The sequence below is a fragment of the Zhenpiania hominis genome, from assembly GCF_014333425.1.
GTDB lineage: Bacteria > Bacillota > Clostridia > Peptostreptococcales > Anaerovoracaceae > Hominibacterium > Hominibacterium hominis.
In genome coordinates, this window is the sequence record NZ_JACRYT010000021.1 from 1 (window position 1) to 52,472 (window position 52,472).

The window sequence follows — 52,472 nt, forward strand, 5'->3', positions numbered from 1 at the left end:
GAAGAAGGTTGATAGAAAGGAAAGTGTATCTTGTAGATGACTTGCTAAATGAGTCAATTACAATATACCAGTGTATCTTGTAGATGACTTGCTAAATGAGTCAATTACAATATACCAGGAGAACCAATGAATTCGGAAAAAGTATATAATATGGAATTTGCGAAACTCTATCCGCTGCTGGTTCAAAAAGCGGAAAGAAAGGGAAGAACGGCTGAAGAGGTAGATACGATTATTTCCTGGCTTACCGGCTATCAGACAGAAGATATTAGAAAGGCGGCGGCAGGGTCGATAAGCTACAGCGATTTTTTCCGAAACGCCCCGCAGTTAAATCCGGACAGGAAGCTGATCAAAGGAGTCGTGTGCGGAGTGCGGGTGGAAGAGATTGAAGAGCCGCTTATGCGGGAGATACGCTATCTGGACAAGCTCATCGATGAGTTTGCCAAGGGAAAAGCGATGGAAAAGATTTTGAGGAAAAAGGCTTAAGCGGGAAGTAACAAAAATCCATGAAACCTTGACTTCCCCAAAGTTCTGATCTACTATTTTTTTGCGGCGCCGATCAGGAACCGCGATATTTCACAAAACAGCAAAGATAAAAACGCAACGCGCATTTTTCCATGCGCCAGAGCCGGTAGGTAGCCCGGCCGTCTCATTGCTACAGATGAGGTAAGTAACCTGCCCCTCCGGGTTGTCCATTCTTTGCTCATTGACCAATCAAAGGAGGGATTGTCATGAGCAGAGTAACAGGCAGGCTGACGGTATTTTTCGAAGATCCGTTCTGGATGGGAATCTTTGAGCGGGTGGAAAAGGGCAAACTGTCAGCAGCGAAAGTAACCTTTGGCGCCGAACCAAGGGAGCAGGAAGTGTATGCGTTTATTCAGAAGCACTATGACGAACTGCGTTTCAGCCCAGGCGTCCGCGTGGTGGGAAAGGAGCAGAAAAAGAACCCCAAGCGGATGCGGCGGGAAGCGGAAAAACAGTTAAAGCGCGCCGGAGCGGGGACAAAATCCCAGCAGGCGCTGAAACTGCAGCAGGAACAGCTGAAAATGAATCGCAAAGGCCAAAAACGCCGGCGCACGGAAGAGGAAAAAAAGCGTAAATTTGAATTAAAACAACAGAAGAAAAAAGAAAAACACAAAGGAAGGTAGGGGCAGAAAATGCCCCTTTTTCGTTCGCATTTCTGTCAACATGATATTATAATATTTATACATACCGGAGGAGACCCATTCTTCGCCAAGGAGATGTAAAGAAGATAAGGCAGGTGAAACACAGATGAAAAAATTTACACTTCTGGATTATGTGTTGTTTAACGGAATCCCGAAAGAGGATATGGAAATGCTGCTGGCATGCATCGGAGCAAAAATAAAATTTTACAAAGAAAAGGATGATTTGACAGAACTGCTGCAGAACGGGCAGTATTGTTTTCTGCTTTTATCCGGCAAGATTCGAATGACTATGCCGAATGGAAATGTCCGTTTGCTGAAGGAAAACTCTTTTTTCGGCAGCGTCGTTTTTTCAGAAATCGTACCGGAGGCTGCAAAATCCGCTACTTATCAAGCGGAAACCCTTGTAACAATCCTTGTAATGGATCACGAGGGAATTGCGAATCCCTGTTGGTTCAGCTGTTTTTTCCACCATCGTTTGCGGGAAAACGCGGAGCGCCTTTATTGGCAAGGTTGACGGGAAGCATATCGGCTTTCTATGTTATAATGAACGAAAAGGCAAAACACGCAAAAGGAGCGGCAATGGATCTTATAAATCGTATTTTCAGAAGAAGAAAAGCCGACAGGTCAAAGCTGTTAGCATATGGTTTCTCGGAAGAGGGCGGAGGCTACGCCTATCATACGGTCTTGCCCGGCAGCGGGTTTTCAATGGAAATAGAACTTGCGCAGGACGGCTTAGTGACAGCGGTGGTAATGGATCCGGAAACAAAGGAACCTTACACGTTACATCTTTCGGATCACGCGACAGGGCGCTTTGTCACCGGGGTGAAGCTGGAATATGAACAAGTGCTTACTGACATCGCGGAAACGTGTTTTGAGCCAGATGTGTTCAAGAGCGCGCAGACAAAAGAGATTATCGCCTATGTTCGCGAAACCTACGGGGATGAGCTTGAATTCCTTTGGAGCAAATTTCCGGATAATGCTGTCTGGCGCAGGAAAGAGACCCGGAAATGGTATGGCGCGATTCTTACCGTTTCCCGCAGAAAGCTGGGGTTCCCTTCAGATGAAATTGTTGAAATTATTGATTTACGGATCGAACCGGAGCAGATGAACGCGATGATAGACAAGAAAAGATACTTTCCGGGCTGGCATATGAATAAGAAACACTGGTATACCATAATTTTGGACGGTTCGGTATCCACAGAGGAAATCTGCAGCCGCATTGATGAGAGTTACCGCCTGGCAAAGTGAAACGAGGAGGCAGCAAATGATTATTTTGATTACCGGCGCTTCTCATACAGGGAAAACACTGCTGGCGCAGAGACTTCTTGAGCGGTACCAATACCCTTACTTATCCATTGACCATTTAAAGATGGGTCTGATCCGGAGCGGAAACACCTCGCTCACGCCGGAAAACGATGAAGAACTGGAAGGTTATTTGTGGCCGATTGTTCGGGAAATCATAAAAACGGCGATTGAGAATCAGCAGAATCTCATTGTTGAGGGATGCTACGTTCCCTTTCAGTGGAAAGAGGATTTCTCAGAGGATTATTTAAAAGAGATCCGTTATTACTGCCTGGTAATGAGCCGCAATTATATTGAACAGCATTTTGAGGATATAAAAAAATACGCGAATGTAATTGAGCAGCGGATCGGCGGCACCCAGTGCGCGATGGAGGACGTTCTTGCGGATAATGCCCATTATCTGAAAATGTGCCGGAAATATAACTGTGATTATATTCGTATCGATCACTGGCATAATATAGAAGATGAATTTCAGAGAGGATAAAAATTGTGTGTGTATTTATTAAAAAGGTATGTATCGATTGGGAGCATTTTTCGGAGGAAAGCTATCTGCATCATATTCCCGCTCTGACGGGAATGAAGGAACTTTCCTTCAGCGGCCCGGTCACGTATTTCGCGGGAGAAAACGGGACGGGAAAATCCACACTGCTGGAAGCAATCGCTATCGCGTGGGGATTTAATCCGGAAGGCGGAAGCATTCATTATTCTTTTTCCACCCATGACTCCCATTCCGGCCTTTGGGAAGCCGTGACAATCGTGCGAGGCGCCCGGACACCGAAATGGGGATATTTCCTCCGGGCGGAAAGCTTTTATAACGTAGCGACCAAAGAAGCCGAATACGCGGATGGAAATCATCCTTCCATGGGCTTGCACGAACAGTCCCATGGGGAAAGCTTTCTGGCTGTGATGCGGGGTAAATTATCGGCGCAGGGGCTCTACATTCTCGATGAACCGGAAGCGGCACTGTCCCCTCAGAGCCAGCTGGCCTTTCTTGTTACCATGAAACAGGCGGTTGAGAAAGGGGCTCAGTTTATAATTGCAAGTCATTCGCCGATTCTGCTGGGGTATCCGGATGCGGATATTTGGTCTTTTGATAAAAGCGAACCGCGACTCATTGCATATGAAGACACGGAAAGCTATCAAGTGACGGAAATGTTTCTTCACAATCGAGAGTCTCTTTTAACGAAACTTCTGGGGAGGTAAGATGAGAAAAATAAAGTATACCGTTGACGATAAAAAAATGAATGCGGAAGATTTCCTTTCCCTGGCCAGGCAGGTATGGCCGGGAGAGTATGATCTGCCAAAGACCCGGGAGGCGCTGAAGAAGACCATAAATATTACCGCTTACGACGGGGCGATTCTCGCGGGCTGCCTGCGGATTCTTTCGGACGGCTGCTTTTTCGGAACAATTACAGAGCTGCTGGTTCTGCCGCAGTATCAGCATCAGGGAATCGGCAGCAGGCTGCTTTGCCTTGCCAGAGAACATACTCCGACGATACTGTATTTTGGCGCCCAGCCGGGAGTGGAACCCTTTTACGAGAAAAACGGCTGCCAAAAGAGTCTGCAGTCCTATATCATAGATGCCCTGTGAAGCGGCCAGGCCGGGCCGGGTATACACGGACGAGAAAAATGCAAAAAATGCGTGCAAAAAAACATAAAAAGAGAGGGTTTGAAGCGGATTTTTTGATAAAATCAGGACAGAATAGACGGGTTTTATACGCAATTTACGATTTTCATGCTGTGGTGTATACGATTATTATACGCAATGTGGATGATTTTTGAGCCGGTGTATACTGCGCGGTATAGCGGCCTTTCGTTAAGAAGAGCAGAAAGGAGAACGAACTTGGAAAACAAGACAGTCAGGATAACCGGCAGTGATGTGAATTGCAGCTACTGCGGCAGGCAGGCGAAATTCTATGTGGACGGAGATCGGGAAAATGCCTATTGCTCGGAAGAATGCCGGCAGCTTCATCAGAAAGCGCTGCGCAAAATAAAGAAGAGTCTGAAATGGTTTTTTTCAGGAATTTGCGCGTCCGTATTGCTGCTGGTTGCGGGAGCCTTTTTTAAAACTCCTTCAGTATCTCAATATCTGGCGGGCAGCGGAATGGCGCTGCTGGGAATCACATTGATTCTGTTTCCCTTCTGCACCCCGGAAACATACCGGAAATTCGGATATGTAAAAAGCGCGGGACTCGGCCGCCTGCTGGGAGTTCTGACGGCGGTTTTCGGAGTTGTGATTCTGCTCCGGGGTTGAGAAAGGATGAAGAAAGGGGTTCCCATGCAGTCTGAGCGGAATCTGGATCGGAGGTTGGTTATGTTTTCAGACAAGAGAAGCAAAAAAATTGTTTTTATTGCCCATTGTCTTTTGAATCAAAATGCCATATCGGATGGCACCGCTGTATATCCGGCAGCGTTTAAGGAGGTTATTACAGCGCTTCTTGACGCGGATGTCGGCATTGAGACGACATCGGATCAGGATAAAGAAATCGAAGGGATGGGGCTTTTTATGGAACTGCTTGACAAGCGGCTGAGGGAGGAACACCTGCAGGTCCCCATGATCGGTCTAAAGGCCTCGGAACCTGTGAAAGAAAAAATAAAGCCCTTTTTAGCAGGAATTTAGAAAGAGGAGTAAAAAAGTGGCGATTTCAACGATAACAGCTGTGCTGCCGTGGGACGTTCGCAGCGTATGGAATACGGTTACTTCTGTCCGGGATTACACCTGGCGCAGCGATCTGGAGCGGACGGAAAGTCTGAACGAGAGGCAATTTGTGGAATATACAAAAAAGGGATACGCGACAACATTTACCATTACCGCTTCCGAACCCTACCGTCGCTGGGAGTTTGATATGGAAAACAGCAGCATGAGCGGGCACTGGACCGGCATTTTTTCCAGTAAAGGAGAGGGAACAGAAATTTGTTTTACAGAAGAGGTCCGCGCAAAACGATTTTTTCTGAAACCCTTTATAAAACGTTATTTGAAAACGCAGCAGGCCCGGTTTGTCGCCGATTTAGAAGCGGAACTTAGGCGCTTGTATGGAGGCGTTTCCTGTCATCGCTGAAACGCGCAGCGCTTGCCGGGGCGCCAAAAAGTGTACAGCTTGCTCAGGTTGAAATGTTTGTACACGTTTTTTTCTTCGCGAATATTTATGAACGGATATTTGGGGGGCGAAATGGAAAAAATAGGTCGATTTTTTCTGGAAAAGACAGAAGAACGAATGCTTTCCGTGGAAAAAGAAACCTTCGGGAATCAGAAAACGTGTACAAAGTGTTGAAGAAAGTGTAAATGTACACAAATACAAAAAATGGAAAAGAATGTTTAACTGATAAGATGAATAAAAATACCAAACTGCCGTTCCCAGCTGAACGGCAGGCAGGAGAAATACAAAGGAGGAGCATGAGCGAGTTAAGAAGGATTCCCGGAGTAGGGAAAAATATTGAAGAGGATCTGCGGAATATCGGGATAAAGGCCATCGATGATTTAAAAGGAAAAGATCCGCAGGAGCTATACCGGAAGGACTGCGAATTCAAAGGCTTTCAGGAGGATAAATGCCAGCTTTATGTATTCCGCCTTGCCGTATACTTTGCCGAGACTGAAAATCCCGATAAGGAAAAGTTGAAATGGTGGTACTGGAAAGATAAATCGTATCCACAGGAGCGGACGGAATAGAACCGGAGGAGGGAAAAGAATATGCGGAAAGTAAAGCGGGAGGAGCGCAAAGGGATTGCGCCGTTATTTGACGGAATTTGGGATTCCATGGTGATCAGTTATTTGCAGGGATATCAGGGAGAAGGCTTTGTGAATGATTTTCCCAATCCGGAATTTGGACTGATTGTCAGCGGCGAGTATTCCTTTCCGGGCGGAGATCCGGGAGCGGCTGGCGTGCGGGATATGATCGAACATGTTTTCGATTATATCGAAGGTAATGAGACGACATTTATCTATGCGCCGGAAAATCTCGGCTGGCGCGATCTGATACTGGAGTGTCATCCTGACAAGGCGGAAGAAGTGATGCGATTTTGGATCGTCCAGAAGGACTATGATTTTGACGAGAAACGGTTGAATTCCTACATGGAAAAACTGCCTGAGGGGTACCAAATTGTGCCTTTTGACGAGGAGCTGTACAGACAGGCTATGGACAGCGAATGGTCGCGAGAATTTTGTGAGACCTTTGAGGATGCGGAGGATTATCTGAACCGCGGTTTTGGCTTTGGCATTCTGGATAACGGACAGCTGGTTTCAGGAATATCCACCATGACCGTTTACGATGGAGGCACCGAAATCCAGATTGCCACAAGGGAAGACTACAGGCGCAGGGGACTTGCCCTGCCATGCGCTGCCCGTTTTATCCTGGAAGCGAAAAAAAGAGGGATACGCCCGTGCTGGGATGCGGCCAACGAAACATCGAGACACATGGCAGTCAAATTGGGTTATGAGTATAATGGAGAATACTCTACCGTCCATATGCGCAGATAGAAATGTCTGCGCTGAGCGCAATTGTGGAAGGAAGTGATAGCATGAACTATGGACCAAATAAAAACGAAAAATTCCCCAATAAAAACCTGCCGAACGTTTGCTTTATCAAAAATGTGATTACAAAACCGAATATCCAGGTGGGAGACTATACGTACTACGATGATGTGGATGGAGCGGACAAGTTCGAGGAACACGTTCTATATCACTACGAATTTTTTGGCGACAAGCTGATTATCGGGAAATTTTGTCAGATCGCTTCGGGAATAAAAATTATCATGAACGGAGCCAATCACAGAATGAACAGTATTACGACCTATCCCTTCAATCTGATGGGAAACGGTTGGGAAAAAGCGACGCCTGCGCTGGAGGATTTACCCTTTAAAGGAGATACGGTCATCTCCCTATCACATTGCGGGCGGAAACCCTTGTGAAATAAAAAGGAAGCGATTCGATGACGAGCTGATCCGCTATTTGGAAGAAATAAAATGGTGGGACTGGGACGAAAAGAAAATATTTGACAATCTGGATATATTATGCAGCCCTGATTTAGAAAAAATCAGGAGAATCCAAAACGGCGAATAAGAACCTTTTGCCCGCAATCTGTGATATTTTCGCGATGGTGTGCGCCCGGGGCCTCAGAAGCGGCTGCGGTTCCCGGCGCCGGAAAGGAGCAATTATGAACTACATAAAAGCGGCCAGCGGACAGACGGAAGCTGTACGGAGGATCACATCAATCGTGTATTCGTCAGACCAGACTGTCAGGGAAAGGGATATGGAAGCGGAATCCTTGCTCAGCTGGAACAGGAAATCTTCAAAACATACAACGCGGTTTATCTGGAAAGCTCCCTGCCCGCGGTTGGTCTGTATGAAAAAAGAGGGTATCAGACCGTGCGGCACGAGGGGATCGAGGTTGAAAACGGCGCTGTGCTTGTATATGAAATTATGCGTAAAGAAATCTCAGAGAAAGTGACAAGGAGCGAATAAATATTGAAATTCAGGAGCAGATAAAATGAAATTGGGAGGTAATAGCAGTTATGAAAAAAATCCTTATTATACAGGGAGGCGGCCGGAAAAACGGAAATACGGCGCGGCTTGTCAGTCAGTTTGTGAAAGGAGTTCAAGAGGCCGGCCACAATGCGGAAGTCATTTCTCTGATGGAAAAAGAAGTAAAAGGTTGCCTGGGCTGCAATGCTTGCCGTTATGAAAAACCGTGCGTTCAGAAAGATGATTTTAATGAGATAATCCCCAAAATCAGAGAAGCGGACTGTTTGACCTTTGCTTCCCCACTATACTTCTGGACCCTGACCGCGCGGATAAAAGCCTTTCTTGAACGGTTTTACTGTATCGCGAAGGAAGATGACAACCCTCCGCTGGGCAGATATGAAAAATACCCGGCAAAAGACTGCGCGCTGCTGATGACTGCGGCAGATAATTTCTTTTGGACTTTTGAGCAGGCGGTATCCTACTATCAATTTGCGATTGTAAATTATATCGGATTCCAAGATAAAGGCATGCTTCTTGCCGGAGGCTACGGCGATACAAACGGAAATCCTCAGATTGGCAAAACCGGACATTTGGACAGGGCTTATGAATTTGGAAGGAATTTATATTGCGATATCTGAGATAAGGGCGCCTTTTTTGCTAGTACCGTTTTAATATTTTTTATACCATATCTTGTTGTTCCATTGGCAGAAAGAAAAAATCAATTTCAATGAATGACAAAATCCGCCTTGTCTGTAAGGAGAAATCAGGGAAAAATCTTGCCATATTTTTGGACAAAAGCTATAATTATAACGAATTCTTATGAAATTTTGACAAAGAAAGATCGAAAATGTCCAATATGAGGAGGCTTTTGTTTATGAAGCGAAAAAGTGTGTCTGTCCTGTTGATCCTGTTGCTGGTAATGACTCTGTTCGTGCCCGCGGCGGCAAATCCCGCGGAAGTATCCGCTGCCGGGTCCTTTCAGATTCGGACAACCATGCCCACTTTATCCGATCCAAACGCGAAATTTTATTATTCCGATCTGAACCGGTTTTGGAAAGCGGGAAGGCTGGCGCCGGATTTTAAATATTATAAAGGAATTATGGACGATGGCAGAACAGGAGGATATATCTGGGGCAACTGCACCTGGTGGGCCTACAGCAGGGCCAGTGAAGTCCTGGGAGAGCCGCTTAATCCTAATCTGCGGGGAAACGCGGGTGAATGGTGGGACTGTAATAAGAAGGGAAAGTTTTATCCTTACGGCTCTACTCCAAAAGCGGGCTCCATCGTTGTATATAAGACACATGTAGCATTTGTGGAGCAAGTAGTGGGAAACCAAATCTATGTTTCTGAATCCGGATGGCAGACAAAAACCTATGGGCCGAGCTCTACGGATGATTTCTTTTTCCATTATGGAATTCCCTGGAGCAGCAATGGGACTCCCAAAGGCTACATTTATATAACTGATAAGACCCCTTCCAGCATTAGCCAGAAGAAAGCGAACTACAGTGTGAGAGTTTCAGTTTCCCAGCTTCGGATGCGATCCGGCCCGGGAACTGGATATTCGAACATGGGTTATGTGAAAAAAGGTACCCACAAGCTGAAGGCAGTTACAACAGATGGAGAATGGGGACAGCTCGCCAGCAACGGCTATTGGATCGCTTTGGAATATACGACGAAAGTTACGGGAAAAAGTAGTAATAATAAGCTGAAAAGCTTGGGCGTCAGTGGATATTCGATTTCTCCTGCTTTCAAGTCAAGTCGGACGTCTTATTCCCTGACTGTGCCGAGCAATGTAAATTCCGTTACCATAAAAGCGCTGAAAGCTCATTCAAAAGCCACTGTTTCCGGAACAGGAAGCGTAAAACTCAGCACAGGTCTGAATTCTAAGCCGGTTACAGTTAAAGCGGAAAACGGAAAGGTCAAAACATATACATTAGGAATCACCCGCTCTAAAGCGCAAAAGGTCCGGGTTTCGGTCTCGGAACTGAATATGCGCACTGGTCCGGGAACCAGGTATAAGAGCAAGGGAAAACTTAAAAAAGGTATTTATTGGATTACCAGGACGAAAAATGGCTGGGGCAAACTGAAGAAAAACGGATATTGGATTAAACTGTCTTATACAACGAAAGTTAGGACAAAAGCTTACAAAGCGCGTGTTAAGGTTTCAGAACTGAATATGCGCACCGGTCCGGGAATCAAGTATAAGAGCAAAGGTATATTGAAAAAAGGCACCTACCGGATTACAAAGAGAAAGAACGGCTGGGGCAAGTTGAAAAAGAACGGATACTGGATTAAACTATCTTATACAAAGAGGGTATAAAGATGAAATTCCCTATTGAGAGGGCGGCTTCCCAATAGGGAATTTTACTGATCTTGCAGAAAGAGGAGGAAAGCGGTATGTTTCTGCCGATTTCAAAAAAGGATATGGAAAAGAGAGGCTGGGAGCAGGTGGATTTTGTCTTAGTGACAGGAGACGCCTATGTGGATCATCCGTCCTTCGGCACAGCGATTATCAGCCGTCTTCTGGAACGGTTCGGCTACAAAGTGGCAATTCTGTCCCAGCCGGACTGGCGGTCCGCTGAGGACTTTCGCAGATTCGGAAAGCCGCGGCTGGGATTCCTCATTAACAGCGGAAATGTGGATTCCATGGTGAACCATTTTTCGGTATTCAAACATCGCAGAAAACGGGATGAATATTCGCCGGGGGGAAAAGCGGGTCTGCGTCCGGATCGGGCGCTGATCGTCTACAGCAACCGGGCGAAAGAAGCCTATCGGGATGTTCCGGTGATTCTCGGCGGCCTGGAAGCCAGCCTGCGCAGACTGGGGCACTACGATTACTGGGACGATAAGGTAAGGCGTTCCGTGCTGCTGGACGCGAAAGCGGATCTTTTGATTTACGGAATGGGAGAACGGGCTGTCATAGAGATCGCGGAAGCTCTGGACAGCGGAATCGAGGCGAAATATATCGGATGGATTCGGGGAACCTGCGTCCGGGGAACGCTTTCCGACGCGGATGAAGAAACCATCCTGCTGCCGTCTTTTGAGGAAATCCGGGAAGAGAAAAGAAGATACGGAGACAGTTTCGCCCTGCAGTACCGAAATAACGACGCCATCAGCGGAAAGCGCCTGATGGAGCCTTACGGAAAGGAAGGCCGCTGTGTTGTGCAGAATCCGCCCCAGCCGCCGCTGGAACGGGAGGAACTGGATCAGGTTTATGAACTTCCCTATGAACGGGAGTCCCATCCGGTCTATGAAAGAGCGGGCGGCGTTCCGGCCCTAAAAGAGGTAAAGTTCAGTCTGGTCAGCAGCAGAGGATGCTTTGGGGGCTGCAGCTTTTGCGCCCTGACGTTTCACCAGGGAAGGGAACTCCGCAGCCGGAGCATCGACTCCATTGTCAGGGAAGCGGAGGAACTGACGAAGAAACCGGACTTCAAAGGCTATATCCATGATGTGGGAGGCCCGACCGCTAATTTTCGCCATCCGGCCTGCGAAAAGCAGCTGAAATCCGGAGTATGCCGGAACCGAGACTGTCTGTACCCAAAGCCCTGCGCGCAGATGAAGGTGGATCATACGGAATACCGGCAGCTCTTGTCCCGCCTGAGAGAACTTCCGGGTGTGAAAAAAGTCTTTATCCGCTCGGGCATCCGTTACGATTATGTGATGGCAGATCCGGACAGGCAGTTCCTGTGGGATCTGTGCAGATACCATGTCAGCGGAACACTGAAAGTCGCGCCGGAGCATGTTTCTCCCCGGGTGCTCGCCAGCATGCGCAAACCGGGAAAAGAAGTCTTTGAGCAATTCAGCGGACTTTACCGGAGCATCAATGAGAAGCTGGGGAAAAAGCAGTATCTGATTCCCTATCTGATCTCGTCTCATCCGGGGAGCCGACTTTCGGACGCGGTGGAACTGGCGCTGTTTTTAAAGGAGCATCATTTTATCCCCGATCAGGTGCAGGATTTTTATCCCACACCGGGAACCCTCTCCACCTGCATCTACTATACCGGGGAAGATCCTTTTACAAAGGAAGCGGTTTACATTCCCTCGGATCTGGAGGAAAAAAAGATGCAGCGGGCGCTGATCCATTTTCATAAGCCGGAAAACAGACAGCTTGTGAAAGCGGCCCTTGCCCGGGCGGGAAGAAGGGATCTGATTCCGGTTCTGACGCCGGAAAAACACAGGAAAGGCAGAAAAGGATGAGTTTGATTTTTTCGCTTCCTTCTATTCTGGAGGAAAGCAGACGAGAATATTGCAAGATAAAGGAAAGCCTGGAGAGCGGACCGAAATTTTTTCCGGTGGAAAAAATCTACCACCGGAAATCAGAAGAAAGCAGCCTCCTTGCCCGGGGTGATAATCTGGATTTTATCCAGTATCTGCTGCGGGAGAAAAAAATGGAGGGAAAGCTGCAGCTCGCCTATCTGGACCCTCCCTTTTATTCAAAAGCAAGTTACGACGCGGTGATCCGGCTCAAGTCCGAAGCGGTAGGCGATGTGCCTGCCATCAAGCCGCTGGCATACGAGGATTTGTGGAAAACCGGGATCGAGGAATATCTGCGGATGCTGTGCGTGCGGTTTTTCTTAATTCGGGATCTGCTTTCCGAGGAAGGGTGCCTGTGGGTGCATCTGGACTGGCATGTGGTTCATTATGTGAAAATCCTGCTGGACGCCATCTTTGGGGAAAAGAATTTTGTCAATGAGGTGGTCTGGCATTACAAATCGGGAGGCACGGGAAAACGAAATTTTTCCAGGAAGCACGATACCCTGCTGTTTTACGGAAAAAGCAGACATTATTATTTCCGGCCTCTGAAGGAAAAGTCCTATAATCGGGGTTACAAGCCCTATCGGTTTAAGGGCGTGAAAGAGTATAAGGATGAGCTGGGGTGGTACACCATGGTTAATATGAAGGACGTCTGGCAGATCGATATGGTGGGGCGGACTTCCGGGGAACGGACCGGCTATGCCACCCAGAAACCGGAACAGCTTCTGGAGCGGATTATCGAAAGCTGCAGCCGCCCGGGAGACTGCTGCGCGGACTTTTTCTGCGGTTCCGGGTCTTTTGCCGCGGCCGCGGAAAAGCTTTCCCGCACCTGGATTGCCTGTGACATCGGAGGAATCGCCGCCGCCTGCAGCCTTAAGAGGATGTCGGTAAAAAAGAGCGCCTTTGTTCTGCTGGAAGAGTGTCCGGACCGGCAGGGAGATGAGCTGGAGATCCGTCTTCAGGTTGAACCCATCGATCTGACGGATAAAAAACTGGTAACAGTGACTCTCGATGGTTATACTATGGATATGAAGCGGGTTTCCCTGAAACGTGAGGATCGGGAGATTTTGAAAAAATTCCGGAAAAAGGACCCGCTGCAGCTTTTGGAATACTGGAGCGTGGATTTTCATTATGACGGAAGGGTTCATAATCCGCAGTTCTCTTTCCCGAAAGAAAATCATACCATGGAAAAGGTGTGCAGGCAGATCGTCAGCGATACCGGGAAAATCAGCGTGCGGGCTGTCGATGTGTTTGGAAACAGTTCTCTGAAAGTGCTGGATATGGGGGAGGTGCCGGAATGTGAAAGGGAAATGGAAGAATAAGCAGATTAAAAAAATCGCGGCGGACGTGCTGTTTCTTCTGCTGGCGTGCTGTGTGGGCGCCTTTGCCACAGTAGGAGTCATGCTGCCGAACGGACTGACCATAGGAGGACTTACGGGAATTGTGCGGATTGTACAGACTTATATTCCAGTGGATTTTTCGCTGCTTTATTACGGAGGCTCTTTACTGATTCTGATTATTTCCGCTGTATTTCTGGGTCTGAAAGAAGTGCGGAAGATTCTGTTCCTTACGATTCTGTATCCGGCGGTTCTTTTTGTCTTTGAAACCCTGGACGTCCAGCTTCTGGAAGAATCCGACGTGCTGCTTGCGGCGATTTTCTGCGGCGTGTTTTCCGGAATCGCTTCGGGGCTTGCCTTCTGGAGAGGATATGTGTTTGGCGGAACGGACGCGATTGCCAAGATACTGAGAAAAAAACTGTTTCCCCAGTACAGCCTCAGCAAGCTGCTTCTGGCCATAGACGGAATTGTGATTATTCTTTCGGCGTTTGTGTTTGGAAGGAACATCGCCCTTTACGCGCTGATTACTCAGGTGATTATCAGCAGAATGGCGGATATGGTGATTTACGGATTTGAAATGAAGATTGTAAAGCTGGAGATGATTACGGTTCAGGCGGAAGCGATCAGCCAGTATATCATGGAAGACATCGGCAGAGGCGTTTCCAGTACGGAAATACGGGGCGAATACACAAAACATGCCCACAGACAGCTTAATGTCATGTGTTCGCCTAGGGAAAGCATTCTGATTAAGCGAAAAGCCGCGGAGCTGGATCCGAAAGCGCTGATTACGGTGGTGCCGGTGGAAACCGTGTGGGGAACCGGTGAAGGCTTTACGGACATTGAGAAGGAACAGTAAGGTGTTCAGACGAGGGCTTTTGTACAAATTGTGTTGCCAGGTAAGGAACAGGCCGCGCTTTAAGAGGGAAAGCAGACGGTAATCCGGGTTCCGATTCCTTCCCGGCTGAGAACCTGAAAATAGCCGCCGTGACGGTCGATAATCCATTTGGCGATGGAAAGTCCGAGACCGGTGCCGCCGCTTTCTCTGCTTCTTGCCGGATCGGAACGGAAAAAACGCTCAAAGATATGGGGCGTGTCATCCGGTGAAATGCCGATTCCTTCGTCCTGTACCAGGAAGAAGCTGTGACCCTTTTCATTTCGGCCGGTTCGCAGCAGGATATCCCCGCCTTCCGGCGTATACTTGGCGGCATTGTCCACAAGAATTCGGGCGGCCTGTTTGATCATAGAGCTGTCTCCGGTTATGAGAAGGTCGTCTTCCTCATTTTTCAGAATATAATGGTGCTTTGGATCAATCAATACGGATTCGTCCAGCACTTCTTTCATCAGATTCCCAAGGGAAACTTTTTCCATAACCAGTCTGGTTTTTCCGCTGTCGCCCCGCGCCAGGAACAGCAGCTGCTCCACCAGCTTTTTCATGTGGTCCGATTCGCTCTTGATGGCGCGGATGGATTCTTCCAGAATCTGTTCGTCCTCCTTACCCCAGCGGTCCAGCAGGTTTGCGTAGCCCTGGATGACGGCGATGGGGGTACGCAGCTCATGGGATGCGTCGGATACAAAACGGGCCTGCTGCTGGTAGGACTGCCGCATCCGGTCCAGAAGACTGTTGACCGCCTGTTCCAGTCCCAAAAGTTCGCTGTCGCCGGTGTGGAGTCTGGCGTCCGGCCCGGTAGGGCTGATCTGGCTGATAGCGTCTTCCAGGTGGTGGAATTTTTCTTCGTCAAAGGCTGCCTCATCGGTCAGTTCCTGCGCCCGCTTGGTCATCTCATAGAGGGGAGCCAGTTGCCTTCTGGCTTTTTTCGCGCCGCCCAGCATATCGAACAGCAGGGTAAGAAGCTGTACTGCGAAAAGCAGCAGCAGGCACTGCCAGATAAAGATCAGATAACGGCCCGCGTAGACAGGGCGCTCTTTTCCTGTTTCATCTTCGTAAAAATAGCGTACCCGGCTCAGGGTGCTTTCAAAGGGAAGGCTGCTGTGCCAGGCGGTATGTTCGATGGCGGCTTTCGTTTCTTTGGGGATGTCCCGTTCCTGCGCCAGCTCAAAGCGGCGGGGCGTACTGAGCTGAAACTCCCGCCCGCCTGCTGTTTCCTGAAAATAGCACCAGCCGCAGAGGGCCATGCAGGTGACCAGAATATCAAATAAGAGGAAGGCCGAAAAGAGTCCGGCTATCTGGCTCCGGCTGATATTCCTGGATATGGATCGCATTTTTTTGGTTTCGTTCATGGCGTTTCATCCTTTATGACATAGCCCACTCCCCGGACGGTCTGAATCATTTTGACTCCGAAGACATCATCGATTTTATTTCTCAGATAATACACATACACATCTACAACGTTCGTTTCCCCCATATAATCATAACCCCATACCCGATCCAGCAGGGTGTCGCGGCTCAGAACCACGGATTTGTTTTCCAGCAGTGTCTGCAGCAGCACAAACTCCCGTTTGGTCAGTTCCACATTCTGCCCGTCGTAAGTCACCGTATGACGCACGGGATCCAGGCGCAGCGCGCCCCAGGAAAGCTGCGGGCTGCCGGCGGAGGCTTGCTGGGAATTCTTTTGTGTCTCTGTTCCCGCGGATTTTTTCAGAGCGACCCGGATGCGGGCCAGCAGTTCCTCGATGGCAAAGGGCTTTGTGATATAATCATCGGCGCCCATATCCAGCCCCGAGACTTTATCCATAACCGCATCCCTGGCTGTCAGCATGATGACCGGCATCTGAGAGCTTTTGCGCAGGCGGCGCAGGACTTCGAGGCCCGAAAGGCCGGGCAGCATGATATCCAGAAGGCACAGGTCAAAGCGGCCGCTTTCCGCCAGGGCAAGACCCTCACGGCCGTCAGCTGCTTTCGTGACCTCGTAGCCCTCGTGGATCAGTTCCAGTTCGGTGAATCTGGCGATTTTTTCTTCATCCTCAATGAGCAGAATGTGTACGGACATGGTTTCCTCCCTGAATTAATTTTTATCCTCTTTGTTGATTTCTGATTTAAAATTGTTTACCGCTTCCGTTGCCTGATCCATGGTCCTGTTGATGGATTCCTTACCCAGCTCCGCGCCTTTGAAATTGTAGCTGAAATCAAAGAACAGGCTGACGAACATGAGGGGTACAACAACCCAGAAGAACAGAATCAGCAGAATGATAAAGGCGATGACCGGAAGCTCAAACTGTACCTGTCCGTGACGCTTGATAACCAGGCTGTTTTCGCATCCCTTTGCCACGAGATACTGAATGGCTCTCCCCAGCTTGGCGAAAAATCCACTCTGTCCCTTTTTATTTTCTTCCTCCTTTGTTTCACAGACCGCAAGCGCGTGAGTCGGTTCCTCCTGCGCTTGTTCACCGGAAGCGGAAGCATCGGATTCTCCGAAATGTCCCCTGTGTTCCGAACTGACGGATGTTCCGGCGGCTTCCCCGGAAGCGGGCGCTTTTACCTTGCCCTGAGATTCCAGAAGAATCAACGCGTCCAGGATATCCCAGTCGCAGCTTTCCAACGCCTCTTTGGCCTCTTCATAGCTGACGTCCGCCCGCTGTCTCAGTTTTTCCACTTTTTCCAGATGATTCATTTTCAAACCTCCATAAATCTCGAATTGCTGTTTACAAGGTCTATGATACAAAAGCTTTCTTAAAAGGGGATTTAAGAAAAATTAGAAATTCATTAGAATTCGCGGCGTCCTTTCGGGAACGGCCGCGGCTGCGGCTTGGCAAGAGTTACAGCAGCTTCATAAACTCCATGATATCTTCTTCCGTCGTACCCCACGAAGTGACAAGCCGGATAACCGAAGCGCGGTCGCCGGGAGCGTCCCAGGGCTCAAAGGCAACTGACGGTCTCAGATGCTCGATCAGCATATTGGGCAGGCGGACAAAGAGCTGGTTGGAAGCGGGAGGCAGGAGAAATTCGTATCCGCCGCCCATAAGAGCGCCGCTGAGCAGCCGAGCCATTTCATTAGCGTGACGCGCCAGCTCAAAATACAGGTCGTCTTTAAACAGCTCCCGGAACTGAAGACCCAGAAGCCAACCCTTTGCCAACATAGCGCCTTTCTGCTTCATATGAAAACGAAAATCTTCCTTTAACCTATCGTTGGTAATCACAAGCGCTTCCCCGAACAGAGCGCCGTTTTTCGTTCCGCCGATGGAAAAGGCGTCCGTCAGATGGGACAGATCCGCAAGCGTCAGATTCTGTCCGTCCGCTATAAGGGCGCAGCCCAGGCGCGCGCCATCCAGATACAAGTATAGGCTGTATTTTTCGCAGACCGCGCGGACAGCTTCCAGCTCATCCCTGGAGTAAACGCTCCCCAGCTCCGTGGTATTGGAAAGATATACGAGGCGGGGTTTTACCATGTGCTCGTCCGTATGAGAGAGAACCGCTTCCTCAATCTGGAGCGGTGTAAGCTTTCCGTCTTCAGAAGGAAGAGGAATTACTTTGTGCCCGCAGGCTTCGATGGATCCCGTTTCATGGGTATAAATATGCGCCGTGCGGGCGGCAAGCACCGCGTGATGCGGCCTTAAAAAAGCCGAAAGCGCCGTCAGGTTGGTCTGGGTGCCGCCTGTCAGAAAGTGAACATCCGCTTCTTCACACTCTACGCGGCCGCGAAGCAGTGATGCCGCTTCCTCACAGACCGGATCCAGGCCGTATCCTGGAAAATAAGAGGAGTTCGCGTCTTCCAGCGCTTTTAAAATCCGGGGATGCGCCCCGAGACCGTAATCATTTTTCAAAAAAATCATAAGTTGTCCTCCTGTAGTCCGAAAATCGGATAAAATCTATTTTATATCGTACCATAAAAGACAAAAAAAGACTGGTGTTCAGGGAAAATTTATAGTATAATTTTTAGCATAGTAATAATTAAATTCAAGTGCACGAGAATGAAAGATATAAGGAAAGACGGCGATGAGGGGTCTTAGTTATCCTTCTCACTCAAAACGCCGCGGTGCCTTATCTTTTTTATTTTACGGGCGCTTTTTTAATTGGCGGACCGGTGAGAAACCGAGACCGCGAGAAGTCGGGAGAAACCGGAAGCTGTGAACCGGAGCTGCAGGCCGGGAGGCTGCGGGCTTATAATAAAAACGCGCCCGTAAAAGAAGCGTTGGCCGAGTTTCCCGCAAAACCGCAAACCTTAAAACCACAGAACTATAAGAGAGGAGTAAGTATATGAAGAAGTATATTTTTGTAACCGGCGGCGTTGTGTCCGGTCTCGGAAAGGGAATTACCGCCGCTTCTCTGGGGAGGCTTTTAAAAGCCAGAGGGCTTAAAGTCGCTGCTCAGAAACTGGATCCGTATATCAATGTAGACCCGGGAACTATGAGTCCTTATCAGCACGGGGAAGTGTTCGTGACCGAAGACGGAGCGGAAACGGATCTGGATCTGGGACATTACGAGCGGTTTATTGATGAAAACCTGAACAAATATTCCAACCTGACGACAGGGAAGGTTTACTGGAACGTACTGAACAAAGAGCGTCAGGGGGAATATCTGGGAAATACCGTTCAGGTTATTCCCCACATTACAAACGAGATCAAGGAGTTCATTTATCAGGTGGGAAATACCGGCAACGCGGAAGTGATCATTACCGAAATCGGGGGTACCGTAGGGGACATTGAAAGCCAGCCCTTCCTGGAGGCCATCCGGCAGATTTCACTGGAACAGGGCAAAGAAAACTGCTTGTTTATCCATGTGACCCTGGTGCCCTATCTGAAAAGCTCCGGGGAACACAAATCAAAGCCAACGCAGCATTCGGTCAAGGAAATGCAGGGTATGGGACTTTCTCCGGATATCATTGTCATGCGGGCGGATGAACCGATTGATGAAAGCATTCGTGAAAAGATCGCCCTGTTTTGCAATGTAAAGCTGGACTGCGTCATCGAAAACCAGACGCTGCCGGTTCTTTATGAAGCGCCGCTGATGCTGGAAAAGCATAATTTTTCCTGGATCGTATGCAGAGAGCTTGGAATCAACGCGGGTCCCTGCGAAATGGCAGAATGGGCGGAGATGGTAGAGCGGATTAAGGCGCGGAACAAATGTGTAAAAATCGCGATTGTGGGTAAATATATAAAACTGCACGACGCGTATCTTTCCGTAGCCGAGGCTCTTCGCCACGGTGGATATGAGAACGGATGCAGAGTGCAGATCGAGTGGGTGGAAGCCGAAGAAGTGACGGAGAATACGGTGGAGACGCTCCTTGGTGATGCTCAGGGAATTTTGGTTCCCGGAGGATTTGGGGATCGCGGGATTGAGGGAAAAATTACAGCCGCCCGTTTCGCGAGAGAAAGGGACATACCGTATTTCGGAATTTGTTTGGGCATGCAGATTGCGGTCATCGAATTCGCGAGAAATGTTTTAGGACTTGCGGACGCCAATTCCGGAGAATTTGATGAGAACGCAGAGCATAAGGTGATTGATTTTATGCCGGATCAGTCGGGTGATATTCCGAAAGGAGGCACGATGCGCTTGGGCGCTTATCCGTGCAAGGTTCGCAAAGGAACCGTTTTGGAAAGAGCCTATGGAACAGGTGAAATCGCAGAACGCCACCGCCACAGATACGAATTTAACAACCAGTACCGGGAAGCCTTTGAAGCGGCGGGAATGAAGATTGCCGGAACTTCCCCTGACGAAAGGCTGGTGGAAGCTGTGGAAATCCCCAAGCATCGTTATTTCGTCGGCGTTCAGTATCACCCGGAATTCAAGAGCCGCCCCAACCGGGCCCATCCGCTGTTCCGCGAATTTGTAAAAGCCGCGGAACACTGCGGGCAGGATTAAAAAAATAAGGACAGAAAGCCGTTCTTCTGGTATACTGAAAGCGTGTATAACAATAAAGGAGGAACGGTTATGAAAAAGCGTATCTTTGCGGCGTGCAGGAGCGCCGTCATTGTATCTGCCGTTATTCTGTTTATCACGGCGACGGGTCTGGCTGCGGCATTTTACTTTCTGCTTCCCGCTCCAAGGATTCTCCCTCTTTATCAGGAGATCTCCCTGGAAGAGGATGAGGAAGGCGGATATGAAGCCTTCTCTCTTACATACGTTACAAATGTGGGGGATCCCAGGAGAATCCGGAGCATTGCCTTTGATGACAATCCGGATCATAATTTGTGGGCAGTGAATGATTCTGCGTGGGAGGATTTTGTATTCGAAGAGGAGCAGGATACAGGCGTTTATAAAAATCGAGGTCCTTATACAGTCAAAAAAGAAACCTTCGCGGTGGATGGAAGCTTTAAAACGGATCTGGAGAAGAGGGGGAACCCCTTTGTTTTATCGGAATGTACGGTCAGCCTGGATAATGGAAGGAAAATTACTTCGGATTTGGGAAAAATTGTCGTTCATCCCTTCGGCGGAAACTGGACCGAACCAAATCAATACGGGGAGTTTACCACTGTTTGTCAGATGCCTTTTCTTGACTTCCTCTCTCTTGTAAAGAAGGGAGGCGAGCAGAATGACTGAAATAACGCGGTCAAAGGCTTACAGTCGTCTCTTTTGGGGGATACTTTTTCTGATTCCGGCTGTGCGGATTGATTTTATTCTGTCCGGAATGTCTACCCGGATCATCGGTCTGCTGTTTTTATCCGTTGCGGCGCAGATATTTTTGACGCAGGAAGACGGAGAGGTATATTTTGCGCAGATGAAAACGCGATGTGGACAAGGAATGATCTTTTGGCTTGGAATGGTCGGCTACTATAATCTGGTTATAGTAGGCACGGTCCCGAATCTCTGGATCTTTGAGATTCTGGAAAACGGGATCTGGTATCTATTTCTGATCGGAATCTGCGAGAATCTGTTCTGCGCGATGGAGGATGTCAAAGGTACAAATCTGCTGCGGGGATGGAAAAAAGGGTTTCCTGTCGGAATGCTGGTCCTTTCCATGGTGGGATTTGCCGGCATTTTTACAGGATGGATTTTCCTGCGGCTTTTCGAACTGCTGGGGCAGGTTATCGTTTTAATCTGGATGCTTAATCAGATTACGGAATTAAAGAGGACGCCGGACAAACAAGATATGGAGGAAATGTTGCGGTCACATACGGGAAAACCGACGGAGCGAAGTGCGCCGTCAAAAGTCAAATAGAAAATTAGCGAAAGGGGAGAATAAGAATGGATCAAAAAGAAAACGGGGGAAAGCCAAACAAGCGCCCGCTGATCTATTACTGGATTGGAGCATTGCTTGTTATCGTGCTCCTGAACATGTTCCTTGCGCCTATGATGGGGGGAAATACGGTAAAAGAGGCGGAATATAATGACTTCCTTTCCAGTATTGATAAAAAGCAGGTGCAGGAAGTTACGATTGAAGATGATGTCATCTACTATACCTTAAAAAGCGACAGACAGGAGGGCAATGATATTGTCTACCAGACCGGACGAATTCAGGATGATAACCTGGTAGACAGGCTATATCAGTCGGGAGCGATTTTTTCACAGAAAATTGTGAGGGAAATGTCTCCGTTGCTGCAAATGGTGATCTTCATCGCCGTTCCGCTCATTATCTTTATGTTTATGGGGCGAGTCCTGAGCAAGAGAATGGGGAGTATGATGGGCGGTGGCCCGGGAGCCATGTCCTTTGGAAAAAGCAACGCCAAGATCTATGTGAAATCCACAGACGGTATTAAATTTTCGGATGTGGCGGGAGAAGACGAAGCAAAAGAATTGCTGCAGGAGATTGTGGACTTTCTGCATAATCCGCGTAAGTATCAGGAAATCGGTGCCCAGATGCCAAAGGGCGCGCTGCTTGTAGGGCCTCCGGGAACCGGGAAAACATTGCTTGCGAAGGCAGTGGCGGGAGAAGCGGAAGTTCCTTTCTTCTCCATATCCGGATCAGAATTCGTGGAAATGTTTGTGGGAATGGGAGCCGCCAAAGTGCGTGATTTATTCAAACAGGCAGCGGAAAAGGCTCCGTGTATTGTATTTATCGATGAAATTGACACCATCGGCAAGAAGCGGGACGGCCAGTTTGCCGGCGGAAACGATGAGCGGGAGCAGACACTGAACCAGCTTTTGACGGAGATGGATGGATTCGACGGTTCCAAAGGCGTTGTGATTCTGGCGGCGACCAATCGGCCGGATTCTCTGGACCCGGCTCTTTTGAGACCGGGAAGATTTGACCGGCGGATTCCGGTGGAGCTTCCGGATCTTCAGGGAAGAGAAGAAATCCTGAAAGTTCACGCAAAAAAGATCCGGATTGCGGATGATGTGGATTTTCACGAAATCGCGAAAGCGGCAGTAGGCGCCTCCGGCGCGGAGCTTGCCAATGTAGTCAATGAAGCGGCGCTGAGAGCTGTACGGGACGGCAGAGGCTGCGCGACTCAGGAAGATCTGGAAGAGAGTATTGAGGTGGTAATCGCGGGATACCAGAAGAAGAGCAGAGTCCTTTCCAAAGAGGAAAAGGAAATCGTCGCTTACCATGAGATTGGTCATGCCTTGGTTGCGGCTATGCAGAATAATTCGGCCCCGGTACATAAAATCACGATCATACCGAGAACCTCCGGAGCGCTGGGATATACGATGCAGGTAGAAGATCAGGAACATTTTCTGATGTCCAAAGAAGAACTGGAAAACAAAGTCGCGACTCTGACAGGCGGACGTGCCGCTGAAGAACTGATCTTCCACTCCATTACGACAGGCGCGTCAAATGATATCGAACAAGCGACCAAAATCGCGAGAGCCATGATCGCGCAGTATGGAATGAGTGATTCCTTTGGCATGACGGCGCTGCAGGGAGTCAGCAACCGATATCTGGGTGGAGACGCTTCCATGGCGTGTTCGGATGAAACACAGACCCAGGTGGACCGGCAGGTCGTGGAAATGATTAAAAGCCAGTATGAGAAAGCTATGAATATTCTGAAGGAACAAGAACAAAAGCTGCATGAACTGGCCGGTTACCTGTACGAACACGAAACCATTACAGGAGAAGAATTCATGGAAATCCTGAATCGCCGCCAGTAGGAGCATAGAAACCTGAATTTGCTTATAGAATTTGCTTATAAAAAGTATCGCTGCATGAAGCCACTCGTTCAGCGATACTTTTTTTACTATTTTGCTGTGTGCTGATATTTTTCCTTTGTAGCGAGTCCGCCTCGGATATGGCGCTCTGCCTTGTTGTTATCCAGAACCGTTTTGACCTGCGCGGCCAGCCCGGGGTTTATCTCAAGGAGCCGTTCTGTGATGTCCTTGTGTACTGTTGACTTGGAGATCCGAAATTTTTTTGCTGCTGCTCGGACTGTCGCGCCTGTTTCTATGATATAGCCGGCCAGCTCCAGTACTCTCTCTTCTATGTAATCTTTCATGTTAAGACCGTTCACCACCTCTTGTAATATTTAAACGGCTAAAATTAACCATTTGGATATCACAATATATGAAAAGAAAGAGATGGTTATGCTTGAAATCTTTACATAAGAATTTCCGGAGGGAGGTATTCTTCGCAAAAGAAAAGGAGCCTCATAAAAAGCACTATGAAGATCCCCGGCATGAAAAACTTGTATTTCGCGGAACAGGACCGCATTGTTTTGATTTATAAGAAAATACGGCATTCTCCCAATAAAGGGATTAGCAGGAATCAGCGCCGCATATACGAGAACCGTGAATATGCAGCGCTGGCACCCCACTGCGTATGCGCTGACAGATTTAAATACGTTATATAATATAAGCAAATAATGTGCCAGAATAAACGGTCGGAACAAAAATAGAAATCACTACCTATTTATATAAACGAAATGTATGGGAATAAAAATGTGAGCGATTCGCGAAAGCATTGCTCCTCCATTTCCGGAACGGCAATTTTTTGCCGGAATTTGCGGAAATTAATTTCCTGTGATTCTTTATCAATATTTTCCTTACGCTCTGGCAAAACTAAACACAAACTGCTAGAATAGAGGAGGTAGCAAATTGGGATTTACAGAGGAAGTTGGAATTGATTTGGGAACGGCCAATGTCCTGGTTTATATTAAAGGGCAGGGAATTGTTTTGAACGAGCCGTCCGTGGTCGCCATTGACAAAGAGTCGAAAGAGATTCTGGCGGTGGGCGAGGAAGCGAGAGAGATGCTGGGAAGGACGCCCGCGAGTATTGTAGCGGTACGACCGCTGAAAGATGGTGTCATATCGGATTATGACGTGACAGAGCGCATGCTCAAATACTTTATCCGCAAAGCCTGCGGCAGCAGCAAATTTTTCCGCCCGAAGCTGATGGTATGCGTACCCAGCGGCGTGACGGAAGTTGAAAAACGGGCAGTACGGGAAGCGGCCAGCCAGGCGGGAGGAAAGTCTGTGTTCCTCATGGAAGAGCCGGTTGCCGCGGCGATTGGCGCCGGTCTTGATATTTCCCGGCCGGACGGCATTATGATTATTGATATCGGAGGTGGAACTACGGATGTGGCCGTGATCTCCATGGGAGGAATTGTCACCAGCGCTTCCGAAAAAGTCGCCGGAGACCGATTTGATGAGTCGATTATCAAATATCTGCGAAAACATCACAATCTGTATATCGGAGAACGTACGGCAGAAGATCTGAAAATCCGGATCGGGACTGCTTATCCGCGGGAAGAAAGCATTTCTGTGGAATGCAAAGGAAGAGATCTGGTGACCGGACTTCCGAAAACCATTCCCGTCACATCGGAAGAAATTATGGAAGCTCTGGACGAGCCATTGACGATTATCTGCGAATCCGTTCATAATGTGCTGGAGAAAACCCCGCCGGAACTGGCGGCGGATATCAGCGGAGCTGGAATCGTTCTTACCGGAGGCGGCGCTTACCTGTGGGGAATTGACCGAAGAATTCAGGAGCGGACCGGAATCCGGGTAAGGATCGCCGAAGACGCCAAGTCCTGCGTAGCCATTGGAACCGGCGAAGCGCTGGATAATCTGGATGTAATAAAGAGAAGTCAGATGAACAGAAGGGAGATCTATATTTGAAGCTGGAATTGATTGCGACTGCCACCTTCGGGCTGGAGGCGGTGGTAAAAAGGGAAATACAGGAGTTGGGATACCGGCTCATAAAGACAGAAGACGGAAAAGTCACATACCTGGGAGATGAAAGGGCGATCGTGCGCAGCAACTTGTGGCTCCGCTGCGCGGATCGGGTCCTGCTGAAAATGGGAGAGTTCACGGCGAAAACCTTCGAAGAACTTTTTCAGCAGATAAAGGGCATTGCCTGGGAGGAGCTGATCCCTCCGGACGGGAAATTCACGGTGACCGGAAGCTCCGTCAAATCCACGCTCCACAGTGTGCCCAGCTGTCAGAGCATTACCAAAAAAGCGATGGTGGAGCGTCTGAGTGAATATTACGGCATTGAGCAGTTTGAGGAAACCGGAGCCGAGTATACCGTGAAGGTTACACTTTTGAAAGACCGGGTAACGGTTACGGTAGATACCAGCGGAACCGGGCTGCACAAGAGAGGCTACCGGGTATGCGCGGTAGAAGCGCCGATTAAGGAGACCCTGGCGGCCGCCATGGTACAGCTTTCCTTTTGGAAGGAGGGGCGGCTGCTGGTCGACCCTTGTTGCGGATCGGGAACGATTCCCATTGAAGCGGCGCTGATCGGAAGAAAGATTGCTCCCGGACTGAACCGGAGTTTTGCCAGCGAAGGGTGGGAGCTGATTCCAAAGCGGATCTGGAAAGAAGAACGGCAGAAGGCCTATCAGGAAATCCGTTATGACGCGGATCTTCAGATTTGCGGTTCAGATACCAATGCGCGGGCTATTGAGGCCGCGGCGGAAAACGCTGCCGAGGCGGGAGTCGACGACTGCATCCGTTTTCAGATCGCGGATGTGGAGGAGCTTGCGCCCGGAAGTGTGACCGACGGCATCATCATCACCAATCCGCCCTATGGACAGCGGATCGGCGAGGAAGCGTCCATTGCCCGGATCTATGAGAGTTTCCGCCGCTATATGAAAGAAAATCCCGGCTGGTCGCTCTTTGTCATCACGACAGAGAAAGAAACCGAGGAACGGATCGGAAGAGAGGCGGATCGGCGCAGAAAGCTTTATAACGGGCGGCTGGAAACCTGTTATTATCAATTCCATGGAAAAAGGAAGTAAAAGAGATGAACCTGAAGATCGATCGGGCTTTAAAAACGCCGGTATACATACAGATCCGCTCTCAGCTGAAGGAGCAGATCCTCAGCGGAAGGCTCTCGGACGGTTACGCGCTTCCTTCCGAGAGGACTCTGGCAAAGGATCTGGGCGTTCATCGAAATACAGTGGTGCGGGCATACAATGAGCTGAAGGCTGACGGTCTGCTTTCTTCTTACCAGGGCGTCGGCTATCGGGTTGCCTGCAGGCAGGAGACAGGGAGAAACGGCCAGAGAAAAAAAGCGGTTAACTGGCAGGGACTTATTAAAAAAGAGTATCGGGAACTGCAGAGCGCGTTTGAAGATTATGTTTCAAAACCCCAGACCGAAAGCCGCGTTTCTTTTGCCGCGGGAATGGCCGCCGGTGAGGTATACAGTGCAAAGGAGATTGCGGACTGCCTTGCGCGGATTATCAGCGCGGGGGATCGGCCCTCCTATTTTTATACTCCCTATCAGGGTGACCCGGCGCTCCGTCAGGAAATCGCGGGTTTTATGCGGACGAAAGGCATTTTGGCAAATCCGGGGCAGATTCAGATTTTTTCGGAAAACAACCAGGCTCTGGACTTTTTAGTGACAATTTTGCTGTCGCCGGGAGACAAGGTGTTTACCGAGGAAAGCAATTCGCCGGATGTTTACCGGGCGATCGAACTGGCGGGCGGCAAAGTTATCCCCATTCCCATGGATGAGGAGGGAATGATCTGTGAAAATCTGGGACCCCTTATTGAGACGCACAAGCCCAGATTTATTTATGTCAACAGCAGCTATCACAATCCTACCGGAATCGGCATGTCCATGGAGCGGAAGAAACGGCTTCTGGAGCTTTCCTACCAGTACCGGGTTCCTCTAATTGAAGAGGATGAAGCTTCGGAACTATTTTTTGAGGGAGATCGGATTCCGTCTCTGAAGTCCATGGATCCGGGAGAAAACGTGATTTATATGTATTCCTTCTCTCTGACCATGGTTCCGGGCGTGGGTATTTCCTTTCTGATCGCTCCCAGAGAAATCATAAAGAGTCTGAGCAATCTGGTTTCTGTCCGGCTGGTGACCCTGGAGTGGATGCCCCAGCACCTGGCCTGCCAGTTCCTGAAAGAGGGGACGTATGTGCGCAAGCTGGAGGACTTTCGCCGTATTTATAAGGAAAAAAGGGATCGCATGTGCCGGTGTCTGCAGGAGATCTCCGGATCGGTTCCCCTGTCCTTCCGAAAACCGCGGGGAGGGGTCTATCTGTGGGTGCGGCTCCCTTCCGCGGTTGATATTTCCCGGCTTCGAAAAGAAGCGGAAAAGCAGGGCGTGTCCTTTCTTACGGGGGAACTGTTCTTTCCGGATCAGAATCCGCGGGGAAACTACATAAGACTCAACTATTCCTACGCGTCGGAGCGGCAGATTGAAAAGGGAATGGGCATTTTAAAAGAATGTATGCAGAAGATTCAGAAAGAATCGGATTTATTTGATAAACCCCTGTAAAACAGAGAGCTGGTACATTGATAAAACTATATACTGGTACTTTCTGTTTCAGGATAAATATAGTATTATTTTGTTAAAGACAGGCAAAATAATTCTGAGAATAATTTTATGAATGAAAAGGAGATTAGACAAATGGCAGTAAATTTAAAGGGTAGAAGTTTTTTAACACTGATGGATTTTACACCGGAAGAAATCCGTTACATGCTGGATCTGGCCCACGACCTGAAATCAAAGAAACGGGCGGGGATCAACAACCAGATCCTGAAAGGCAAGAATGTAGTTCTTCTTTTTGAAAAAACCTCCACGAGGACAAGATGTGCCTTTGAAGTTGCCTGCATGGACGAAGGCGCCGGCGTAACGTTCCTCGATTCGGGAAGTTCTCAGATGGGAAAGAAAGAATCCCTGGAAGATACGGCCAAGGTTCTGGGACGTTTTTATGACGGCATTGAGTACAGAGGATACGAACAGTCAGTTGTAGAAGATCTTGCCAAATATGCCGGCGTTCCGGTGTGGAACGGACTGACGGACGTTGACCACCCGACACAGATTCTGGCGGACCTGATGACGATCGAAGAACATATCGCAAAACCGCTGAATCGGGTGAAAGTGGTATTCTGCGGAGATATTCGAAACAATATGAGCTACGCGTGGATGTACGGCTGCGCGAAAATGGGAATGCATTATGTAGCCTACGGTCCGGATGTGCTGGCGAAAGAACTGGATCAGGATGTGCTGGCAAGGGTACAGGAAGTCGCGAAGGAAACCGGAGCGGTAATCGAAGTTTCCAGCGATCCGGCATCCTTAAAGGGGGCGGATGTTCTGTATTCCGACGTATGGGCTTCCATGGGAGAAGAAGCCGAAATTCCGGAACGTGTTAAGTTGCTGACCCCATTCCGCATTGATATGGACATGATCAAAGCTACGGAAAACCCGGAAGTGATTTTCCTGCATTGCCTGCCGTCTTTCCATGATTTTGAAACCAAGATGGCCAGGGAGCAGAAAGAAGCAGGTTACGATATCCGCGAGGTCACCGACGAAGTATTCCGCAGCAAACACTCCAAAGTCTTTGATGAGGCAGAAAACAGAATGCACACAATTAAGGCTGTTATTGTAGCGACAATTGGTTAGACTAGTAAGAGGAAACTGAGAGGAGGGTGTTTATGAAACCCGGAATTAACAATTACTCTGAAATAGGAAAACTGAATAAAGTATTGCTGCACAGATTGGGAAATGAGATTGAGGGGCTGGTGCCCGATAATTTTGAACGGCTGCTGTTTGATGATATCCCCTATCTGAAAATTGCCCAGCAGGAACACGACCGGTTCGCGGAACTTCTGCGTGAAAACGGTGTGGAAGTTATCTACTATGCCGATGAAACAGCCAAAGCTCTGAGCACAGATGAGATCCGAAAAGCGTTTGTCGATGACTTTGTAGCGGATAGCGGAATTTATTCGGAAGAAGCGCAGGAAGCGGTAAGAGATTATCTCCTTTCCATGCCATCCAAAAAGCTGGTGGAAAAGGTGATTGCCGGAATCAAAAAAGACGAAGTAGCAGTAAAAAATAAAGGCTCTCTGGCAAGCTATATCGCTTCCGGATATCCGTATTATACAGATCCGATGCCGAACCTATATTTCACAAGAGACCCGGGAGCTTGTGTGGGGAACGGATTAAACGTTCATCATATGAGTACCGTGGCAAGGCGCAGAGAAGCCCTGCTGCTGCGTTATATGTATCGTTATAATAAAGATTTCGCGCCGGAGGGAACGCGTCTCTGGTATGACTATGACCAGGAATATTCCATTGAAGGCGGCGATGTTCTGGTTCTGTCCAAGGACATTGTGGCAATCGGTCTCAGCCAGAGAACCACAGCAGGAGGAATTGAGCGGTTCGCGGAAAATATTCTGAAGGAATCTTCTTTTCAGAAGATCCTGGTGTTTGACATTCCAAAGAGCAGAGCCTTTATGCATCTGGACACGGTTTTTACTATGGTGGATTATGACAAATTTACCATCCATCCGGAAATTGAAGGACCGCTGCAGATTTATGAAATTACACTGAGCGGAGATGGAAAGGCGCACTTTGAAAGTATTCAAGGAGAGCTGGAGGATATCCTCAGCAGTGAATTGAAGCTTCCCGCTGTAGAGCTGATTCGCTGTGGAGGAGACGATCCCATGGCTGCTCAGAGGGAGCAGTGGAACGATGGATCCAATACTTTGGCGATTGCGCCTGCCACTGTTATCACTTACGAGAGAAACTATGTAACCAACGATCTTCTGGAGAAAAAAGGTATCAAGGTTATCACGATGCCCAGCTCGGAGCTTTCCAGAGGAAGAGGCGGCCCCAGATGTATGAGCTGCCCGGTCAACAGAGACGATCTGTAACAGTATGAAACGAGGAGGACAACGATGAGTGAAAAAATCGTAATTGCCCTGGGCGGAAACGCGCTGCAGTCCGGAAAAGGAGAGCCTACTGCGGAGGCGCAGCTTGCCGTTGTGCGCAAAACCTGCGAACACATTGCGGAAATCAGCGGCAGCGGTTATGAGATTGCGGTCGTTCACGGCAACGGACCCCAGGTAGGCCGCATTGTCATGGCCTCCGAAGCGGCGAAGGACGTGACCCCGCCTATGCCTTTTGACGTCTGCGGCGCCATGTCTCAGGGATATATCGGCTACCATATCCAGCAGTGTCTGAAGTATGCCCTTAATAAGACGAACCGCAACATTCCAGTGGTGACGGTAGCTACCCAGATGATTGTGGAGGCAAACGATCCGGCCTTTAAAAATCCTACCAAACCTATCGGTCCCTTTTATTCAGAGGCTGAGGCAAAGCAGCTGGAAAAAGAGAAGGGCTATATCATGCGGGAGGATTCCGGACGCGGCTACCGGAGAGTGGTAGCGTCCCCGCTGCCGCGGAAAATCGTGGAGATCGACGCGGTCAAAGAACTGTGGGATCACGCCATTGTCATTACCTGCGGAGGCGGCGGAATTCCGGTCATTGAAAAGCCCAATGGAACCCTGGAAGGAACCGCGGCAGTCATTGACAAGGATTTTGCCGCGGAGTTGTTAGCCGAACAGGTGGACGCGGACATCCTCATGATCCTGACGGAAGTGGAAAAAGTCGCCCTTAACTTCAACAAGCCGAACCAGCAGGAACTGGATCACATTTCCCTGGCCGAAGCGGCGGAATATGTAGAAGAAGGCCATTTCCCGCCGGGAAGTATGCTCCCGAAAGTGGAAGCGGCTATGAAATTCGTCCGCGCCTTCCCGCAGAAACGGGCAATTATCACATCCCTGGACAAGGCCGTGGAAGCCCTGGAGGGAAAAACAGGAACCGTCCTGACCTTTAATTAAAGGCGCAGGCAGGAAAATACACGATTGTCTAAAACGCCCCGCAAAGGCTGAAACGCCCGCGCGGGGCTTTTTGTTTGAGGGTGAAGGATTATATTTTGCAACATTTACGTCTGATCTGCGTTAGTAAATAGAGAATTGTAGATGGCTGCGATTCTCTATTTACAACTCTGGTAGTGTGCATTAAAATTATAAATACACATTATTAGGATATTAGAAAATGAATAGAAATAAAAAGCATACAAACGAAAAACAAATTAAGGAAATATTTGAAGCGACCGTGATCCCACTATATGGAGACGTATATAAATATCTGCTTCATCTTGGCTGTGACTGCCATCTGGCTGAAAATATATCGCAAATAACAATGGAAAAAGCGTGGATTAACAGAGAAAAACTGATTTCTGTTGATTATAAAAAACAGTGGATGTTTCGGGTGGCTTATAACGAATATATTACGTTTTTAAGATGTGTATCAAAAGAGTATTTATATACAAATAATGACAAACTATTGGATGAAGATAAATCCGCAAAACTTACGGAAGACGCACTTGAAATCTTGATTAAAAATGAAGATTTAAAGCGATTGAGGAAGGCGTTGGATTTGTTGGATACGAAGTATTCCGTTCCCATTCGTTTGCGGTATTTTGGAGGAAAAAGCCACCAGGAAATTGCAGAAATTTTGAATCTGAATTACAGCACAACACGTTCTATTATTGCACGCGGATTAAGTAAGTTAAAAACAATTTTTCTGGAAATGGATAGGTAGGGGATTGCGATGGACGAGAAACAATGGACAACACAGGAAAAACGATTCTACGAACAATTTCAAAAAATGTATGAGGAAGACAATTGTAAGGTACCCGAACTTGATCGAAGCTTTCTGCAAAAGGATGTGATAGTATCGTTGCCAAGACGAACCTATAAAAAAGCGTTTCGAGTTGCGGCAATTCTTATGATTATTATCTTAAGTTCGTCCGCAACAGCTCTCTTCATAGGAAATGGATATGTGGATGCGATCAAAGATCATATTCAGAAACGAATGTTTACCTGGAATTCCGGTGTCATTGTTACAGAAACTGAAGACTCCTCTGAAATAGAGGAGACCTGGGAAATTACAGATCCGGATTTGCTGCCAGAACTCCAGCAGGTGATCACCGATCTGAAACAACCGGACTATATTCCAAAGGGGTATCAATTTCAAAAGATAGTGGTAGAACAAACAACTGATCATTATTATACAGTTACGTATCATTATGAACGCAAGAGAAAAGAGCTTTTAATTGTACAGATCCCAATTGACAGTAACGCAGACGCGATGGGAGCAGGTGATGGAGAAACGATTAAATTATCGGACAGAACGATTTCCATGTGGGAAGATGTGATTACGGATACGAAGGGATGTACCGTATTTTTCAGCCATAGTGCAGTTCAAATATCAGCTACAGGAATAAAAGATTTGGATCTGCAGAAGATTGCTGAAAATTTAGAATAAAACATAAGAGAAGTACGGAAGGATTGTGCAACAGGCAAAATGCTTTCCGTACTTTTTCCATTATTTAAGACAGTTTCTTATAGAATGTAGATGTTACCGTATTCCCATTAATCGTTTCTACGACTGTAGCCTTTACTCGATATTTTTTTGCCGTTGAAATTTTAAATGAAAATGATTTGGTTAACGTTTTTTTATTTGTTACTTTTGCGGTGACAGATGCAGTTGAAGCATTTTTATAAGTCGAGGTTCCATTTTTTTTCACTTGAAGTCGTATCGTCGCTTTCATAGAAGATGGAGTGGTTGATGAAATGACCTGTAGCGTGCCAACCCCCAACGAATCAGAACGCCGATTAAAAGATAATGTGCCAGCAGTAATTTTTTGTGGATTTACGGTAATCCTGGTATCAGTTTCTATAGTATCACAAGATTGTTCTGTTTTGATGGAAGGCTGCTCTTTCGCAAAAGCTGGTACTGCTGGCTGTATAACCAAAACAGCGATTGCCAAAGACACAGATAGTAGTTGCTTTTTCATTGTATAAATCCTCCTTTGTATTTGATCAACGATAAAAAAACTATTTTGTTGCAAAAAATTCGATTATTTGCAACATTCTTTCAGGATTTGCGTTAATAGATAAATACAGTGAATGAATATCATCAATGGATGAAGGATAAAAAATTGTGTATTGTTTTTCTATAACATGTCAAAGAAGGGAAGTGGTGCAGTATGATTGCAAGGGAACTCTGAAACCTTGAAAGAATTCGTTACAGTACGAGATGTCTTTTAGAAACGGAATTGTGAGATGAAGGAGAAAAATATGAAAAGGAAATTGAGATTGATATTAATGCTAGGATTATGTCTGTCAATTGGGATTCCATCATTTGCTTTTGCTGTTGCATCTAATGAATCTGTAGAGATGACAGTTGGAGATGCAGAAAATGAGCTTACAGTATACTTACAAAAATATCATCCAGAAATCCAGATAGGTAGTGAACAGTATGTTGACTTCTTGGTGGATTTACTTATGTTTGAAGACGAAAAAATGCTTGAAAAGCATCCACAGTATGAAGAAATAAAGATTTATGCAAGTGAATATCTTGATCAAATTAGTAGCGGAGGCATGGTTGAAAGCAAAACGGTGGGAAATGGTGATGAAATAAAAATACTGTTAGATAAAGAAAAGCAGAAAAAAATTGAAACTGTAAAATTGGAAGCTGTTCAGCAAGAAAGATTAGATGCTATTTTAGAAAATGAAAATTCATCACAGCTAGTACCTTATTCGGCATATAGTAATAACAAAGCAGTAGCATATGCAAAGAAGTGGGCAAAAGATTGGAATCGGGCATATGGTCGGCATACCGCTGATTGTACAAATTTTGTATCTCAATGTGTGTTTGCAGGTGGAAAAACTATGAAAAAGCCATCTGGGACATTACCACTTATAAAGAAGACTACGAATTATTGGTATAGCGTTCGTTTTCCAAATGGTAGAGAATCCTTTACATATCGTGAGAGTTCTTCCTTCATTAATGTGGGAGATTTTTATACTTACTGGAAGCAACATGGAGTGAAAACAGTTCAATATTCAACAAAGAAAAAATTGCAAAATGGTGTGGTGTTAGGGAATGTTGTGCAATTGAAAAATGGAAAGGGAAAATGGTTCCACTCTATTATCATTACTGGTGGAGAGAAAGGGGCAAGAACATATTGTGGACATTCAAAACCAAGTTTGGATCAACCAATATCGAAGATCTCTACAGCAGTTGCATACAGAGCGCTTAAGTTTTGAGGAGTAGATAAGGATGAAAATTTTACGAAACAGGGGAACAATCGTTAAGCTTCTTTGTATTGGAATCCTAGTTGCAGGGGCAGTGGGATATTGGTGCTGCGAAAGAGCGACTGTCTCCTATGCAGAAAGCAAAAATGGAGAGTGGAGTGTCTGTTTAATAAAAACCTATGATAGCGGCTGGTGGGAAGGGTTTCTTTTCTATAATGGAGAAGAGGACATATTGAAAGATGTCTTCGTTTCTGTTGTCTCAGATGGCGAAATTGTATATGAACATGAGAAATTCGGTTCAACGGGATCAGAACAGCCTTCTTTCAAACAAAAACTGATTTTAATGAAATCATACAAACAGTGTGATTGTCTTATGTTATCCTATAGTGAAGAAAAACCAAAAAAAGTCGAGGTGACAATTTCACAAACACAGGATTCCGGGGAACAAAAGACAACGCTCATTTTACAATAACGACTCATTCAATTAGCATCCTCGAAAATCAGCATTCGAGGATGCTTTCGGCAATAATTGTTTGGGCAATGTGAGTTCAAAAAAGGAGAACCTGTCATGAATACAAAAAAGAAAACCTGGGAATCTGGCGGCCGACCGATTATGAAATCCTTGGCGGTCTTGCCTATGGACTGATTTTCTTATTATCAGTCGATCTGTGGGGAAATAAAGTGCGTTCCGAATAGGGGGGATTGGCTATGACTAAGAAATCATTTTTTATTGCCGCTGCAGTTCTTCTGCTGATTGCGGGAGTGATAATTGGATGTATGCTGCTTTCCGGCGAAAAAGAAACCAGAAAAAATATCTCAAAGATCGATCCGGACGCGCTGCCGGTAAACATAAGAACCGCAAGCTACGCCTATGATATTTATCAGGAATATAAAACAGCGATAAAAAACGAAATCGTTCCGAAGGGATGTCAGCGGGATGTATCCATTTATGACAAAAAAGAATGAGAGGTGAACCGGATGAACGAACAACTCCTTCATGACGCCCTTTTGGAAAGACTGCGGACATGCAGTGACAGCGTGATGCTTGCGCTTGATCAGAACGGATATGAGGACAGATCTTTATTGAAACGGCTGGCGCCGTATTATTTATTTTCCGAATGGAAAAGGAACTATCCGGGATGTTCTGGCCGGGGGAATGTAAAATTAAATCATTATGAACTTAACGCGAAGGTAGCCGGTATTTTCAAAGAGTATCGTTCGTTTCTTGAGACCGGTTACGATCTTGTGTTTTATCAGCAGAAAGAAACGGTACTGATCGCTGTATTTCACGAATACTGTTATTATATAGAGGAAAACCATAAAAAAGAATTTGCCGACTTAATAGAACAATACGGCGGAGAGGATTGTTTTGGCGATATTCAGCCTGAAATTCCGGATTTTGAAGCTTTAGAAACCATCTGAAAACTTTTCCTTGCTATTTCTCCGATAAAATGGTATCATGCTGTCTGTACCTGCTTTTTGCGGTAATGAAGTAGTTTTTACAATTGAAAAAGGAAATCTTATGGAAATTGAATTAAAGTACGCGATTGACAGCAAAGAGACAGCTGCCCGTATCTGGGAGGATGAGGACCTGAAAAAGATGGAAGAGCCTCAGACCAGACAGACGGTGTTTATGAAGGCGACCTATTTTGATACGGATGATTTCGATCTGAGCAGAAACGATATGGCATACCGGATCCGCTGCGAGGACGACAATCTCATCGCCTGCCTGAAATGGGGCGGAAAAAACGAAGGCGCCCTTCATACAAGAGAAGAAATCAATATTCCGGTAAAAGACGCCAAGCCGAACCCCGTTACCTTTGAGGAAAGCGATGTCGGCGGCGACCTGATGCGGATCATCGACGGCAAGGCCCTTCATCCGATTATGGACATGCGCATCGAGCGGCGCAGATTCCGGATCGACACCCAGAAGAGCCTTCTGGAGGTTTCCATCGACAATGGAACGATCGTAACGGAGAAAGGCACCAGCCCTATCTGTGAAGTGGAGATCGAAATGTTCTCCGGAGAACAGGAGGACTTTCTAAGCGTCGGAGACAGACTGGCGGAAAAGTACGGACTGGTATCCGAAAAGCAGAGCAAATTTTACAGAGGTTTGCTGCTTTTAGGGCAAAGATGAACGTAATTTTACAGGATATAAAACAAAAAGGGACGGTTTGAGCACAAATTTGGGCAATAAACGGCTCCTTTTTTGATTGTTTCTTTACTTTTTAATAGAAAAGCGGTATAATAAAATGCACTATGTGTTGATGATTTAGGAGGATATAAATTAATGAAGGCGACATTTATCTCAAAAGAAAACAATGATGTGAAATTTACAATCGAATTTACATCAGAAGAATTTGAACAGGCGCAGATTAAAGCTTATCAGGCTTCCAAGAATAAGTTCCAGATCAATGGCTTCAGAAAAGGCAAAGCTCCGCGCAGCATTATCGAAAAGCATTACGGAGAAGGCATCTTCTTTGAAGACGCGGTCAACGATCTGTTTGCGGACGCGTATCCGAAGGCAGTCGACGAACTGAAGCTGGACGTGATCGATCGTCCGGACGCGGATTTCGGAAAGCTGGAAAAGGGACAGGGCTTTACCGTGACACTGACCGTTCCGGTATATCCGGAAATCGAAGTAAAGGATTACAAGGGCGTTGAAATCGAACGGGTCAGCGATGAAGTAACGGCGGAAGACGTAGAAAAAGAACTGGAAAATCTGCGGAAAAGAAATTCCCGCATGGTTGTCGTAGACAGACCGGCGAAGGAAGGGGATACCGTCCTCATTGATTACGAAGGCTGGGCGGACGACAAGCAGTTTGACGGCGGAACAGCCGAACGCCAGCCGCTGAAGCTGGGATCCGGCACCTTTATTCCGGGCTTTGAAGAACAGCTCATCGGAACAAAATCCGGCGATGAAAAAGATGTGAAGGTAACCTTCCCGGAACAGTACCATTCCGAAGAACTGGCAGGAAAAGACGCGGTCTTCAAATGCAAGGTTCATGAAGTCAAAGAAGAAGAACTGCCGGAACTCAACGACGATTTCGCCAAAGACGTCAGCGAGTGCGATACTCTGGACGAACTGAGAAAGGAAACAGAAGAAAACCTGAAAAAGGCAGCGGCCGCCAGAGCGGAAAGCCAGATGAAAAACGCGATTCTGGAGAAAATCTACAACGCGAACGACATCGACATTCCGAACGTAATGGTAGAAGATCAGATTACGAGCGAAATGAACGAATTCGATCAGCAGCTCAGAATGCAGGGCATGAACCTGGAACAGTACTTTGAATATCTGGGAAGAAAACCGGAAGAATTCAGAGAAGAACTGAGAGACGAAGCGTACAAGAAAGTAAAGACCAGAATGCTGGTAAGCGCGGTCGCGGACGCGGAAAACATTCAGGCCAGCGAAGAAGACCTGAACAAACAGCTGGAACTGATGGCGATCCAGTACAAACTGGATGCCGACAAGATTCGGGAAATGCTGGGCGTTCAGAATATGGGATACCTGGAAAAAGACGTTCGTATTCAGAAAGCGCTCGATTTCATGTATGATCAGGCAGTAATCAAATAAACTATGTTTGAAGAGCCTAAAATATGTGAATAATGATAATGGGATGGAAAGTCTGTATAAAAAAGACTTTTCATCCCGTTATGATAAAGAAGAAAGCGAGGATTTTACGCAAATGGCATTAGTTCCTTATGTAATTGAACAGACAAGCAGAGGAGAACGTTCCTACGATATTTACTCGAGACTGCTAAAGGATCGGATTATTTTTATAGGAGAACAGATCGATGAACATCTGGCAAGCCTTGTAGTAGCGCAGCTTTTGTTCCTCGAAGCCGAAGATCCGGATAAAGATATCTGTATTTATATCAACAGTCCGGGCGGATCGGTAACAGCAGGTATGGCGATCTATGATACTATGCAGTATATCAAACCGGATGTATCCACTATCTGCATCGGAATGGCTGCCAGTATGGGTGCGTTCCTGCTTTCCTCGGGAGCGAAAGGCAAGCGTTACGCGCTGCCTAATGCGGAAATCATGATTCACCAGCCTCTGGGCGGTGTAAACGGCCAGGCCGAAGATATCAAGATTCACGCGGAGTGGATCCTGAAGACTAGGGAAAAATTAAACCGTATCCTCAGCGATAATACAGGGCAGCCGCTTGAACAAATTGAAAAGGATACGGATAGAGATAACTTTATGGGTGCGCAGGAGGCGGCTTCTTACGGGCTGATTGATAAAGTTGTCGCATCCAGATAATACAGGGGGTTATTCATGACAAAGTATGATGAAAACAGAGAGTTAAAATGCTCCTTCTGTGGAAAGCCACAGAGTCAGGTAAAACGTCTGATTAGCGGTTCGGGAGTATATATATGCAATGAATGTGTGGGATTGTGCCAGGATATTATTGCGGATGAAGAACGGGCGAGCGCCAAGCACGCGCCTCAGGGCAGCAGCTACAGACTACCGAAGCCAAAAGAAATCGCGGAAATCCTGGACGACTATGTGATCGGGCAGGAAGAAGCCAAAAAAGCCTTGGCTGTGGCGGTATATAATCATTATAAAAGAATTAACAACCCAAAAGTAGCGGGTGACGATGTAGAGCTTCAGAAGAGCAACATCGTCATGATCGGACCGACGGGTTCCGGGAAAACCCTGCTTGCGCAGACGTTGGCAAAGATTCTGAATGTGCCTTTTGCCATTGCCGACGCTACGGCTCTTACCGAGGCCGGATATGTAGGAGAAGATGTGGAAAATATTCTGTTGAAGCTGATTCAGGCTGCAGATTACGATATAGAGAAAGCCCAGAAGGGAATCATTTATGTGGATGAGATTGATAAGATCGCCAGAAAGTCCGATAACCCGTCCATCACAAGGGATGTAAGCGGGGAAGGGGTACAGCAGGCGCTTCTGAAAATCCTGGAGGGAACGGTAGCCAGCGTTCCTCCGCAGGGAGGCAGGAAGCACCCGCACCAGGAATTCCTTCAGTTTGACACAACGAATGTACTGTTCATCTGCGGAGGGGCGTTTGACGGACTGGATAAAGTGATTCAGCGTAGAATGGGCGAAAAAACCATAGGATTTAATTCGGAAATCAAACTCTCCAAAGTAGAAGAATCGGAAATTCTGAAGCACATCCAACCGGAGGATCTTTTGAAATATGGACTGATTCCGGAATTTATCGGGCGTCTTCCAGTTATCGTAACTCTGGAAGAGCTGTCAAAAGACGCCTTGGTGCGGATTATTACAGAACCGAAAAACGCCATCCTTAAGCAATATAAAAAACTGTTCGCGCTCGATGATGTGGAGCTTGAAGTGGAAGACAGCGCCATCGAACGGATCGCGGAAAAGGCGATTGAACGGAAAACAGGCGCCAGAGGACTGAGGGGCATTATGGAAGATGTGATGACGGATATTATGTACGAAATCCCGTCAAGAGATGACGTGGAAAAATGTGTCATTACAAAGGAAACAATAGATAAAGAAATCGAGCCGAAACTGCTGCTGGTTGATCAGAGCAAGGCAAAGGCGCACGATGAGACTGCATAAGAACGGGGCGGCTTTTGAGCCGCCCTGCCTTTTAAATGAGAATGGGTTGTTCGCACGATACTTTAGAGATCAGGAGGACAGACAATGACAGATGAAAACAACAGAAACGATGAAATCGACAAAAAAGAAGATGCTGAGAACATAGAGAAAGAAGAATTTAATTTTGAGGATGAACAGGTAATGGATCTGCCGATGATTCCGCTGCGGGGACTTTCTGTTTTCCCTAATATGGTGCTGCATTTCGATATCGGAAGGGAGAAATCGATTAACGCGTTGGAAAAAGCGATGATTATGAACCAATATATTTTTCTCGCGGCACAGAAGGATGAAAATACGGATCTTCCTACGCCGGAAGATTTTTATCATATTGGAACGATTGGAAAGATCAAGCAGATGCTGAAGCTGCCGGGAGATTCCATTCGTGTTCTGGTGGAAGGAATCTGCAGAGGCAGGATCGATGAGATTCTTTTTGAAGTGCCATATTTCAAATGCACCGTTACCAAGCTGGAAGATGATGAACCGGAAGAACTGACGCCGAAAACCGAAGCTCTGATGCGTTCTATATTGAATAACTTTGATGAATACCTGGCTGTCAATCAAAAGCTGGCGCCGGAAATTCTGCCGACTGTAGCGGGAATTGAGGAACCGGGGCGATTCGCGGATCTCATCGGATCCCATATGGATATTAAAGTTGAAGAAAAGCAGACTCTGCTGGAAACCCTGGATATTGATAAGCGCCTGGAGATTTTAAACGAATATTTAGTCAGAGAAATTGAAATCCTGAACATTGAGCAGGATATTACGACGAAAGTCAAATCCCAGATGGGTAAAAATCAGAGAGAATACTATCTGAGGGAACAGATGCGCGCGATTCAAGAAGAATTGGGGATCGACGAAGATGTAGAGGATGAAGTGGATGACTGGATCCAGCAGCTTAATAAACTGAAACTGGACAAGAAAATCCACGAGAAAGTAGAAAAAGAAATCAAGAGGTTTGGAAAGATGCAGCCTGCCAGCGCGGAAGCTTCCGTAAGCCGAACCTATATTGAGACTATTTTGGCTTTGCCGTGGCGAAAAGAAAAGAAAGGCAATATTGATCTGGCTAAGGCGGAAAAAATTCTGAACGAGGATCATCACGGACTGGAAAAGGTGAAAGAAAGAGTGCTGGAATATCTGGCGGTGATCCATCTTTCGAAAAGCCTTAAAGGCCCGATTCTTTGTCTTGTCGGCCCTCCGGGAGTCGGAAAAACCTCTATTGCCCGTTCCGTCGCCAGAGCGATTAACCGGGATTTTGTAAGAATGTCTCTGGGCGGCGTGCGCGATGAAGCGGAAATCCGAGGACATCGCCGAACCTATATCGGAGCGATTCCGGGGCGTATCATTACTTCCATTAAGGATGCGGGAAGCAAAAATCCGGTATTCCTCTTTGATGAAGTGGATAAAATCGGAGCCGACTTCAAAGGCGATCCGGCGTCCGCTCTTTTAGAAGTGCTGGATCCGGAGCAGAATAAAGAATTTACGGATCATTACCTGGAAGTTCCTTTTGATCTTTCCAAGGTGATGTTTATTACAACCGCAAATACCATTGATACCATCCCAAGACCGTTGCTGGATCGTATGGAGGTGATCAATGTAGCGGGATATACAGAAGAGGAAAAGGTGAAGATCGCGCAGGATTATCTGATTCCAAAGAAAGTGAAAGAGCACGGCCTGAAAGAGGACAATATTCATTTCTCCGAACGGGCGCTGAGGGATTTGATCAATTATTATACGCGGGAATCCGGTGTCCGCAATCTGGAGAGAGAAATTGCCAATATCTGCAGGAAAGTAGCCAGAAAGATGGTCAGCGGAAAGAAAACACAGTTCCGTATTACAGAGAAGAATCTGGAAAATTATTTGGGCAAAAAGCGTTTTCGCTATGATATCATTACCGGAGAGGCGGAAGTAGGCGTAACGACCGGCCTTGCCTGGACTATTGTAGGCGGCGATACGCTGTTCATAGAAACGACGGTCGTCCCGGGAAGCGGAAAACTGGTTCTTACCGGGCAGCTGGGCGAAGTTATGCAGGAAAGCGCCAAAGCCGGAATCAGTTATATCCGTTCCATCGCGGATAAGCTTGGAATCGATCCGAATTTCTACAAAGAAAAGGATCTGCATATTCATATTCCGGAGGGAGCGGTTCCCAAAGACGGACCATCCGCGGGCGTAACCATGTGTACGGCGATTATTTCCACTTTGACGGATACGCCGGTACGAAAGGACATCGCCATGACCGGAGAAATTACCCTGAGAGGCAAGGTCCTTCCGGTAGGCGGAATCCGTGAAAAGGTTCTGGCCGCGCACAGAGCGGGAATCAAAAAAGTTCTGCTTCCTGCGGAAAATGAACGGGACATTGAAGATATTCCGAAGAATGTTCGCAAACAGATGGAGTTCGTTCTGCTTCACACTGTGGATGAGGCACTGGAACAGGCTCTCGTAAAGGAAGAAAAATGATTGTAAAAAAAGCGGAACTGGAAGCGATTGCAGCCAGAAAAAATCAATATCCGGAGGACAGTCTGAAAGAGATCGCCTTTGCGGGACGATCCAATGTGGGGAAGTCCTCCCTGCTTAATCTGCTGACAAACCGAAAAAATCTGGCGAGAGTCAGCGGAAGTCCGGGAAAGACCAGAACCATCAACTTTTACCGGATCAACGATTCTTTCCGTATTGTGGATCTGCCGGGATACGGGTACGCGAAAGTTTCCAAATCTGTCACAGAAAGCTGGGGAAGTATGATGGAAACCTATTTTCAGAGCAGGCAGGGACTGGTGAAGGTCATTCAGCTTGTGGATATTCGTCATGCTCCTTCCAGACAGGATGTGGAAATGTATCAGTACCTGCGGCATTATGGTCTGGATGGGCTTGTAGTAGCGACAAAGGCGGATAAGGTGTCACGAAATGAGATGCAGAAGTGTATCCGTCAGATCCGCGGTACGTTAAATCTGTCACAGGAGGACAGGGTAATCCCGGTTTCTTCCCTGAAGCGGACCGGGCAGGAAGACCTTCTTTCTGAAATGGAAGCCCTGCTGGAGGGGTAGATGCAGTTTCTTGGTTTTCGAGTAATCTTCAAACGAATAAAAGCCATCCGTTTTATGATGAAGGATCGATCTGTGCCAAAGCGAAAGAAGGCTTTGATTATTGCGGGCATTATCTATCTGTTCCTTCCGGTGGATCTGATTCCTCCGATTTTGTTCCCCATCGCCTGGGTGGATGATCTGATTTTATGGATCTGGATCCTCTGGCATCTGCGGGAAGAGCTGGATAAATACTGGCTGGGAGGAAAAGAAGTCGATTTATCGAAAAAATACCGTGGAAAAACTGTGATAGATGATGTAGAATATGAAGTTAGGGACAGAAATAAGAAAAACAGGGAGTAACGGACATGGCAAGAGATGTGGTAGGAGAAATCATGATCACCCAGGAGCAGATCACGAAAAGAGCGGAAGAGCTCGGAGCGCAGATCACGCGCGATTATGAGGGTGAAGAGATTGTGCTCATTGGAATTTTACGGGGCGCGGTTCTGTGGATGGGTGACATCATGAAGCATGTGGATCTGGATATGACCATTGATTTTATGGCGGTCAGCAGTTACGGAGCATCCACAAAGTCTTCGGGTGTAGTGAAAATTGTAAAAGACCTGGATTCCGACATTGAAGGAAAAAATGTTATTATTGTGGAAGATATTGTCGATTCGGGAACAACCCTGAATTATCTGAAGCATTATCTGGAAAACAGAAACACAAAGAGCGTCCGCATCTGCACGCTGCTGGACAAACCTTCCGGCAGAAGAGTGGAGATCGAAGTGGATTATATCGGCTTTGAGGTGGAAGATAAATTTATCGTCGGATACGGACTGGATTTTGATCAAAAATACCGCAATCTTCCGTATATCAGTTTTCTGGAAGAATAAAACATATTTGTGGGATTGGAGCCGGACAAGTCAGTTATTTTTTATAAGATAAAAGGAGATACATAAAAATGGGTTACAAAGTACAAGTCGGTTTATCAAACAAGCACCTTCATCTGAAGGAAGAGGATATTGAAATCCTGTTCGGAAAAGGCCACAAGCTGACTCCGACCAAGGATCTGGTTCAGCCCGGACAGTTTGCCTGCGAAGAAAAGGTAGATATCGTAGGACCAAAAGCGACACTGAAAGGCATTCGCGTTCTGGGACCCGCAAGGCCGGAAACCCAGGTGGAACTGGCAGCTACAGATGCCAGAACGATCGGTATCAAGGCTCCGGTAAGAGAATCCGGAAAGCTGGAAGGAACTCCCGGCTGTAAGATCATCGGGCCATGCGGTGAAGTGGAACTGGATCATGGCGTAATCATCGCTCTGAGACATGTGCATCTGAATCCGGAACAGGCCATTGAAGCGGGCCTTAAGGATAAAGACGTGGTAAGCGTAAAGATCGAAGGAGAAAGAGGTCTGGTGTTCGATAATGTGCTGGTTCGCGCCGGTGAAAAGCACGAGAGAGAATTCCATCTGGATACAGACGAAGGAAACGCGGCAGGCTGCGGACCAAATACGGTTGCGGAAATTCTTGACTAGTCGCTAAATCGGAGATTACTATTTATAAATCATTACGAAACAGACGGGGAAGAGAGAAGCTGACTCGTCTGTTTTTGTGATCCGTTAAAAAGCGGATACAACAAAATACGCTGTCGTCCCGTCCGAGGACGAGCATGCAGCGCATTTTTATTGGAGGATAAGAGATTGCCGGATTTAATGCTCCATCTGCTTTGCGAGAAATGAAGCTCCGATTTCCGCAGCTTTGAACTCTACTTCACCGAGACTGCGATCCTGCTTTGGAAGAATTGTGATGGAGCCGATAGCGTCTCCATGGGATAAAATTGGAACGATAATTTTTCCTGCCTCTTGGTGGCTGGTTTTGCTCTGGATAATTTTATCCAGCTCGTAATCTACCTTTTTATCCATGTAGTCCGATTTCCCGGCTCCGGAGGCTGCGACAATCTGATCCGTATCCGAAACGATTACGGTGCTCCCCAAGATGGAAGACGCGGTTTCCGCATATTCGCCGGCAAACTGTCCAAGTTCGTTGATGGGAGAATATTTTTTTAGAATCACTTCTCCGCTGCTGCTGGTATAGATTTCAAGAGGATCTCCCTCACGGATGCGGAGGACTCGTCGTATTTCCTTGGGAATTACGACCCGCCCCAGATCGTCGATCCTTCTTACAATTCCTGTTGCTTTCATAAGTTTAAATCCTTTCTTCCTTGTTTTCTTTTTCCCTCGCAACTTAGTCTTTGCGAAAATAAGTGAAATATACTGCCTTTGCAAGAAAAATAAGCCTAAAAACTTTGACATTTGCAGGCGGAAATAGTAACATGCTTATATGGAATCTGAAAAAATGGAGAATAAAATGCGAAAAATCAGAGGTTTATGGAAACTGCTGTTTGGAAGAACGACAATTCTGATTCTGATGCTCCTCGTCCAGGTAGTGGCATTAGTGGGAGGATTCGTTCTTCTGGATAAATATGTTTTTATTTTTAACTATCTTCTGGGCTTTATCTCATTGATAATTCTGCTCTATATTCTCAATGCAAGACAAAATTCTAGTTTTAAAATCACATGGATTATACTGATTCTTTTTGCGCCCTTTTTTGGCGTCATCTTTTATCTGTTTACCCGGGTTCAACCGGGAACCCGCTTTATCGGTATTCGGATAGAAGCGGCGCTGGAAGAACAGGCACCATATCTGACGCAGGATCCTTATGTGCTGGAAGCGTTGGAAGAAGAAGCTCCAGAGGCGGCAGGTCTCGCCAGGTATATTCATGACAGCGGAAAATATCCGACCTACCGAAATACTCAAATCCGCTATTTCTCTTCAGGAGAGGAAAAATTTGAAGAAATGGTGCGTCAACTGAGAGAGGCCAAAGAATTTATTTTTTTGGAATATTTTATTGTAGACAAAGGTGTTATGTGGGACACTGTACTCGAAATTCTTGAACAGAAAGTAAAAGAAGGGGTGGAAGTCCGTTTCATGTATGATGGAACCTGTTCCTTGAGTCTGCTTCCTCCGAACTATCCGCGGAAGATGAAAGCGTTGGGAATTCAGTGCAAAGTTTTTGCCCCGATCACTCCGTTCCTGTCAACGCACCAGAATAACAGGGATCATAGAAAGGTATTGGTTATTGACGGACATACGGCATTTACCGGCGGCGTCAATCTTGCCGATGAATATATCAACGAAATTGAGCGGTTTGGTCACTGGAAGGACACCGCTGTTATGCTGCGGGGAGAAGCGGTGCGCAGCTTTACCCTGATGTTTCTGCAGATGTGGGATATTCGCGAGACTATGCCGACCCCTATTGAGCCATATATGCGTTACGATTTCCAGATGGAAACCAGATTGTGGGGCGGAGGATATGTAACTCCCTATGGAGATAGTCCTTACGACAATGAGAATGTGGGAGAACGTGTTTACATGGATGTCTTGTACAGCGCGAAGAAATATGTGCATATTATGACTCCCTATTTGATTTTAGACGAAGAAATGATTACAGCATTGACATATGCAGTCAAAAGAGGGGTGGAAGTTATCATTATAATGCCACATATTCCTGATAAAATTTATGCTTATCTTCTGGCGAGAACCTACTACGGGCAGTTGATTGATGAAGGCGTGCGAATTTATGAGTATACGCCGGGTTTTGTTCACGCGAAAGTATTTACAAGCGATGATGAAAAGGCCGTTGTAGGTACGATTAATCTGGATTTTCGAAGTCTATATCTCCATTTTGAGGATGCTGTATACCTATTCCGGAATCAGGCAATCAAAGTGATAGAAAAGGACTTTCAGCGGACACTAGAAAAATGTCAGAAAATCACAAAGGAAGATTGCCGGAATTATAATGTATTTAAAAAGCTGGCCGGAAGGATTCTGCGTCTTATAGCACCTTTGATGTAGGGTTGTATTCCCATTTATTTGTGATATAATAGCTGACATTGAATGATTTCAAAAGGAGGAAAAAATGCTTTTTAAAAATATTTCGATCCTAAATGAGAGCTTTGAGATTGAAGAAAATATGTATGTTGGAATAGACGGAGAAAAAATTACTTATATTAGTAAAGAGGCTCCGAAACGAGGGTTCGGGCGAGTTTATGACGGAACAGGGAAGCTCCTTATGAGTGGTTTTGTAAATACCCATGCCCATTCACCCATGGCGTTGATGCGCGGATATGGGGAGAATATGGCTTTGCAGGACTGGCTGAATAAAAAGATTTTTCCTTTCGAGGCAAAATTAACAGGAGACGCCGTTTATTGGGCAACGATGTTGGCTATGGCGGAGTCTGTCCGTTTTGGAATCGTTTCTACCACAGATATGTATTATTTCTCCGAAGACATGGTACGGGCGATTGCGGAGAGTGGAACAAAGAATAACCTTTCACGCTCGATTACCTGCTTTGACGACTCAGAGCTGTGGGAGTTGGAGAGCGCTAAGGAAATGAAATCTCTGTTTGAAACATATCATAACGCGGAAGGCGGAAGAATTAAAGTGGATATGAGCATCCATGCCGAATATACTTCCACATCAAAAATTGTACGCCAAATGGCGGAGTATACATTTTCTATTGGGGCAAATATGCATGTTCATCTTTCGGAGACCCAGAGTGAGCATGAAGAATGTAAGGCACGACACGGCATGACACCGGCAGCGTACTTTAACCGCTTGGGCCTGTTTGATACGCCGACTACGGCGGCTCATTGTGTCTGGATAGAAGGGGAGGATTTTGAGATTCTGAAAGAAAAAGGCGTAACAGTCGCTTCAAATCCGGTGAGCAATATGAAACTGGCTAGCGGAGTCTGCAACGTTCCAAAACTTCTGGACATGGGAATTAATGTGTCCTTGGGGACGGACAGCGTTGCCAGCAATAACAGTTTGAATTATATTGAGGAAATGAAGTATTTCGCGACAGCGGCAAAAGAAAGAGTGAAAGATCCAACCGCGGTAACGCCAAAGCAGGCACTCCGGGCGGCAACTTCCTCAGGCGCTCAGTCACAAGGGAGGTCCGATACCGGTGTGTTGGCACGCGGCAAGAAAGCGGATCTGATCGTTCTGGATATCAGCGGTCCTCATATGCATCCGGTTCATAGTCTGATCAATAATCTGGTTTATTCTGCCTCCGGAAGCGATGTTGTTCTTACTATGGCGGATGGAAAGATCCTTTATGAGAATGGAAAATACTTTACGATTGATCTGGAACGGGCAGTTTATGAAACCGAGCGGGCAGCAAAAAAAATTCTGCAGGCTCTTTAAGTTGGCGTAGGAGGAATTATGGCAAAAAAATCGTTTATTCAGGGAGCGGCAGTATTGGCGGTAGCCGGATTGCTGGTTAAAGTGTTGGGAGCCATTTTTAAAATTCCGTTAGGAAATATGATCGGTGCGGATGGAATGGCCTATTATAATCCGGCTTATTATGTATATAACTTTTTTCTGACTCTGGCAACAGCAGGTATTCCGGTTGCCATTTCCAGAATGGTTTCTGAACGGGTAAGTTTTGGGCAGTTCCGGGAAGCGCACCATGTTTTCAAAATTTCCAGGGCATTGATGATGGCTATCGGGGTGGGTTCTTTTATTATTGTGTTCTTTGGCGCGGAAATTTTAGCGCAGGCTTCCAATGTACCGGGAGCAGCCATGTCTATGAGAGCGATTTCCCCGGCACTGATTTTTGTGCCGCTGATGGCTTCATATCGGGGATATTTTCAGGGGATGCAGGAAATGACGCCAACCGCGGTTTCACAGGTAGTTGAACAGGTATTCCGTGTTGTTGTAGGGCTCAGTCTTGCGTATTTCCTTTACCATGGAGCTTTAGAATTGGGGGCGGCCAGCCGATTTGATCCAAAAGAAATCGGCGCGGCAGGCGCAACGCTGGGAGCAGCGGCGGGTGCTGTCGGTGGGCTTTTGGTAATGCTGATTGTATATTTCCGGAGCAAGGGTAAGATTAAGAACCGAATTGCCAGAGAACGGAAAGGTGGACCTCGTAGCGCCAGAGAGAGCAGCCGAACCATTTTAAAGAAGATCATCGTCATCGCGCTGCCTATTACAATTGGCGCTTGCATTATGCCAATTGTTAATCTTATTGATGTAGCGATTGTTGTACGGCGTTTGATGGAGAGCGGGTTGGAGCGCGCGGTCGCGGAAAATATGTATGGGCAGCTCAGCTCTTTTGCCGGTTCGCTGATTAATTTTCCACAGGTTCTGACACAGGCAGTTGCTATGAGTCTGGTACCATTGGTGGCGGCTGCCTTTAAGCAGAGAGATTTGCCATATTTGAGAGAAAATGTGCAGTATGGACTGAGAATGTCGGTTATTCTCGGGTTGCCTTGCGCTTTGGGACTTTTCGCTCTAGCTGAACCGATTTTGGTACTTTTATATCCATCGCAACAGGCCAGCGCCATCGGAGCAGCTCCTGCGCTCATGGTAATGTCCATCGGTGTTGTGTTCCTTTCTACGGTGCAGACCCTTACCGGTGTATTGCAGGGAATTGGAAAGCAGATGATTCCTGTACGAAATCTAGCTGTTGGCGTAATCGCCAAAATTGCGATTACATGGGTTTTGACAGGAATTCCGGCAATCAACGTACTTGGCGCGGCGGCAGGAACCGTTACCGCATACCTGATTGCTTCGATTCTTAATATTCTTGCAGTGAGAAAATATACAGGAACCTATTTTGACTTTGTAGCAACTGCTGTAAAACCCTTTATTTCATCTCTGGTGATGGCAGTGTGCGCGTGGGGAAGCTATCAACTTCTCTTCGCGTTGTTAAACGGCAGCAGAATGGCGACGGTTCTCGCGATCCTTTTTGCCATTATTGTTTACGCAGTAATGGTTCTGCTTACTAGGACGATTACAAAAGACGAAATTTCGAGAATGCCGAAAGGAGAAAAGATTGTTCGGATTCTGGATAAATTTATAAAATAAGCATATAATCATAATAGAACGGCACAGGCATGCTTTTTTTCCCAAACTAGGTTAAAACTGTTGACAAAACCATTGAAAAATGGGACAATAGACGACAGAGAGAAAGTGGGGAACTAAAATAGAGATGTAACGTTCAAACGCTTGTAACAAGCAGAGTGAAGACAACCGCTTGATCAGTACAATTAATATTTAAGGAGGATTTATTGATGAACAAGGCTGAATTGGTAGCTGCAGTAGCAGAAAAAACAGGGTGTACAAAGAAAGACGCAGAGGCTGCAGTGAATGCATTTGTCGGAACCATTGAGGAAGCTCTGGTGAAAGGGGAAAAAGTACAGTTAATCGGATTTGGTACCTTCGAAACCCGCGACAGAAAGGCCAGACAGGGAAGAAACCCTAGAAAACCAGGCGAAGTTATCGATATTGCTGCATCAAAAGCTCCTGTATTCAAAGCAGGTAAAGCATTAAAGGATGCTGTGAATAAATAAGCGATTAGATAAACCAAGGACAACGCCAGTTGTCCTTATTTTTTTACAGAGGTAGATATGAGGATTGATAAATTTCTTAAAAATTCGAGGTTGATTAAAAGAAGAAGCGTTGCCAAAGAAGCGTGTGAACAGGAACGAATCTTAATCAACGACAAGGTGGCAAAACCGGGCACGGAAGTTCGGGAAGGGGACGTAATTCGGATACAGTTTGGAAACAGTGTTGTTACAGCGAAGGTTTTAAGACTGCTGGATTCCAGTAAAAAGGAAGACGCAGCGACCATGTATGAGATTATTGAATAATGAAAGGCTGCGTCTGTGAATCAGAATATGTTTTCCGCGGAAAGCGTTTCATTATAGTGTAGAAAAAACAGCTGCTCGTTTAAACTGGCAAGCTCGCCGGAAGCGTTTGACAAGTCAAAAGCTTTGATATAGTAAGCGGTTTTCTCAATCGTGCAGTCCACTTCGTTCAACTCCTGAGTGTTAAGAAAAAATGCCGCCGACTTGCGATACTGACTCCAGTCTTTCGAAAAATAGGAAAACGAGGCGTCAGCATCTTTCCAACGGCCATCTTCCACAGCTGCTATAACGCCACTAGTAAGCTGTATTTGTAAGTCATTGATTTTGTCGTTAGAATAAACAGCGAAGATGCTCCAGCCTCCGATTAAAATCCCCAGGCAGAGTGCGGAAATTATGAAGTTGCGCATAAGCTTACCTCCTTTGCTTTTCTCTTGTCTGGAGTAGAAACGTAAATGTGTAGTTTTTTCTTTTCATCATTAAAGGCAAAGAACACTTCTTTGTAAGAATGGAGATTAAGAGCGGAAAGCTGACTTTTGAGAAAGTCCTCATCCCATCCTAACGAATGAAGATTTTGACGATATAGCACTCCGTCAGAAATGAGAATGAGGGGCATCGTTTCCGGCTGCTTTTGGATGGACAAGTCCTCCGCTGTGAGAGGTTTTTTTCCCGCTTTTGGGATAATAGAAAGATCGCCGTTTGACTCCATAACGGCAAACTCTACTTCAGACAGAGCGGGAGCGTTTCCCAGGCGAAGCTGTTCCATCAGATCGTTTAAAGAAATACGAAGATTTTTTAATTCTTTTTCGTTGATTTCCCCATTTTCAATTAAGATACTGGGTTTTCCGTTGATGAAATTTTTAAACCGTTCACTTTTAATAGAAATAGTCGAAATTAACACCTGGAGAAAAGTCAGGGTGAAAATTCCAATGGCTCCATTAATAAGAGACGCTTCTGATGCTTCAATGGGGATCGCCGCCAGTTCCGCAATCATAAAAATGACGACAAGCTGAAAGGGAGACATTTTTGATAGTTCGGATTTTCCCATAATCCGAATTGTAAACAAAACAAGAAGATAAAGAATGATAGTGCGGACTAAAATAATTAGCAACTGCATTCACCTCCATAAAACATATATCTTGTATTGTTCCCCTAATTATTTTGAGATATTCGAAGTAATTACATCAAGGCTTTTAGGTTTATCAAAAAAGAGAGGAAAAGGGATTGACAAGGAGGAGGGGATCTGGTAATATAAACAAGCTGTCTCAGAGAGGCCGCGGGAGCGGCGAGAGGGGCTGAAAAAAAGGGAAAAAAGTTCTTGACAAACAGCCTGAAATGAGATAGAATAAAAAAGCTCGCCAAGAGCGGGCGAAGAAATCCCGAAAGGGATGCGAACCATGAAAATTTCATAGCATAGAAATCCAGCGAACGGGAGTCGAGAGGCTTCCGGGAGATGGAAGGAAGACGGACAAGAAGAAAACAACTTGAACGTTTCCGGAAATTCCAAAAAA

The 52,472-nt window shown here is 46.7% G+C and carries 58 protein-coding genes and 1 pseudogene; 49 read left to right on the forward strand and 10 right to left on the reverse strand.

Translation table 11 applies throughout. From position 1 onward, the window contains the following. The first annotated feature begins 126 nt into the window (after positions 1-126). The 19 genes and pseudogenes from H9L42_RS13755 (at position 127) to H9L42_RS13845 (ending at position 14,370) form a co-directional block, all read left to right on the forward strand. Positions 127-483, forward strand: coding sequence for a DUF2200 domain-containing protein (locus H9L42_RS13755; RefSeq protein WP_187303985.1), 357 nt, complete (start codon positions 127-129; stop codon positions 481-483). Positions 484-728: 245 nt separating this feature from the next. Next, complete coding sequence (locus tag H9L42_RS13760; RefSeq protein ID WP_187303986.1) at positions 729-1,145, forward strand: YjdF family protein; 417 nt, start codon at positions 729-731, stop codon at positions 1,143-1,145. Between the two features lie 124 nt (positions 1,146-1,269). Continuing rightward, positions 1,270-1,677: a cyclic nucleotide-binding domain-containing protein gene (locus H9L42_RS13765; protein WP_187303987.1), complete on the forward strand. Its 408-nt coding sequence runs from the start codon at positions 1,270-1,272 to the stop codon at positions 1,675-1,677. A gap of 65 nt (positions 1,678-1,742) precedes the next feature. After that, a complete protein-coding gene (locus tag H9L42_RS13770) occupies positions 1,743-2,411 on the forward strand; it encodes an MmcQ/YjbR family DNA-binding protein (RefSeq protein WP_187303988.1) in 669 nt (222 codons plus the stop codon). 16 nt (positions 2,412-2,427) lie between these two features. Beyond that, positions 2,428-2,949: a P-loop NTPase family protein gene (locus H9L42_RS13775; protein ID WP_187303989.1), complete on the forward strand. Its 522-nt coding sequence runs from the start codon at positions 2,428-2,430 to the stop codon at positions 2,947-2,949. Between the two features lie 5 nt (positions 2,950-2,954). Further along, entirely contained in the window at positions 2,955-3,668 is a 714-nt protein-coding gene (locus tag H9L42_RS13780) for an AAA family ATPase (protein ID WP_346726327.1), read from the forward strand. Position 3,669: 1 nt separating this feature from the next. Then, on the forward strand, positions 3,670-4,056 hold the full coding sequence (locus H9L42_RS13785; protein WP_207734991.1) for a GNAT family N-acetyltransferase: 387 nt from the start codon (positions 3,670-3,672) through the stop codon (positions 4,054-4,056). A 252-nt stretch (positions 4,057-4,308) separates the two neighbouring features. Further along, the gene (locus H9L42_RS13790; protein ID WP_187303990.1) at positions 4,309-4,719 is read left to right on the forward strand and encodes a hypothetical protein; all 411 of its coding nucleotides are present in this window, start codon (positions 4,309-4,311) and stop codon (positions 4,717-4,719) included. A 6-nt stretch (positions 4,720-4,725) separates the two neighbouring features. Continuing rightward, on the forward strand, positions 4,726-5,085 hold the full coding sequence (locus H9L42_RS13795; RefSeq protein ID WP_346726328.1) for a hypothetical protein: 360 nt from the start codon (positions 4,726-4,728) through the stop codon (positions 5,083-5,085). Positions 5,086-5,101: 16 nt separating this feature from the next. Continuing rightward, positions 5,102-5,524, forward strand: a complete 423-nt coding sequence (locus H9L42_RS13800) for an SRPBCC family protein (protein WP_187303991.1) — start codon at positions 5,102-5,104, stop codon at positions 5,522-5,524. 335 nt (positions 5,525-5,859) lie between these two features. Continuing rightward, positions 5,860-6,132 carry a helix-hairpin-helix domain-containing protein gene (locus H9L42_RS13805; protein ID WP_187303992.1) on the forward strand — a complete coding sequence of 91 codons (273 nt, stop codon included), beginning with the start codon at positions 5,860-5,862 and terminating at the stop codon, positions 6,130-6,132. 21 nt (positions 6,133-6,153) lie between these two features. Next, entirely contained in the window at positions 6,154-6,939 is a 786-nt protein-coding gene (locus H9L42_RS13810; protein WP_187303993.1) for a GNAT family N-acetyltransferase, read from the forward strand. A gap of 41 nt (positions 6,940-6,980) precedes the next feature. Beyond that, positions 6,981-7,521: pseudogene (locus H9L42_RS13815) on the forward strand (LbetaH domain-containing protein). 39 nt (positions 7,522-7,560) lie between these two features. Next, positions 7,561-7,923 (forward strand): GNAT family N-acetyltransferase, encoded by a 363-nt coding sequence (locus tag H9L42_RS13820; protein ID WP_187303994.1) that lies wholly within the window; start codon positions 7,561-7,563, stop codon positions 7,921-7,923. Positions 7,924-7,973: 50 nt separating this feature from the next. After that, a complete protein-coding gene (locus tag H9L42_RS13825) occupies positions 7,974-8,561 on the forward strand; it encodes a flavodoxin family protein (RefSeq protein WP_187303995.1) in 588 nt (195 codons plus the stop codon). Positions 8,562-8,797: 236 nt separating this feature from the next. After that, positions 8,798-10,243, forward strand: a complete 1,446-nt coding sequence (locus H9L42_RS13830) for a CHAP domain-containing protein (RefSeq protein ID WP_187303996.1) — start codon at positions 8,798-8,800, stop codon at positions 10,241-10,243. A gap of 77 nt (positions 10,244-10,320) precedes the next feature. Further along, on the forward strand, positions 10,321-12,120 hold the full coding sequence (locus tag H9L42_RS13835; protein WP_187303997.1) for a YgiQ family radical SAM protein: 1,800 nt from the start codon (positions 10,321-10,323) through the stop codon (positions 12,118-12,120). Beyond that, complete coding sequence (locus tag H9L42_RS13840) at positions 12,117-13,499, forward strand: DNA methyltransferase (RefSeq protein WP_187303998.1); 1,383 nt, start codon at positions 12,117-12,119, stop codon at positions 13,497-13,499. The genes H9L42_RS13835 and H9L42_RS13840 overlap by 4 nt, the downstream gene beginning before the upstream one ends. Beyond that, positions 13,477-14,370: a YitT family protein gene (locus H9L42_RS13845; RefSeq protein ID WP_187303999.1), complete on the forward strand. Its 894-nt coding sequence runs from the start codon at positions 13,477-13,479 to the stop codon at positions 14,368-14,370. The genes H9L42_RS13840 and H9L42_RS13845 overlap by 23 nt, the downstream gene beginning before the upstream one ends. A gap of 59 nt (positions 14,371-14,429) precedes the next feature. On the opposite strand, the gene H9L42_RS13850 is transcribed toward H9L42_RS13845, so the two are convergent. The 4 genes from H9L42_RS13850 to H9L42_RS13865 all read right to left on the reverse strand — a co-directional run bounded on the left by H9L42_RS13850 (position 14,430) and on the right by H9L42_RS13865 (position 18,242). Then, positions 14,430-15,752, reverse strand: a complete 1,323-nt coding sequence (locus tag H9L42_RS13850) for a sensor histidine kinase (RefSeq protein ID WP_187304000.1) — start codon at positions 15,750-15,752, stop codon at positions 14,430-14,432. Continuing rightward, positions 15,749-16,462, reverse strand: coding sequence for a response regulator transcription factor (locus H9L42_RS13855; RefSeq protein ID WP_187304001.1), 714 nt, complete (start codon positions 16,460-16,462; stop codon positions 15,749-15,751). Before H9L42_RS13855 ends, H9L42_RS13850 begins: the two co-directional genes overlap by 4 nt. Before the next feature lie 15 nt (positions 16,463-16,477). After that, a complete protein-coding gene (locus H9L42_RS13860; RefSeq protein WP_187304002.1) occupies positions 16,478-17,083 on the reverse strand; it encodes a DUF4342 domain-containing protein in 606 nt (201 codons plus the stop codon). 145 nt (positions 17,084-17,228) lie between these two features. Continuing rightward, on the reverse strand, positions 17,229-18,242 hold the full coding sequence (locus tag H9L42_RS13865) for a threonine aldolase family protein (RefSeq protein WP_187304003.1): 1,014 nt from the start codon (positions 18,240-18,242) through the stop codon (positions 17,229-17,231). Positions 18,243-18,666: 424 nt separating this feature from the next. On the opposite strand from H9L42_RS13865, the gene H9L42_RS13870 reads away from it, so the two are divergent. The 4 genes from H9L42_RS13870 (at position 18,667) to ftsH (ending at position 23,439) form a co-directional block, all read left to right on the forward strand. Beyond that, a complete protein-coding gene (locus H9L42_RS13870) occupies positions 18,667-20,271 on the forward strand; it encodes a CTP synthase (protein ID WP_187304004.1) in 1,605 nt (534 codons plus the stop codon). A 69-nt stretch (positions 20,272-20,340) separates the two neighbouring features. Next, positions 20,341-20,949 (forward strand): hypothetical protein, encoded by a 609-nt coding sequence (locus tag H9L42_RS13875; protein ID WP_187304005.1) that lies wholly within the window; start codon positions 20,341-20,343, stop codon positions 20,947-20,949. After that, positions 20,942-21,568 carry a hypothetical protein gene (locus tag H9L42_RS13880; RefSeq protein WP_187304006.1) on the forward strand — a complete coding sequence of 209 codons (627 nt, stop codon included), beginning with the start codon at positions 20,942-20,944 and terminating at the stop codon, positions 21,566-21,568. The genes H9L42_RS13875 and H9L42_RS13880 overlap by 8 nt, the downstream gene beginning before the upstream one ends. Before the next feature lie 26 nt (positions 21,569-21,594). Then, positions 21,595-23,439 carry an ATP-dependent zinc metalloprotease FtsH gene (gene ftsH, locus H9L42_RS13885; protein WP_187304007.1) on the forward strand — a complete coding sequence of 615 codons (1,845 nt, stop codon included), beginning with the start codon at positions 21,595-21,597 and terminating at the stop codon, positions 23,437-23,439. 86 nt (positions 23,440-23,525) lie between these two features. Here the strand turns inward: ftsH and spoIIID are convergent, their stop codons facing one another. Then, entirely contained in the window at positions 23,526-23,780 is a 255-nt protein-coding gene (gene spoIIID / locus H9L42_RS13890; protein ID WP_187304008.1) for a sporulation transcriptional regulator SpoIIID, read from the reverse strand. Between the two features lie 598 nt (positions 23,781-24,378). Here spoIIID and mreB point away from each other — a divergent pair. From mreB to H9L42_RS13930, 8 genes are all read left to right on the forward strand, one after another. Then, positions 24,379-25,401: a rod shape-determining protein gene (mreB, locus tag H9L42_RS13895; protein WP_187304009.1), complete on the forward strand. Its 1,023-nt coding sequence runs from the start codon at positions 24,379-24,381 to the stop codon at positions 25,399-25,401. Continuing rightward, positions 25,398-26,525, forward strand: coding sequence for a THUMP domain-containing class I SAM-dependent RNA methyltransferase (locus tag H9L42_RS13900; RefSeq protein WP_187304010.1), 1,128 nt, complete (start codon positions 25,398-25,400; stop codon positions 26,523-26,525). The genes mreB and H9L42_RS13900 overlap by 4 nt, the downstream gene beginning before the upstream one ends. Positions 26,526-26,530: 5 nt before the next feature. After that, on the forward strand, positions 26,531-28,021 hold the full coding sequence (locus H9L42_RS13905; RefSeq protein ID WP_187304011.1) for an aminotransferase-like domain-containing protein: 1,491 nt from the start codon (positions 26,531-26,533) through the stop codon (positions 28,019-28,021). A 132-nt stretch (positions 28,022-28,153) separates the two neighbouring features. Next, on the forward strand, positions 28,154-29,149 hold the full coding sequence (gene argF, locus H9L42_RS13910) for an ornithine carbamoyltransferase (protein ID WP_187304012.1): 996 nt from the start codon (positions 28,154-28,156) through the stop codon (positions 29,147-29,149). Between the two features lie 32 nt (positions 29,150-29,181). Further along, positions 29,182-30,402 carry an arginine deiminase gene (gene arcA, locus H9L42_RS13915; protein WP_187304013.1) on the forward strand — a complete coding sequence of 407 codons (1,221 nt, stop codon included), beginning with the start codon at positions 29,182-29,184 and terminating at the stop codon, positions 30,400-30,402. Between the two features lie 24 nt (positions 30,403-30,426). After that, on the forward strand, positions 30,427-31,371 hold the full coding sequence (gene arcC / locus H9L42_RS13920) for a carbamate kinase (protein ID WP_187304014.1): 945 nt from the start codon (positions 30,427-30,429) through the stop codon (positions 31,369-31,371). 217 nt (positions 31,372-31,588) lie between these two features. Then, the gene (locus H9L42_RS13925) at positions 31,589-32,137 is read left to right on the forward strand and encodes an RNA polymerase sigma factor (protein ID WP_187304015.1); all 549 of its coding nucleotides are present in this window, start codon (positions 31,589-31,591) and stop codon (positions 32,135-32,137) included. Positions 32,138-32,146: 9 nt separating this feature from the next. Continuing rightward, positions 32,147-32,863, forward strand: coding sequence for a hypothetical protein (locus tag H9L42_RS13930; RefSeq protein WP_187304016.1), 717 nt, complete (start codon positions 32,147-32,149; stop codon positions 32,861-32,863). A gap of 64 nt (positions 32,864-32,927) precedes the next feature. Here H9L42_RS13930 and H9L42_RS13935 read toward each other — a convergent pair whose 3' ends face one another. After that, entirely contained in the window at positions 32,928-33,395 is a 468-nt protein-coding gene (locus H9L42_RS13935; RefSeq protein ID WP_187304017.1) for a hypothetical protein, read from the reverse strand. A 283-nt stretch (positions 33,396-33,678) separates the two neighbouring features. Between H9L42_RS13935 and H9L42_RS13940 the strand changes: the two genes are divergently transcribed. The 13 genes from H9L42_RS13940 (at position 33,679) to pduL (ending at position 44,786) form a co-directional block, all read left to right on the forward strand. Further along, positions 33,679-34,650, forward strand: a complete 972-nt coding sequence (locus tag H9L42_RS13940) for an amidase domain-containing protein (RefSeq protein ID WP_187304018.1) — start codon at positions 33,679-33,681, stop codon at positions 34,648-34,650. Between the two features lie 13 nt (positions 34,651-34,663). Continuing rightward, on the forward strand, positions 34,664-35,110 hold the full coding sequence (locus H9L42_RS13945) for a hypothetical protein (protein WP_187304019.1): 447 nt from the start codon (positions 34,664-34,666) through the stop codon (positions 35,108-35,110). Between the two features lie 236 nt (positions 35,111-35,346). Further along, entirely contained in the window at positions 35,347-35,604 is a 258-nt protein-coding gene (locus tag H9L42_RS13950; RefSeq protein WP_187304020.1) for a hypothetical protein, read from the forward strand. 12 nt (positions 35,605-35,616) lie between these two features. Continuing rightward, positions 35,617-36,060 (forward strand): hypothetical protein, encoded by a 444-nt coding sequence (locus H9L42_RS13955; protein WP_187304021.1) that lies wholly within the window; start codon positions 35,617-35,619, stop codon positions 36,058-36,060. Positions 36,061-36,160: 100 nt separating this feature from the next. Beyond that, entirely contained in the window at positions 36,161-36,775 is a 615-nt protein-coding gene (locus H9L42_RS13960; RefSeq protein ID WP_187304022.1) for a CYTH domain-containing protein, read from the forward strand. A gap of 153 nt (positions 36,776-36,928) precedes the next feature. After that, entirely contained in the window at positions 36,929-38,212 is a 1,284-nt protein-coding gene (gene tig / locus H9L42_RS13965; protein ID WP_187304023.1) for a trigger factor, read from the forward strand. Between the two features lie 112 nt (positions 38,213-38,324). After that, entirely contained in the window at positions 38,325-38,906 is a 582-nt protein-coding gene (gene clpP, locus H9L42_RS13970; RefSeq protein WP_187304041.1) for an ATP-dependent Clp endopeptidase proteolytic subunit ClpP, read from the forward strand. Between the two features lie 15 nt (positions 38,907-38,921). Further along, positions 38,922-40,196: an ATP-dependent Clp protease ATP-binding subunit ClpX gene (gene clpX, locus H9L42_RS13975; protein WP_187304024.1), complete on the forward strand. Its 1,275-nt coding sequence runs from the start codon at positions 38,922-38,924 to the stop codon at positions 40,194-40,196. A gap of 84 nt (positions 40,197-40,280) precedes the next feature. After that, positions 40,281-42,689, forward strand: coding sequence for an endopeptidase La (gene lon, locus H9L42_RS13980; RefSeq protein ID WP_187304025.1), 2,409 nt, complete (start codon positions 40,281-40,283; stop codon positions 42,687-42,689). Further along, positions 42,686-43,273, forward strand: coding sequence for a ribosome biogenesis GTP-binding protein YihA/YsxC (yihA, locus tag H9L42_RS13985; protein WP_187304026.1), 588 nt, complete (start codon positions 42,686-42,688; stop codon positions 43,271-43,273). The genes lon and yihA overlap by 4 nt, the downstream gene beginning before the upstream one ends. Next, positions 43,274-43,612: a YkvA family protein gene (locus H9L42_RS13990; RefSeq protein WP_187304027.1), complete on the forward strand. Its 339-nt coding sequence runs from the start codon at positions 43,274-43,276 to the stop codon at positions 43,610-43,612. A 5-nt stretch (positions 43,613-43,617) separates the two neighbouring features. Then, positions 43,618-44,145 (forward strand): hypoxanthine phosphoribosyltransferase, encoded by a 528-nt coding sequence (gene hpt / locus H9L42_RS13995; protein WP_187304028.1) that lies wholly within the window; start codon positions 43,618-43,620, stop codon positions 44,143-44,145. Positions 44,146-44,213: 68 nt separating this feature from the next. After that, on the forward strand, positions 44,214-44,786 hold the full coding sequence (pduL, locus tag H9L42_RS14000) for a phosphate propanoyltransferase (RefSeq protein ID WP_187304029.1): 573 nt from the start codon (positions 44,214-44,216) through the stop codon (positions 44,784-44,786). A 174-nt stretch (positions 44,787-44,960) separates the two neighbouring features. Here pduL and H9L42_RS14005 read toward each other — a convergent pair whose 3' ends face one another. Beyond that, complete coding sequence (locus tag H9L42_RS14005; RefSeq protein WP_187304030.1) at positions 44,961-45,452, reverse strand: stage V sporulation T C-terminal domain-containing protein; 492 nt, start codon at positions 45,450-45,452, stop codon at positions 44,961-44,963. 166 nt (positions 45,453-45,618) lie between these two features. Between H9L42_RS14005 and cls the strand changes: the two genes are divergently transcribed. The 5 genes from cls (at position 45,619) to H9L42_RS14030 (ending at position 50,967) form a co-directional block, all read left to right on the forward strand. Beyond that, positions 45,619-47,166: a cardiolipin synthase gene (gene cls, locus H9L42_RS14010; RefSeq protein ID WP_187304031.1), complete on the forward strand. Its 1,548-nt coding sequence runs from the start codon at positions 45,619-45,621 to the stop codon at positions 47,164-47,166. A 64-nt stretch (positions 47,167-47,230) separates the two neighbouring features. Continuing rightward, entirely contained in the window at positions 47,231-48,517 is a 1,287-nt protein-coding gene (locus H9L42_RS14015) for an amidohydrolase (protein ID WP_187304032.1), read from the forward strand. An 18-nt stretch (positions 48,518-48,535) separates the two neighbouring features. Further along, positions 48,536-50,182: a putative polysaccharide biosynthesis protein gene (locus tag H9L42_RS14020; protein ID WP_187304033.1), complete on the forward strand. Its 1,647-nt coding sequence runs from the start codon at positions 48,536-48,538 to the stop codon at positions 50,180-50,182. A gap of 206 nt (positions 50,183-50,388) precedes the next feature. Further along, on the forward strand, positions 50,389-50,667 hold the full coding sequence (locus H9L42_RS14025) for an HU family DNA-binding protein (protein ID WP_187304034.1): 279 nt from the start codon (positions 50,389-50,391) through the stop codon (positions 50,665-50,667). A gap of 57 nt (positions 50,668-50,724) precedes the next feature. Beyond that, entirely contained in the window at positions 50,725-50,967 is a 243-nt protein-coding gene (locus H9L42_RS14030) for an RNA-binding S4 domain-containing protein (protein ID WP_187304035.1), read from the forward strand. Positions 50,968-50,987: 20 nt separating this feature from the next. Here H9L42_RS14030 and H9L42_RS14035 read toward each other — a convergent pair whose 3' ends face one another. The 3 genes from H9L42_RS14035 to H9L42_RS16840 all read right to left on the reverse strand — a co-directional run. Next, positions 50,988-51,371 carry a DUF4363 family protein gene (locus tag H9L42_RS14035; RefSeq protein WP_187304036.1) on the reverse strand — a complete coding sequence of 128 codons (384 nt, stop codon included), beginning with the start codon at positions 51,369-51,371 and terminating at the stop codon, positions 50,988-50,990. Next, positions 51,356-52,072 (reverse strand): DUF421 domain-containing protein, encoded by a 717-nt coding sequence (locus H9L42_RS14040; protein ID WP_187304037.1) that lies wholly within the window; start codon positions 52,070-52,072, stop codon positions 51,356-51,358. The genes H9L42_RS14035 and H9L42_RS14040 overlap by 16 nt, the downstream gene beginning before the upstream one ends. 45 nt (positions 52,073-52,117) lie before the next feature. Then, a partial coding sequence (locus tag H9L42_RS16840; RefSeq protein WP_207734992.1) for a hypothetical protein occupies positions 52,118-52,472 on the reverse strand: 355 nt, incomplete at its 5' end.

What these genes read in the sequence shown, in the direction of transcription:
- H9L42_RS13755 (WP_187303985.1), top strand. Translation starts at nt 127, where the DNA reads ATGAATTCGGAAAAAGTATATAATATGGAATTTGCGAAACTCTATCCG.
- H9L42_RS13760 (WP_187303986.1), top strand. Translation starts at nt 729, where the DNA reads ATGAGCAGAGTAACAGGCAGGCTGACGGTATTTTTCGAAGATCCGTTC.
- H9L42_RS13765 (WP_187303987.1), top strand. Translation starts at nt 1,270, where the DNA reads ATGAAAAAATTTACACTTCTGGATTATGTGTTGTTTAACGGAATCCCG.
- H9L42_RS13770 (WP_187303988.1), top strand. Translation starts at nt 1,743, where the DNA reads ATGGATCTTATAAATCGTATTTTCAGAAGAAGAAAAGCCGACAGGTCA.
- H9L42_RS13775 (WP_187303989.1), top strand. Translation starts at nt 2,428, where the DNA reads ATGATTATTTTGATTACCGGCGCTTCTCATACAGGGAAAACACTGCTG.
- H9L42_RS13785 (WP_207734991.1), top strand. Translation starts at nt 3,670, where the DNA reads ATGAGAAAAATAAAGTATACCGTTGACGATAAAAAAATGAATGCGGAA.
- H9L42_RS13795 (WP_346726328.1), top strand. Translation starts at nt 4,726, where the DNA reads ATGAAGAAAGGGGTTCCCATGCAGTCTGAGCGGAATCTGGATCGGAGG.
- H9L42_RS13805 (WP_187303992.1), top strand. Translation starts at nt 5,860, where the DNA reads ATGAGCGAGTTAAGAAGGATTCCCGGAGTAGGGAAAAATATTGAAGAG.
- H9L42_RS13810 (WP_187303993.1), top strand. Translation starts at nt 6,154, where the DNA reads ATGCGGAAAGTAAAGCGGGAGGAGCGCAAAGGGATTGCGCCGTTATTT.
- H9L42_RS13825 (WP_187303995.1), top strand. Translation starts at nt 7,974, where the DNA reads ATGAAAAAAATCCTTATTATACAGGGAGGCGGCCGGAAAAACGGAAAT.
- H9L42_RS13830 (WP_187303996.1), top strand. Translation starts at nt 8,798, where the DNA reads ATGAAGCGAAAAAGTGTGTCTGTCCTGTTGATCCTGTTGCTGGTAATG.
- H9L42_RS13835 (WP_187303997.1), top strand. Translation starts at nt 10,321, where the DNA reads ATGTTTCTGCCGATTTCAAAAAAGGATATGGAAAAGAGAGGCTGGGAG.
- H9L42_RS13840 (WP_187303998.1), top strand. Translation starts at nt 12,117, where the DNA reads ATGAGTTTGATTTTTTCGCTTCCTTCTATTCTGGAGGAAAGCAGACGA.
- H9L42_RS13850 (WP_187304000.1), bottom strand. Translation starts at nt 15,752, where the DNA reads ATGAACGAAACCAAAAAAATGCGATCCATATCCAGGAATATCAGCCGG.
- H9L42_RS13855 (WP_187304001.1), bottom strand. Translation starts at nt 16,462, where the DNA reads ATGTCCGTACACATTCTGCTCATTGAGGATGAAGAAAAAATCGCCAGA.
- H9L42_RS13860 (WP_187304002.1), bottom strand. Translation starts at nt 17,083, where the DNA reads ATGAATCATCTGGAAAAAGTGGAAAAACTGAGACAGCGGGCGGACGTC.
- H9L42_RS13865 (WP_187304003.1), bottom strand. Translation starts at nt 18,242, where the DNA reads ATGATTTTTTTGAAAAATGATTACGGTCTCGGGGCGCATCCCCGGATT.
- H9L42_RS13870 (WP_187304004.1), top strand. Translation starts at nt 18,667, where the DNA reads ATGAAGAAGTATATTTTTGTAACCGGCGGCGTTGTGTCCGGTCTCGGA.
- H9L42_RS13875 (WP_187304005.1), top strand. Translation starts at nt 20,341, where the DNA reads ATGAAAAAGCGTATCTTTGCGGCGTGCAGGAGCGCCGTCATTGTATCT.
- H9L42_RS13880 (WP_187304006.1), top strand. Translation starts at nt 20,942, where the DNA reads ATGACTGAAATAACGCGGTCAAAGGCTTACAGTCGTCTCTTTTGGGGG.
- ftsH (WP_187304007.1), top strand. Translation starts at nt 21,595, where the DNA reads ATGGATCAAAAAGAAAACGGGGGAAAGCCAAACAAGCGCCCGCTGATC.
- spoIIID (WP_187304008.1), bottom strand. Translation starts at nt 23,780, where the DNA reads ATGAAAGATTACATAGAAGAGAGAGTACTGGAGCTGGCCGGCTATATC.
- H9L42_RS13905 (WP_187304011.1), top strand. Translation starts at nt 26,531, where the DNA reads ATGAACCTGAAGATCGATCGGGCTTTAAAAACGCCGGTATACATACAG.
- argF (WP_187304012.1), top strand. Translation starts at nt 28,154, where the DNA reads ATGGCAGTAAATTTAAAGGGTAGAAGTTTTTTAACACTGATGGATTTT.
- arcA (WP_187304013.1), top strand. Translation starts at nt 29,182, where the DNA reads ATGAAACCCGGAATTAACAATTACTCTGAAATAGGAAAACTGAATAAA.
- arcC (WP_187304014.1), top strand. Translation starts at nt 30,427, where the DNA reads ATGAGTGAAAAAATCGTAATTGCCCTGGGCGGAAACGCGCTGCAGTCC.
- H9L42_RS13925 (WP_187304015.1), top strand. Translation starts at nt 31,589, where the DNA reads ATGAATAGAAATAAAAAGCATACAAACGAAAAACAAATTAAGGAAATA.
- H9L42_RS13930 (WP_187304016.1), top strand. Translation starts at nt 32,147, where the DNA reads ATGGACGAGAAACAATGGACAACACAGGAAAAACGATTCTACGAACAA.
- H9L42_RS13935 (WP_187304017.1), bottom strand. Translation starts at nt 33,395, where the DNA reads ATGAAAAAGCAACTACTATCTGTGTCTTTGGCAATCGCTGTTTTGGTT.
- H9L42_RS13940 (WP_187304018.1), top strand. Translation starts at nt 33,679, where the DNA reads ATGAAAAGGAAATTGAGATTGATATTAATGCTAGGATTATGTCTGTCA.
- H9L42_RS13945 (WP_187304019.1), top strand. Translation starts at nt 34,664, where the DNA reads ATGAAAATTTTACGAAACAGGGGAACAATCGTTAAGCTTCTTTGTATT.
- H9L42_RS13950 (WP_187304020.1), top strand. Translation starts at nt 35,347, where the DNA reads ATGACTAAGAAATCATTTTTTATTGCCGCTGCAGTTCTTCTGCTGATT.
- H9L42_RS13955 (WP_187304021.1), top strand. Translation starts at nt 35,617, where the DNA reads ATGAACGAACAACTCCTTCATGACGCCCTTTTGGAAAGACTGCGGACA.
- H9L42_RS13960 (WP_187304022.1), top strand. Translation starts at nt 36,161, where the DNA reads ATGGAAATTGAATTAAAGTACGCGATTGACAGCAAAGAGACAGCTGCC.
- tig (WP_187304023.1), top strand. Translation starts at nt 36,929, where the DNA reads ATGAAGGCGACATTTATCTCAAAAGAAAACAATGATGTGAAATTTACA.
- clpP (WP_187304041.1), top strand. Translation starts at nt 38,325, where the DNA reads ATGGCATTAGTTCCTTATGTAATTGAACAGACAAGCAGAGGAGAACGT.
- clpX (WP_187304024.1), top strand. Translation starts at nt 38,922, where the DNA reads ATGACAAAGTATGATGAAAACAGAGAGTTAAAATGCTCCTTCTGTGGA.
- lon (WP_187304025.1), top strand. Translation starts at nt 40,281, where the DNA reads ATGACAGATGAAAACAACAGAAACGATGAAATCGACAAAAAAGAAGAT.
- yihA (WP_187304026.1), top strand. Translation starts at nt 42,686, where the DNA reads ATGATTGTAAAAAAAGCGGAACTGGAAGCGATTGCAGCCAGAAAAAAT.
- H9L42_RS13990 (WP_187304027.1), top strand. Translation starts at nt 43,274, where the DNA reads ATGCAGTTTCTTGGTTTTCGAGTAATCTTCAAACGAATAAAAGCCATC.
- hpt (WP_187304028.1), top strand. Translation starts at nt 43,618, where the DNA reads ATGGCAAGAGATGTGGTAGGAGAAATCATGATCACCCAGGAGCAGATC.
- pduL (WP_187304029.1), top strand. Translation starts at nt 44,214, where the DNA reads ATGGGTTACAAAGTACAAGTCGGTTTATCAAACAAGCACCTTCATCTG.
- H9L42_RS14005 (WP_187304030.1), bottom strand. Translation starts at nt 45,452, where the DNA reads ATGAAAGCAACAGGAATTGTAAGAAGGATCGACGATCTGGGGCGGGTC.
- cls (WP_187304031.1), top strand. Translation starts at nt 45,619, where the DNA reads ATGCGAAAAATCAGAGGTTTATGGAAACTGCTGTTTGGAAGAACGACA.
- H9L42_RS14015 (WP_187304032.1), top strand. Translation starts at nt 47,231, where the DNA reads ATGCTTTTTAAAAATATTTCGATCCTAAATGAGAGCTTTGAGATTGAA.
- H9L42_RS14020 (WP_187304033.1), top strand. Translation starts at nt 48,536, where the DNA reads ATGGCAAAAAAATCGTTTATTCAGGGAGCGGCAGTATTGGCGGTAGCC.
- H9L42_RS14025 (WP_187304034.1), top strand. Translation starts at nt 50,389, where the DNA reads ATGAACAAGGCTGAATTGGTAGCTGCAGTAGCAGAAAAAACAGGGTGT.
- H9L42_RS14030 (WP_187304035.1), top strand. Translation starts at nt 50,725, where the DNA reads ATGAGGATTGATAAATTTCTTAAAAATTCGAGGTTGATTAAAAGAAGA.
- H9L42_RS14035 (WP_187304036.1), bottom strand. Translation starts at nt 51,371, where the DNA reads ATGCGCAACTTCATAATTTCCGCACTCTGCCTGGGGATTTTAATCGGA.